28 protein-coding genes (2 of these 28 cut by a window edge) are annotated in these 57,671 nt (G+C 51.5%); 10 read left to right on the top strand and 18 right to left on the bottom strand.

Annotation, left to right across the window (positions count from 1 at the left end; all coding sequences use genetic code 11):
- Positions 1-134 carry the start of a phosphosulfolactate synthase gene (locus tag ACR9Y8_RS30755; protein ID WP_481217137.1) on the bottom strand. It extends 634 nt beyond the left edge of the window, so only the first 134 of its 768 coding nucleotides appear in the window; it begins with the start codon at positions 132-134; the stop codon falls past the left edge of the window.
- 887 nt (positions 135-1,021) lie between these two features.
- Here ACR9Y8_RS30755 and ACR9Y8_RS30750 point away from each other — a divergent pair.
- Together ACR9Y8_RS30750 and ACR9Y8_RS30745 are read left to right on the top strand one after the other, a co-directional pair.
- Positions 1,022-1,207, top strand: coding sequence for a hypothetical protein (locus ACR9Y8_RS30750; protein WP_481217136.1), 186 nt, complete (start codon positions 1,022-1,024; stop codon positions 1,205-1,207).
- 103 nt (positions 1,208-1,310) lie between these two features.
- A complete protein-coding gene (locus ACR9Y8_RS30745) occupies positions 1,311-2,144 on the top strand; it encodes an SDR family NAD(P)-dependent oxidoreductase (RefSeq protein WP_481217135.1) in 834 nt (277 codons plus the stop codon).
- A gap of 148 nt (positions 2,145-2,292) precedes the next feature.
- Here ACR9Y8_RS30745 and ACR9Y8_RS30740 read toward each other — a convergent pair whose 3' ends face one another.
- Positions 2,293-3,441 carry a putative sensor domain DACNV-containing protein gene (locus ACR9Y8_RS30740; protein ID WP_481217134.1) on the bottom strand — a complete coding sequence of 383 codons (1,149 nt, stop codon included), beginning with the start codon at positions 3,439-3,441 and terminating at the stop codon, positions 2,293-2,295.
- 268 nt (positions 3,442-3,709) lie between these two features.
- On the opposite strand from ACR9Y8_RS30740, the gene ACR9Y8_RS30735 reads away from it, so the two are divergent.
- Both ACR9Y8_RS30735 and ACR9Y8_RS30730 read left to right on the top strand, forming a co-directional pair.
- Positions 3,710-6,088, top strand: coding sequence for an ABC transporter permease (locus ACR9Y8_RS30735; RefSeq protein ID WP_481217133.1), 2,379 nt, complete (start codon positions 3,710-3,712; stop codon positions 6,086-6,088).
- A gap of 104 nt (positions 6,089-6,192) precedes the next feature.
- The gene (locus ACR9Y8_RS30730) at positions 6,193-7,329 is read left to right on the top strand and encodes a CapA family protein (RefSeq protein WP_481217132.1); all 1,137 of its coding nucleotides are present in this window, start codon (positions 6,193-6,195) and stop codon (positions 7,327-7,329) included.
- 138 nt (positions 7,330-7,467) lie between these two features.
- On the opposite strand, the gene ACR9Y8_RS30725 is transcribed toward ACR9Y8_RS30730, so the two are convergent.
- Both ACR9Y8_RS30725 and ACR9Y8_RS30720 read right to left on the bottom strand, forming a co-directional pair.
- Entirely contained in the window at positions 7,468-8,958 is a 1,491-nt protein-coding gene (locus ACR9Y8_RS30725) for a RagB/SusD family nutrient uptake outer membrane protein (RefSeq protein WP_481217131.1), read from the bottom strand.
- 19 nt (positions 8,959-8,977) lie between these two features.
- Positions 8,978-12,031, bottom strand: coding sequence for a SusC/RagA family TonB-linked outer membrane protein (locus ACR9Y8_RS30720; RefSeq protein ID WP_481217130.1), 3,054 nt, complete (start codon positions 12,029-12,031; stop codon positions 8,978-8,980).
- Positions 12,032-12,518: 487 nt separating this feature from the next.
- On the opposite strand from ACR9Y8_RS30720, the gene ACR9Y8_RS30715 reads away from it, so the two are divergent.
- Together ACR9Y8_RS30715 and ACR9Y8_RS30710 are read left to right on the top strand one after the other, a co-directional pair.
- Positions 12,519-13,157 (top strand): DUF7151 family protein, encoded by a 639-nt coding sequence (locus ACR9Y8_RS30715; protein ID WP_481217129.1) that lies wholly within the window; start codon positions 12,519-12,521, stop codon positions 13,155-13,157.
- A gap of 85 nt (positions 13,158-13,242) precedes the next feature.
- Positions 13,243-13,635, top strand: coding sequence for a hypothetical protein (locus tag ACR9Y8_RS30710; RefSeq protein ID WP_481217128.1), 393 nt, complete (start codon positions 13,243-13,245; stop codon positions 13,633-13,635).
- Positions 13,636-13,871: 236 nt separating this feature from the next.
- On the opposite strand, the gene ACR9Y8_RS30705 is transcribed toward ACR9Y8_RS30710, so the two are convergent.
- The 3 genes from ACR9Y8_RS30705 to ACR9Y8_RS30695 all read right to left on the bottom strand — a co-directional run bounded on the left by ACR9Y8_RS30705 (position 13,872) and on the right by ACR9Y8_RS30695 (position 39,260).
- Positions 13,872-15,707, bottom strand: a complete 1,836-nt coding sequence (locus ACR9Y8_RS30705; RefSeq protein WP_481217127.1) for an OmpA family protein — start codon at positions 15,705-15,707, stop codon at positions 13,872-13,874.
- Between the two features lie 19 nt (positions 15,708-15,726).
- Positions 15,727-16,728, bottom strand: a complete 1,002-nt coding sequence (locus ACR9Y8_RS30700) for a PorP/SprF family type IX secretion system membrane protein (protein WP_481213354.1) — start codon at positions 16,726-16,728, stop codon at positions 15,727-15,729.
- 74 nt (positions 16,729-16,802) lie between these two features.
- Positions 16,803-39,260, bottom strand: coding sequence for a DUF8202 domain-containing protein (locus tag ACR9Y8_RS30695; RefSeq protein ID WP_481217126.1), 22,458 nt, complete (start codon positions 39,258-39,260; stop codon positions 16,803-16,805).
- 387 nt (positions 39,261-39,647) lie between these two features.
- Here ACR9Y8_RS30695 and ACR9Y8_RS30690 point away from each other — a divergent pair, with 387 nt between their 5' ends.
- Positions 39,648-41,342, top strand: a complete 1,695-nt coding sequence (locus tag ACR9Y8_RS30690; RefSeq protein ID WP_481217125.1) for a GMC oxidoreductase — start codon at positions 39,648-39,650, stop codon at positions 41,340-41,342.
- A 20-nt stretch (positions 41,343-41,362) separates the two neighbouring features.
- Positions 41,363-41,959, top strand: a complete 597-nt coding sequence (locus ACR9Y8_RS30685) for a TMEM175 family protein (RefSeq protein ID WP_481217124.1) — start codon at positions 41,363-41,365, stop codon at positions 41,957-41,959.
- A gap of 76 nt (positions 41,960-42,035) precedes the next feature.
- Here ACR9Y8_RS30685 and ACR9Y8_RS30680 read toward each other — a convergent pair whose 3' ends face one another.
- The 7 genes from ACR9Y8_RS30680 to ACR9Y8_RS30650 all read right to left on the bottom strand — a co-directional run bounded on the left by ACR9Y8_RS30680 (position 42,036) and on the right by ACR9Y8_RS30650 (position 51,525).
- Entirely contained in the window at positions 42,036-42,893 is an 858-nt protein-coding gene (locus ACR9Y8_RS30680; RefSeq protein ID WP_481217123.1) for a glycerophosphodiester phosphodiesterase family protein, read from the bottom strand.
- A 110-nt stretch (positions 42,894-43,003) separates the two neighbouring features.
- The gene (locus ACR9Y8_RS30675; RefSeq protein ID WP_481217122.1) at positions 43,004-44,542 is read right to left on the bottom strand and encodes a RagB/SusD family nutrient uptake outer membrane protein; all 1,539 of its coding nucleotides are present in this window, start codon (positions 44,540-44,542) and stop codon (positions 43,004-43,006) included.
- 21 nt (positions 44,543-44,563) lie between these two features.
- Positions 44,564-47,821, bottom strand: a complete 3,258-nt coding sequence (locus ACR9Y8_RS30670) for a TonB-dependent receptor (RefSeq protein WP_481217121.1) — start codon at positions 47,819-47,821, stop codon at positions 44,564-44,566.
- 172 nt (positions 47,822-47,993) lie between these two features.
- Positions 47,994-48,905: a FecR family protein gene (locus tag ACR9Y8_RS30665; RefSeq protein WP_481217120.1), complete on the bottom strand. Its 912-nt coding sequence runs from the start codon at positions 48,903-48,905 to the stop codon at positions 47,994-47,996.
- Positions 48,906-49,060: 155 nt separating this feature from the next.
- Complete coding sequence (locus tag ACR9Y8_RS30660; RefSeq protein WP_481217119.1) at positions 49,061-49,642, bottom strand: RNA polymerase sigma factor; 582 nt, start codon at positions 49,640-49,642, stop codon at positions 49,061-49,063.
- An 80-nt stretch (positions 49,643-49,722) separates the two neighbouring features.
- Positions 49,723-50,682 carry a S41 family peptidase gene (locus ACR9Y8_RS30655; RefSeq protein ID WP_481217118.1) on the bottom strand — a complete coding sequence of 320 codons (960 nt, stop codon included), beginning with the start codon at positions 50,680-50,682 and terminating at the stop codon, positions 49,723-49,725.
- 72 nt (positions 50,683-50,754) lie between these two features.
- The gene (locus ACR9Y8_RS30650; RefSeq protein ID WP_481217117.1) at positions 50,755-51,525 is read right to left on the bottom strand and encodes a helix-turn-helix domain-containing protein; all 771 of its coding nucleotides are present in this window, start codon (positions 51,523-51,525) and stop codon (positions 50,755-50,757) included.
- Positions 51,526-51,659: 134 nt separating this feature from the next.
- On the opposite strand from ACR9Y8_RS30650, the gene ACR9Y8_RS30645 reads away from it, so the two are divergent.
- The gene (locus tag ACR9Y8_RS30645) at positions 51,660-52,628 is read left to right on the top strand and encodes a YeiH family protein (RefSeq protein WP_481217116.1); all 969 of its coding nucleotides are present in this window, start codon (positions 51,660-51,662) and stop codon (positions 52,626-52,628) included.
- A gap of 34 nt (positions 52,629-52,662) precedes the next feature.
- Complete coding sequence (locus tag ACR9Y8_RS30640) at positions 52,663-53,997, top strand: hypothetical protein (protein WP_481217115.1); 1,335 nt, start codon at positions 52,663-52,665, stop codon at positions 53,995-53,997.
- Here the strand turns inward: ACR9Y8_RS30640 and ACR9Y8_RS30635 are convergent.
- The 4 genes from ACR9Y8_RS30635 to ACR9Y8_RS30620 form a co-directional block, all read right to left on the bottom strand.
- Positions 53,990-54,568 carry a hypothetical protein gene (locus tag ACR9Y8_RS30635; protein WP_481217114.1) on the bottom strand — a complete coding sequence of 193 codons (579 nt, stop codon included), beginning with the start codon at positions 54,566-54,568 and terminating at the stop codon, positions 53,990-53,992. The genes ACR9Y8_RS30640 and ACR9Y8_RS30635 overlap by 8 nt on opposite strands.
- Positions 54,569-54,862: 294 nt before the next feature.
- Positions 54,863-55,480 (bottom strand): M949_RS01915 family surface polysaccharide biosynthesis protein, encoded by a 618-nt coding sequence (locus tag ACR9Y8_RS30630; RefSeq protein ID WP_481217113.1) that lies wholly within the window; start codon positions 55,478-55,480, stop codon positions 54,863-54,865.
- Positions 55,481-55,483: 3 nt separating this feature from the next.
- Positions 55,484-56,422 carry a PorP/SprF family type IX secretion system membrane protein gene (locus ACR9Y8_RS30625; protein ID WP_481217112.1) on the bottom strand — a complete coding sequence of 313 codons (939 nt, stop codon included), beginning with the start codon at positions 56,420-56,422 and terminating at the stop codon, positions 55,484-55,486.
- Between the two features lie 20 nt (positions 56,423-56,442).
- A protein-coding gene (locus ACR9Y8_RS30620; protein WP_481217111.1) for an Ig-like domain-containing protein crosses the window boundary here: on the bottom strand, positions 56,443-57,671 show its 3' end. Its footprint extends 7,306 nt past the window's final position; only the last 1,229 of its 8,535 coding nucleotides appear in the window; the start codon falls outside the window, past its right edge — the gene reads right to left on this strand; it ends in the stop codon at positions 56,443-56,445.

The following is a 57,671-nucleotide window of genomic DNA, read 5'->3' as shown; positions in this document are numbered from 1 at the left end:
TCTACATGCGGCGCGGAAATAGAAAGGAAGTCTTTTGTCTCCTGCAGGCTAAGCCCTTTGTCTGTTACCATTGTCAGCCCAAAAGCACGTGGCTGCACTGTACGTCCCGGTATCTTATCCAGGTTAAAATTCATATTACCTTTTTTTTGATTCCAGAACAAATATAGGATCAATAATCAAAAGCGAGGCATGCCAGATGTTTTTAAGCTGAGCGTGTAAGGTAGGTGGTCGCTGATAATAGTGCACTCGTCGCGTTAATACCGATTGCAAAAAGAGATTTAAAAAAATGATTTTGAAGGTGTTATAAGGATGGATATCTTTGGTTTTGTTTTTAAAAACTGTTTGTAATATGGCGTTTAGTACAACAAGAACAGAATATTTTAAAAAGATTGAAGACGCTTTATTGGAGCAACAAAGAAGGGTGTCCACGTCTAAAGAAGAAGCGAGGAAATTAATTGATTCTCTTGGAATAAGGCATTTGCTTATCCCTATCAGGAAGACAAAGAAGACGAAAATGGCGTCTAAAAAAGCTGTGGCCGGGAAGAAAAGTTCCTAATGATGATTTATTAAAAACCTAACCAATCGATATCCATTGATGTTACCCAGTAGTTTACTCTATACCTCCGACCCCGGATTGGTATTAGGATTTCATGGCTGCGAAAAATTGATAAGAGACCGTATTGTAAATGGAGAAATCATGTTAAAGCCCAGCGAAAATAAGTATGATTGGCTGGGGCACGGGTTCTATTTCTGGCAGAATAGTTATGAGCGCGCATTAGCGTTCGCAAAAAAACCTCCGGGAGGTAGAAAAATATCCAAGCCGGCAGTACTGGGTGCTATATTAAGTCTAGGAAACTGTCTTGACTTAATGGACATAAAACATATCAGATCTTTACAATGCTCATATAAAAGTTTAGTCCTGGCAGCGATGCAGGAAGGAAAAACCTTACCTCAAAATAAGAACGCTAAAGGGTCCAATGATTTTATACTTAGAGAACTGGATTGTTCCGTTATTGAAAATATGCATTCAATAGTGCATGCACTGGAAGACAGTCCTTACGACTCGGCCCGCGGCGTCTTCATCGAAGCCGCCCAAATCTACACCAACGCCGGTTTCTCAGAAAAAACCCATATCCAGATCTGCATCCGCAATCCCAATTGTATCAAGGGCTTTTTCATTCCACGGGAAGAACAGCAATGGCCCTGAAACGACCATTCCCATTGTTTGAATTATGTAACTATTCGTTTGATCCCGGCAATCGTCCTCCCTCCTGCCCGGTTTAACTTTGTGCCATTCAAAATCAATGATGATGAGCAACAAAAAAGTATGGTTCATTACCGGCGCTTCCAAAGGTCTTGGATTGAGCCTGGTAAAACAGCTGCTGGCTGCCGGACAGCAGGTAGCAGCCACTTCCCGTAACATCGATGAGCTGATAAGCGCGGCCGGCGGTCATCCGTCCAATTTTCTCCCGCTGCGGGTAAACCTTTCAGACGAACAAAGCGTAGCCGCCGCACTGGAAGATACGCACAGCAGCTTTGGCAGGATCGATGTAGTTGTGAACAACGCCGGCTACGGCATTGGCGGCAGCCTGGAAGAACTGACCGATGAAGAAACGCGGCAGGCTTTTGATGTGAATGTATTCGGCGTGATCAACGTGATCCGTAAGGTGATGCCTTATCTGCGGGCGCAGGGTGCGGGCCACATCATCAACATCGCTTCCATTGCAGGCATTACCGCTGTGAGCGGGTGGGCTGCCTACGCCGCCACCAAAGCAGCGGTGATCGCGTTATCTGAAGTGCTGGCAGAGGATGTTCGCGCCTTTGGCATTCACGTAACAGCAGTAGCGCCGGGCGCATTCAGGACCAGCTTCCTTTCACCAGGATCATTGAGCCTCACCCAACACCCTATTGCCGCCTACCAGGAAGTAAGGGCTTCTCACGCAAAGTTCCTGCAGATGGATGGCCAACAAGCCGGCGACCCTGAAAAAGCCGCTGCCGCGATGATCCGCATTACGGAAGCTGCGCAACCACCCGTGCTTCTGCTGCTGGGCAGCGATGCTTATCAGCGCGCCTTAACAAAACTGGAAAAGCTGGAAAAGGATTACCGGGAATGGGAAAAGGTTACAACAGCAACAGGATTCTAGAGTTTAGTTTGAGGTTTGAGGTTTGAGGTTTGAGGTTTGAGGTTTGAAGTTGGTTGCATGTTGAAAGTTAGGGACAGGTATTCTTCCCTGACCTCTAACTTCCAACGAACTTCAAACGTCAAACTTCAAACCTTAAACTTTACTTGTTTTACAACAACAACACATCTATCCTGTGTGCCTGCACCGCCTGCGATTGTTCTGACCAGGAGAAAACAGTGAAGTACCCATCCTGTGAGGCCACCAGGGCCAGGGAATCACGCTGATCATGCACAAACTGGGCGGCCGATAAATGCCGGGTGCCTCCCACACTGGAAGGATGTACCGATACAGGATGCCCGCCGATGACCGGCTCTATGAAATGCATCTCCTCTACCGGGGTAGAATTATTAGCACGTGCTATTTTAGCGCCAAAGGTGAGCAGCTCATGGCGGTCGTTGATCACCGTAGCGCCATCAACTGCTGTGAGGCCGGTAATATTTTCCACCTCCCTTCTCAGGGCATTCTGCCAGTAAATATCACTGGCAGTGCCTCCATCCTGCCGCACCAGGTCAGACACGCCTGAAAACGCCGGAGATACGGGGTATTGCAGCGGATGTATGATAGACTCCTTCCAGCGATCATGGGTGGAAGGCGTTACCAGTAAGATCCCACCTCTGCCATGCGCACGCATAGACACCGCAATCTGTATCAGCACATTTACCGGATCATTCCAGAGAGCAGAAGAGCTCAGGCCCAGGAGAGAAGTAAGGATAGCCGGACTATCAGGCGCAAGCCCGCTGTTCTCGTCTACTACTTTGATCTGATCGCCACGCAACACTGCTACGTTGGTGAACTTACCCAGGCCAATGATACGCCGCTGTTTTACTACGAGCAGCGCCGGCTCCGATACATCCAGCACAAAACAATAGTTCGGCAGCTTAATAGTGGTGCCCCAGATGTACAGCTCGGAACCTTCATACCAGACACCCACATGTACGCCTGCACGTTCAACGCCGGGCGCCAGCTTGCTCAGCACCTTTACCGTGAAGGGCAGGCGTTTCTCGAACAATAGCGGTTTCCCCGCCTGGGTAGGCCGCAGAAAGGCCAGCGATATCTTGGTGGAGTTACCTTCTTCTTTACGAAGGCTGGCCCAGAAGGCCACGTCGATCATCTTTTCAACGATCCCTGCATCCGGCGCACAGGCCAGGTCTTCTTCCCGGTTCTCTTTGGCAATCGCCAGGTGTTTGAAGAAATGCGTTTCTATAATTTCAGCTACCTTATTGGCAGCCTGATAAGTTGTTTCATGAACCAATTCCATACGAATGCTGTTAAACCCTTTTCAATTCAATCTTGCAATCGCAAAGTTAACTATTTTTATCGCGTCACGGTTTGAGCGCCAGGGCTGCGTCATGGAATTGTAAGGGCCATTGCCTGCGTCCATTTCCGGACAGCGCCTGTTCACATGCGTACAGCACAGGCACGGGTACCAGTCAGTAAATACAGCCCTGTTGCGGGACGCACAAAATGGCAACCTTCTTGCTTTGCCGGATAGGGAAATTTCCCGGGATTGACCAAAACCACACACCATGTTCAGGAACTATTGCAAAATAGCTGTTCGTAACCTGCTTAAGTACAAGACCTTTTCCTTCATCAACATCTTCGGCCTGTCGCTCGGCATGGCCGTAGCTTTGCTGATAGGGCTCTGGATATGGGATGAGCTGTCGTATGATAAGAACTTTCAGCATTACGAACATATCGCTGAAATATGGCAGCGCCGCAGCAGCAAAGGAGAAACCGTTGCTTTTGCAGGCGTGCCCATTCCCCTCGCAGCCGCCTTACGGCAGGCTTACCCGGATGATTTCAAAGAAGTGGTGAACGTGGCGATGAACGGCTGCATGCTCTCTTACGGGGAGCGGAGATTTAATGTGAACGGCGGCGCAGCGGAGGCCGGCGTACCGGAGCTGCTCTCACTAAAAATGTTGCAGGGCAGCAGAACAGCACTGAAAGACCCTAACGCTATCCTGCTGGACCGCAGCACGGCAAAAAAGCTATTCGGCGATAACAACCCGATGGGGCAGATCATCAAGATAAACAATATCATGACCCTGAAAGTGGCGGGCGTGTATGAAGACTTCCCCGTCAACTGCAGTTACAGCGATATCAGGTATATAATGCCCTGGGACTATTACGTGAACGCCTGGGATTGGATCCGCGCAATAAAAGATAGCTGGGAAAGCAGCAGCTGCGGATTATTGGTACGGTTAACAGACCATGCGGACGCCGATAAAGTGTCCCGGAAGATCACGGAGCTGCTGAATAGCAAAAGGCCTGCTACGGATGATGTAAAAACCGGGCTGTTCCTGCATCCCATGCGCAAATGGCATTTATACTCCGAATTTAAAGATGGCATCAACACCGGCGGATTAATCACCTATGTGTGGCTCTTTGGCAGCATCGGCTGCTTTGTGCTGCTGCTGGCCTGCATCAATTTTATGAACCTCAGCACCGCACGCTCAGAAAAACGAGCCAGGGAAGTAGGCATCCGCAAGGCCATCGGTTCTGAACGCATACAGCTGATTGGCCAGTTCTACAGCGAATCGGTATTACTGGCATTGCTCGCGCTGGCGCTATCCCTGGTATTTGTACAAATGGCATTACCCTGGTTCAACGAGGTATCCGGCAAAGAGGTCAAGGTACCCTGGCTTAGCCCCTTCTGCTGGCTGATCATGATCGGTTTCAGCCTGCTGACGGGACTGATCGCAGGCAGCTATCCTGCCATATACCTGTCTTCTTTCCAGCCCATAAAAGTGTTGAAAGGCACTTTCGGTGCGGGGCACCTGGCGGCTATCCCACGCAAGGTACTGGTGGTGATCCAGTTTGCCGTGTCGGTATTGCTGATCACCGGCACCGTGATCGTTTTCAAACAGATCCGGTATGCGAAAGACCGTCCGGTTGGCTATGATCGCAATGGTCTCTTATCCCTGCGGGAAACCACCCCCGAGGTATACCAGCACTACCACGCTATCCGGAATGCGCTTTTAAGCACCGGTACTATCGTTGATATGGCAGAATCACAATGCCCTGTAACAGATATATGGTCTGGCGGCGGCGGTTTTGAATGGCCGGGAAAACCGGAAGGCATGAAAGACCTCTTTGCTACCATCGAAGTAAGACATGAATACGGGAAAACACTGGGCTGGCAATTTGTGGCGGGCCGTGATTTCTCAAGCGCCTACCGCACAGACTCCAGCGCTATCGTATTGAATGAAACCGCTGTGAAATATATGGGGTTGAAAGATCCCGTGGGTCAGATCGTACGCCGTAACGGCGAAAGCTACACGGTGATCGGCGTGATCAAAGATATGATCATGGCTTCTCCCTACGAGCCAATACCGCCCACTGTTTACAGCATCCTGCATGTAGGCGGCAACTATATCAATATCAAAGTAAAGCCCACGGTGAGCATGCGCAAAGCATTGCCACAGATCGAAGCCGTGTTTAAAAAATATAATCCCGCAGCACCTTTTGAATACACCTTTACCAGCCAGGAATACGCCAGGAAGTTCGGTACAGAAGAACGCATCGGCAAACTCTCTGCTGTCTTCGCCTGCCTGGCGATCCTCATCAGCTGCCTGGGACTTTTTGGCCTGGCCTCTTTTATGGCGGAACAACGCACCAAAGAGATCGGGATCCGCAAAGTAATGGGCGCATCAATATTCAACCTGTGGCGTATGCTGTCCAAAGATTTTGTAATACTGGTAGCTTTATCCTGCTGCATTGCCCTGCCCTTTGCCTGGTATTTTCTGCAGCAATGGCTTAATCAATTTGAATACCGTACGTCCATGTCCGTTGGCATTTTCCTGGGTGTTATCGCAGGCGCCTTATTCGTTGCAATATCAACCGTTAGTTATCAGGCAGTTAAAACAGCACTGGCCAACCCGGTGAAAAGTTTGCGGGCAGAATAAGCAAAATGTTAATATCATTAGTTATTCACAACCTGAAGAATGTAAAATAATTTCTATATGTTTACACCCGAGTTAATCCCTGAAGAAGTTATTTTTTCATTCCTATGCCGACTACATCATCTGGCCTTAAAAATGCTCAGTTACTGACATTCAATGTAATTGGGCTTGTTGCCCTGCCTTGTTTCTTTTCCGGTGATACCGGCGTTATGCACAGCACGCGCCCGCTACCGGCATTCATCAGTCACGAACTGCCTGCCTGGCAGGATCCGAAGGATGATACTATCAGCATTTCCATTGTAGGCGATATGATGGTAGGCTCCAGCTATCCTTCACGCGCCATGCTGCCGCCGGAACAGGAAGGCAGTATCCTGCAGCATGCCCTGCCCTACCTGCAGCAAACCGATCTGCGTATAGGCAATCTCGAGAGCGTTGTTTCAGACAGTGTGCCGGTATATAAAAAGTGCGGCATTACACAATGCTACGCTTTCTGTACCCCGCTGAAATATGCGCAGTGGTACAAGGATGCAGGCTTTGAATACCTCAACCTTTCCAACAATCATTCTTTTGATTTTGGTCCCAAAGGTGTGCAGCATACACTGGATTTTCTTAGCAGGAACAACATCCGCACCAGTGGTGTACAACAACATCCTACAGACACACTAACAGTAAAGGGCACACGCATCGGGTTCGTTTCCTTTGCACCACACAACAACTGCCTTAACTTAAACGATGATTCGCTCGTACAGGCTCATATCACGCAGCTGCGCCCCTGCTGCGATGTACTGGTTGTTTTCTTTCACGGTGGTGCAGAAGGATATTCCCGCACGCGCACGCCTAAGGCAAGAGAGTTCTTTTACGGACAGGATCGCGGCGATGTGGTACGTTTTGCGCATCTTTGTGTAGACGCAGGCGCTGATATGGTCGTAGGTTCCGGCCCGCATGTGGTCAGGGGTATGGAGCTGTATAAAGAAAAGCTGATCGCCTACAGCCTCGGGAACTTTGCCACCTACAGCCTTTTCAACCTGAAGCATCCTTATAACCTCGCGCCGCTGCTGCAGGTAAAGATCACCAGCAGAGGCCAGCTAGTAGAACATAAAGTAGTTTCCTTTCTTCAGCAGGGAGAAGGCGTACCAAAGCCCGATTCCGCCATGAGCGCATTCAAGCTCATACGCAGCTTATCGCAGCAGGATTTCGGATATAAAATGGATACGCTGACGAATGGTTACGTGGATGCAAATTAGCGGAGCATATATTTGAAACCGGTACGGTCAACAAACAATAAAGCGGGAAATTCCAAATCCCAAGTCCCAAATTCCAAAGCGCCGAGATCTCCACGACGATCATTTGGGATTTGGAATTTGGGATTTGGAATTTATATTTTACTGCAAGGCAGGATTGTTCTGCAGCTCTACATCCGGCAGATCAAACAACAATTTTGCGGGCACCGGCTTACGGGCAGGGCTCGGGATCAGAGCGGCTGCGGCACTGATAGTGCTGGCCACCCGGTTGGTACGTACCATGTCAAACCAACGTTTATCCTCTCCTATAAACTCATAGCCTCTTTCACGGAATACCAGATCATCAAAGGCGGTTTGAGAAAGGCCGGCAGGCAGGTCTGATACCGGGCTTGGCGTACCGGTAGGCAACCCATAAGCGCGCCTTCTTACCTGGTTGATGGACTCATAAGCTGCGGCAGTAGGACCATTCAGCTTGTTCTCCGCTTCTGCATAGATCAACAGCGCATCAGCAAAACGCCAGAAATAAAAATCATTACCGTTACCGGTATCTATCGGCGCATTTGGATCCCTGTACTTGCCCAGGCGCATATCGTAAATGCCGGGTTCTACTTCCGCCTTTACTACTGCGCCATTGATCACATAAGAAGTATACAGGCTGAACTGCTTGCGCAGGTCATTATTATCCCAGTCACGTATCAGCGGCACCTGGGAAATGATGCCACCGAACTTGTTGCCGCTAACAGAATAGCCTGCGGCCTTCGCCTTAGAATCGGCCCAGTACGAAGCCATGAAAGCTCCACGGTCTACTACCTGGGAGAACTTCAGCGAGAACACATCTTCGCGGTTGGTGGCCAGGGAGGGTGAATATACAGTGGCCAGGGATGGCTCCAGCTCATAACCATAGGTAGCTTTTTTGTCCAGCACTTCCTTTGCCTTATCCCGCGCCAGCTGGTATTCTCCACGGGTAAGATATACATCTGCCAGCGCTGTCTTTGCGGCGCCTTGTGTGGCGCGTCCGGCATTATCCGAAGGCACGGTCACCGGCAGGTTGGCTTCTGCAAACTGCAGGTCTTTGATGATCTGTGCATAGACCACCGGGACATCCGATAAAGGCATTGCTACATCGGATACGTTCTGGATGGGCTTGAGCCGCATGGGCACTTTACCCCATACACGCACAGCAAAATAATAGCATACTGCTCTCACGAAATACGATTCTGCATACGCCCGGTTCTTCAGGCCGGCGCTGATATTGGTATTGGCATCCAGTTTGGCGATCAGCTGGTTGGCCCGGCCAATCGCTTCGTATAAGGTGGTCCAGGATTGCGCCAGCGAGTTAGGTGTAGTGAGCAGGTTGTTATAATTGCTCCAGTTGATCTGCGAAGGGCCGCCGTCTGCATACTCGCTCATCAGCTCAAAACCCAGTCCAACGGTAGATTCCCATAAGCGTCCGCGGCTGCGGGTCATGGGCTCGTACACGCCTATGATCAGCTGCTGAAGGGTTACCGAATCCAAGTCGCCCAGTTCCAGGGTGGCCTTGGGCTTTTCTTCGAGCAGCTTTTTACATCCTGTTTCACTGCCAATGATCAGTGTGAGGATGGTGAATATCGCTAAGATGTTGATCCGTTTCATAACAATGTGGTTAATGGCTTTAAAATGTTACACTGCATCCCAGGTTATACGTTTTGGCGGAAGGATAGGCGCCGAGGTCTACCCCTTGCCGGCGGTCGTTCCCGTTGAAGGTGTTCACCTCCGGGTCATAACCGGAGTAATCGGTGAAGGTGAGCAGGTTCTGTGCGCTCACATATACATTTAGATTTTTGATCGCACGGCTTTTGCTCATGTTAAAGCTGTAGTCCAGCCGGATATTGCGGAGGCGGAAATAAGAACCGTCTTCCATAAAGCGGGAAGAACGCAGGTGCGCATTACCGGCGGCCTGGCTGGGTGTAGGATAAAGCTCATTCACCACTTTCAGCTTGTTATACTGGTTGGCCACGGTTGGCAGGGTGAGATCAAACAAGCCCGCATTATTGATCTTGCCGCCGCTTACACCCGCCCATACAGAACTAAGGGTAAGGCGCTTATAACGGATAGTGGGATTGATACCATAGTAAAGATCCGGGTAAGGGCTGCCGATGATCTGGTTATCCAGGGCGTTGATGATGTCTCTTCCCTGGCTGTCCTTATCCCCGTTGAGGTTCTCGTGCATCGGTACGCCGTTCTTATCCAGGCCGATGAATACAGGGCCAAAGAAGGCAGACAGGGGCTGGCCGGGCCGGATAATACTATTAGCGCCGGATGCATCATTACCGCCGGCGATGGTGGGAATGTCCTTACCATCTTTTGTCCTGGTCACCTTATTCTTGTTCTGTGACAGGTTCACATCTACTGCTACGGTCCAGTCGCTGGTGCTGATAATGCTCGCGCCCAGGCCAATCTCCCATCCTTTGTTCTGCACTTCTCCCACGTTATCGATCACCTGGCTGGGACCGGAGCCTATGCCAGCGCCAACGCCTGCAGAAGGTGGTAATTGCACCAATGCCAGCAGATCACTGGTGGTTTTAACATAGTAGTCGAAGGTGATGCGCAGTCTTTCCTGGATAATGCCGGCGTCAAAACCGATATTCGTTTGCGTGGTGGTTTCCCACTTCAGGTTAGGATTAGGAAATGTGGGGCCTAAACCTACTGCAAGACCGGTACCTGCGCCCTGGCCGGTGTTCACGGTCAGTCCCAAAGGTAATGACTGGTAAGGCTTGATGGCCGGGTTACCCGCTTGTCCCCAGCTGGCGCGGAGCTTCAAATTAGACAGCCAGGCGCTGCCTTTCAGGAAGGGCTCTTCTGATATACGCCAACCCGCGGATACGGAGGGAAACACGCCGTATTTGTTGTTCTCCGCGAATACAGAGGCGCCATCGCGGCGTACGCTGGCGGCCAGCAGGTAGCGGTCCTTATAGTTGAAACGCACACGGCCAAACGCAGAAATAATAGTGTTCTCTGTCACATTGGTCAATGGCTTGCTTACGGAGGTGGCAGAGCTGAAGTTGTAGTTCTTCAGCGCGTCGTTGCCAAAGCCGGAGGCAGCCAGGTCTAAACTATTATAACGTTCCCGCTGGAAGGAAGCGCCGGCAATGGCTTCGATATAGGTGGCTTCGCTGAAATTGTAACGATATTCCAGGAAGTCTTCTGCCAGTACGGAGGTTTTATCATACTCGCCCAGTTCTGCTGAACCGATGTTATTACCCAGCCTGGGCAGGATGCGGGGAAAGTACAGGTTGCGCCGGATCTGGTAAAAATCGCCTGCCAGGCGGGTGGTGTTGGTCAGCCCTTTGAAGAGCTGCGCCCTTACATCAATAGCGCCCTGCACACGGGTGGTGGTATTGCGGTCCAGCACTTCATCGGCCATGGCCACGGGGTTCTCGGCATCGATGCCGTTGAAGCTGAAAGGCGTTACATCGGTATAGGTACCATCCGGGTTCTTAACGCCTACCGTGGTTACAGCGCGCATGATAGAACCGATCCCTGACTTTCCGAAGTTACGGGTGTTATCGCCCACGGAAGGTGAAAAACCGTTCTGTATAGCCCGGGAAGCGGTCAGGTGGGTATGCACACTCACAAAATCGTTTACTTTATTATCCAGGTTCATACGTACTGCGGCGCGTTTATAACCGGAGTTCTTTACGATCCCCTGCTGGTCCGTATAGCCGCCGGAGATAAAATAACGGCTGCGGTCAGTGCCGCCCGATACATTGAGACTGGTATTGGAAAGCACGCCGGTCTGGAACACTTCATCCTGCCAGTCGGTACTGATGCCGGGCGTAAAATTGGCCAGGTCTGCAGGCATCGGCAGGTTGGAATTAGCATAATAGCGTTTGGCAAAGTCCACATACTCGGTGCTATTCATCAGCGCCAGTTTTTTCCGGAGCCTTTGAAAGCCCAGTGAGGTCTCCAGCGTGACGCGTGGAGGCCCGGCCTTGCCTGTTTTGGTGGTGACCATCACCACGCCGTTGGCGCCCCTGGAACCATAGATGGCGGTGGCGGCGGCGTCTTTTAATATCTCGATAGACTCGATATCGGAAGGATTGATCGTTGCCAGGCCGTTGGCGCCCCGCACATCATCATTGAACTGCGGCAGACCGTCTATCACATACAGGGGCTCATTACCGCCTGCTATGGAAGACACGCCCCGCACACGGATGCTGATACCGGCGCCCGGCTGCCCGGAGGTTTGCTGTACCTGCACGCCGGCCATACGACCCTGTACGGCCTGTTCGATGCTCACTACCGGCATTTCCTGCAGCTTTTCTGCCCGCAGGGAAGATACGGAGCCGGTCAGGTCCGTTTTACGCTGGGTACCGTAACCTACTACCACTACTTCGTTCAGGCCTGCCTGGTTATCCAGCAGGCTGATATTGACAGTGGACTGTCCGTTCAGGGCTTTTTCCTGGGTGGCAAAGCCTACGGCCGAAAAGAGCAGTACGGCGTTGGAGGGAACATTGGGCAGTGAGAACCTGCCGTTGGCATCTGTGGTGGTTCCTCCTGAACCACCCTTAACCCTCACGGTTACACCCGGTACAGGTTTTTGTTCTGCAGAAGAAGTAACGGTGCCGGAGACGGCGGCTGACTGTGCAAAGGCGAATGTGCTGAGCAGTAAGAGCCCTGCCATCAGCCATAACCTGGAGGCCAGGAATGGTAAGTTGACAATCATAATGCGGAATTTTTTAAGTGAAATGAGCATCCCTTTAATGTTAATGGATAAAGTTTCTAATAACGTCAGTAATCTTTCCTATCCATTCTGCAATCGGTTGCATGTATGGACATAATAAATGATTGACTGCTGTTGTCTGCTGCTGTTAATTCATTGGTTTAAAATGTTTTGTTTGATTTTGATTAAAGTATTCCGTTCTGGAAAATGGCCATGTCCCAACTACGCAATCGTTTGCATAAAAAGGGCAAAAAAAAGCTACGATAAAGTACCTAAGTTTTTGATCTTAAATAGTTTGTTAGTTTTGCTAAAGGTGTTGATCTTGGCTGATGTGCTGAGGAATTCTGGCATTGTTCACCCCCTGCTGCGTCTTCTCTGTTTAAAGATATAAAATATTCAGCAGGAAATCCTAATCAATAATCAATACATGATTGTTGGATTTATTTAACATTGGGTAGCCGTACATTGCACCTCTTAAAAAAATATTATTATGACATTTAACCTTTTGAGAACGACTGCACTGTTGGTTATAGTAGTTTTTATAGCATGCGGCAAAGAAGGACCCGCCGGACCTCAGGGTCCTGCGGGCAACACAAGCCTGCTAGACATTGCGAATGAGCCGGCGGGTGTCAATTGCGCTACAGGTGGGATCAAGATCAAATCCGGTATTGACAGGAATAACAACAACATATTAGACTCCGCTGAAGTGGACAACACGCGCTTTGTTTGTAACGGGGCAGATGGCGGCTATGACAAGCAGCTGATGTTACCGCTTAGTGGAGGCGGTGCGCAATATATTACCCCTACTACTGTTCCTTCCATTTACAAATTCAACAAACATAACTTCATCGGCGTAGATTCCATTACTTTTTATGCACGGCTGTACGTCTACCCGCTACCCAATACCGCGATCTACGAACTGTACAACTTTACTGATAGCGTAGTGGTTGCCAATAGCCGCTTAACATCCAGTGTTTCATACGAGCAATCCTTTTACCAACAAACTGGTAACCTGTATAACTCGCTTCCTGACAAGGAAATCACACTTGGAGTGAGCATGAGTTCCGCTACCGATTACAAGTTCGCAGCTAATGCCCCTGAGATGTATATTATCCTGTACCGGAAATAGTTTCCAATTTGGTAACAGCAGCTTGTTTGGTGGTCCATGTATTATTACTAAATTCGGTACTTCACCCTAAAACGCATTTTAACCCATGAGAAAAACCCTCATTTTCAGTGTACTGTCGCTGTTATTTGTTACACAGATCTATGCTGCAGCGCCTGCCCGTTCGATTGCTGACGCAGCACAAAACAAAGTAGCCACTTCTTACAATGTACGTATTAAGCTGGTACGCACCGATGGCAGTCCCGTTACCGGAAGCATCGGCTTACGCGGATGCTGGGCACGTAACGAACAAAGCGGCGTGGTGTACGAACCTACTGACCGCGAAGGATACGAATTTGAAGGACTGCCCGGCGGCACGTATACCTTTGGCGCCTATCCCGGCAACTGGGAAGGCGCAGTGCCTAAAACCGTAACGCTGGATCCCTCCCAGGTGGGCGCCGACGGTTTCATTGAAGTAACGCTGGTGTACTGGGTAGAGTAATTTAATTATGAGGGTCACCAGGAATGGTGACCCTTTCGTTTAGAACCTTTTTCTAAAACCAATTATTGCCTGGGTTTTTCCTCAGACAATATCGTTAAGACGTTTAAGCGCGGATGTTACCATGTAATAGGTTTAGGGATAAACAGCACTGATGAAATTTTACCGCCAGGAATGGCTGGTACTCGTTCAACGCTATGCCAACATTTATTAGAAGTGATATCTTAATACCATGGCTGTTACCATTTGACATTCAATTCAGAACGTCTATTCATTTTATATTCTTCTTCTTTACAGGGCACCCCGTCCTTACAGCCATTCACAGGATCTTTCTCTCCCTTGTTGCTGTAGTAAAGCTGCTGGGGATTGATGCCCTTGCCCACCAGGTAATCTATCACGGCAAAACAGCGTAAGGCCGATAGATCCGTGTTGAACTGATCAGAGCCACGATTGTCTGCAAAGGATGCGATGACAACCTTCCAGTCCGGATGACGTTTCAACGCCGCCGCTACCATGTCCAGCGCCCTGCGGGATTCTGTCAGCAGGATAGCACTGTTGTAATCGTAGTAGAACTTCAGCTGTTCCAGCTGCCGTTTGTCGTCTTCCTCTTCTGCTGTATGGGTACGGGGGACAGAAGCCGGCCCGGTGGAAGGCGTAGTGGGTGGCCTGTTACCTGTTACACCTGGTGGTGTTACGTGGTTAACGCGGTTAAAGTAGTCCGGGTCTGCAAAATAGTAGATGTCGTCCCTGCCCATACCTCCTGGCTTATTGGAGGCCAGGTAACCTTCATAACCATTACGGTTTATGATCAGCCCAATATCATCTGCTCCTGAGTTAAAAGGTACTTTCATGTTCTCAGGCACCTGCCAGCTGGACTTCTCTCCTTTTACCCGGTAGATATCATAGCCGCCCAGACCAGCGTAGCCTTTGCTGGAGAAGTACAGGATGCCTTCTTCATTCACCGTAGGGAAGGTTTCTGAAGCCACCGTATTGATCTTGTCGCCACAGTTCACCGGTGTGCCCCAGGTACCATCTGCCTGCTTTTCACAGTACCAGAGGTCTGTCTGACCAAAACCGCCCGGGCGGTCAGATACAAAGTAAAGGAGGTCACCAGTAGTGTTCAGCACCGCATGGCTGGAAGAGTAGTTCGGTACATTAATGCCGGGCAGCAGTACCAGCTGGCTCCATTTGCCATTGGTTTTTATAGACTGGTAAACTTGTAATTGTCTTACGCCGTTTACCGGTCCTTTGCTCGTGGTGGCAATACCTTTACCCTGGATATTAATAGTGGCGTATAAGGTATCTTCTGTTTTATTAAAGCTCACCGGCCCAATGTGATAGTCATAATCACCTAATAAAGCAGGCGCCAGTTCTTCCAGGTACATGTTCGCATTGCCGGTGCTGTATTGTTTATAAACGTAAGCTTTGTAGTAAGGATCGTCGGTTCGCTTATCTGTTCTGGGATGCGGCTCATAGTTGCCGTTCAGTCCCAGGCTACGGTAACCGGTTGACATCAGCAGCAGGCCCTGGTTCATGGCCCCGCTTACCAGGTCTGAGCCGGAGGTGTTCAGCTCTTTTAATGGCTTGAGCTTTACCGGCGGCGTTTGTTTGCTCCATACCACGGCACTATCGCAGCTTTGCAGGGCTATTGCTTTCAGCTTCAGGCTGTCTGCATTGCTGGTAGAGAACAGCGTGTATTGCTGCCGGGCGGCATCATACTGTTCCAGCTGGCGCAGCGCTTCCCCATAGGCAAAATAAGCTGCTGCAGGACGATCCGGGCGGGCGATGATCTGCTGATAAGCATCTGCCGCTTCCTTAAAGTTGCCGATCTCCTGGTAGCTACGGGCCAGCCGCATCCACTGCTCTACAGGCAGCTTATCCTTTTTACTGCGGGCCAGCCTGCCATACAAGGGGCCTGCCACTGCATATTCCTGCCTGGCATAAGCTTCATTGGCCAGCTGCAATACACTTTTCTGCTCCTGGCTGTAAAGGCATAAACTGATGAGCAGCAGCAGCGCCATTGTAATGACCAGGGAGCGCAGCAGCAGGAAGAGGATAATTGCACGTTGTATCATAGCAGCGTAAGTAATAGGTTTAAAAATAACGGGGGTTCTGCACGGTATACTTCTTGGATGGGAACAGGAAGCCCAGGGAGATCTCATGGGAGCCGCCCTGGTAGCCGGCCATCTTGTTCACATTCAGGTCATAGGAGTAGCCTATGCGAAGCTTTTCTGTAGCATAATATTCCAGCATCACGCTGGCGGCGTCCAGTTCGTTCAGGTCTTTCTGCAGCTGGGTCTTGTTCCACAGACCAATGTCGGTACGGTAGGAAGCGCCTACCCAGAGCCGTTCATCGATCAGCAGGAAGGCGTTTAGGTCCAGGTTGGTAGGACCTTTAAAATCTTCCTTGACCAAAAAGGAGGGTTTGAGCTGGAAGTGCTCGCCCAGCGGGATCATGGTGCCTGCCGTCACATACAGGTGCTGTGTTTTGCGGATGGTGGAATAGTTGTTGCCTTTCCAGCTGTAACGCGAAGCATCGGTATAAAGAGAGAACAGGTCCATAATGGAGGCGCCGGCGTAGAAGCGGGGCGTATAGTAATAGATGCCGAAACGGGCATCGGGCACCCATACGCTTTTTTTACCCGTGGGCAGCGCCACATCGTCGTTGTCGATATATTGCAGGGCTGTACCGTCGATGGAGTACTGGGTAACGCCACCGCCTATACCCAGGCACAGGCGACGGGTACCTTCATCATCCAGCGGAATGCGGTAGGAGTAAGATCCGTAGAGCGACAGTGCCTCCTGGGGGCCCAGCTTGTCGAACAACAGCTGCAGACCCAGGCCCACCTTGTCATCACTGGCGGCGGTAACACCGTCAATCGATACCCCGCCGGTGCGGGGCGCTCCGGGGAACCCTGCCCACTGGTGACGGTACACTGCGTTCAGGTACAGGTCTTCCTTATATCCGGCATAGGCCGGGTTGATACTTAAGCCGTTGAACACATACTGGCTGAACTGTATGTTCTGTTGCGCGATGGCGCGGCCTCCCAGGATGAGCAGCAGCATGATCACTGCCGCCCTGCGTACTGTTTGCATCTTTTTCGCTTTTTAGATCAGCAGATTGTTGTTAGTTGTTAGTTGTCAGTCGTCAGTTGTTAGTTGATGACTGCTTACCTTATAATGGTGATCCAGCCTTTGTACTTCTTAATACCATCCGGTTTCTTCACTTCCAGCACGTAGTAGTAGGTGCTTTCATTCAGGCCTGAGCCATCCCAGTCGTTACGATAATCTTTGGACTGGTACACCTGGCCACCCCAGCGGTTGAAGATGTACATGCCGGAGCCCGGGTATTTTTCCAGTCCGCCGATGATGAACTTCTCGTTCTTGCCATCACCGTTGGGGGTGATCACATTCGGGAAGCTCAGGTCGGAGCCTTCTATCATGGCCGTGGCTGCGGCAATGTTATTGGCGCTGTCTGCATCCGGCAGGTCGGCGCTGAAGGCTGAGGCCTCGTTGATCAGCTGTCCGCCTTCTATCACACGGCTGGTGAGTGTCATCTGTACGACGTCGCCTGGTTGCAGGCTGCCGATATTCCATTCTACCAGTTTGGTGGATGGGGTGACTACTACTTCTCCTCTTTCAGCCGAAGTATGGGTAGGCACATCCAGCTGTACCGGCAGACGGTCTTCTGCTCTTACACCTGTCATCAGGATGTTACCGGCGTTGCGTACACGGATGCGGTAGGTCAGGTCCTGGCCTAAGCGGTAGGGACCTACTGCCGGGGCAATGATCTCTTTGGTGACGATCAGGTCGCCGGACAGTTTATCGGTATCGGTGATGGTCACGGTAGCTTCATCTACTTCACTGGCCGTGTAGGTGTAGCTGGCTGATGTGCCGCCGGTGAGCATGAAGATTACGGTCTCCGGTGTCTCTATCTCATCATCATTGAGCACGCTAACCGGTACGGTTACACTATTAGCCCCTGCCGGGATGGTGATGGTGCCGGTGATGGCGCGGTAATCAGCATCCGGGGTGGCACTGCCACCTATCATGTAGCGGATGGTGATCGCATCTGCCGTGCGCTTGCCGCCGGCCAGGCTGATGGTGAATGCACCGTCGGTGCCTGGTTCGATCGCATCCGGTTGGGTGGCGGTGACGAGCAGTTTAAGGTTTGTATTGTCGTTGTCTGCGATGCTGACCGTGGCAGCATTGTTAGCACCTATGGTGTAGGTGAGGCTGGCTGATTTACCACCGGTCAGTGTCATGATTGCGGTTTCTGCAGGTTCTATCAGGTCATCATCACTTACTGCCAGCGGTACGGTGATGCTGCTTTGTCCGGCAGGGATGACTACGGTGCCTGTAAGTGTGCTGTAGTCTGTGCCTGCTGTTGCTGTACCGCTCATGGTGTAGGTGACGGTGATGTCTTCACCCGGTATCTTACCACTGGCCAGGCTGATGGTGTATTCACCTGCGGTGGATGGTTCAGCAGCATTGGGTTTAGTAGCGCTGATGACCAGGTCAAGGCCGGTGTTATCATCATCTGCGATGTTCACGGTGGCGCTGGCATTAGCGCCTGGTGTGAAGGTCAGGCCGGTGGCGGTGCCGCCGCTGATGGTTATTATAACTGTCTCATTGCCTTCTATTAATGGATCATCTGTTACGGTTACCGGAACACTTACGCTGTTCTGACCAGCGGGGATGACTACCGTGCCGGTGAGGGCGGTGTAGTCTGTACCGCTGGTAGCAGTGCCGGTTACGGTGTAGGTAGCGGTGATGTCTACGGAAGCGCTAACACCGGTGGGCAGGCTGACAGTGAAGCTACCGTTAGTGGCAGGTTCAGCGCCATCCGCATCTTTGGTGATATTCAGTACCAGGTTAGCCGGGATACTTTCATCATCCGTGATGTTAACCGTTGCGCTGCCGGTGCCAGTAAAGATGAAGCTGCCGCTGGTTCCTCCGGTGAGCGTCATGATCACGGTTTCTGTTGGTTCTATTACCTGGTCATCTGCTACGGTTACTGGTATGCTTACGCTGTTCTGACCTGCAGGGATCACTACTGTGCCTGTGAGGGCAGTGTAATCAGCACCTGCAGTGGCGGTACCGGCAATGGTGTAGTTCACCGTCACATCTTCGGAGGAGGTCACACCGGCAGGCAGGCTGATGGTGAAGCTGCCATTGGTGTTAGGCTCTGCACCGTCTGCACCTTTAGCAGCTGTCAGTACCAGCGTGGCTGGTGTGGTGCTCTCATCATCAGTAATATTCACCGTTGCATTACCAGTACCGGTAAAGGTAAAGTTGCTGCTGGCGCCACCGTTCAGTGTGGCTATTACGGTTTCTGTTACTTCTATGATCTGGTCGTCTGTTACGGTCACCGGTACGCTCACGCTGTTCTGACCTGCAGGGATCACGACGCTGCCTGTAAGGGTGGTGTAATCAGCACCTGCGGTAGCTGTACCGCTTACGGTATAATTCACTGTTACATCTTCAGATGATGTGATACCGGCAGGCAGGCTGATGGTAAAGCTGCCGTTGGTATTCGGTTCTGCGCCGTCTGCACCTTTAGCAATAGTGAGCACCAGGTTGGCTGGTACGCTGCTCTCATCATCGGTGATATTCACTGTTGCGTTACCAGTAGCGGTGAAGCTGAAGCTGGTGGATGTACCGCCGTTGAGTGTGAGGATCACGGTCTCGGTGTTTTCGATGAGATTGTCATCTGTTACGGTAACCGGTACGCTTACACTATTCTGGCCAGCGGGGATGACTACTGTGCCTGTGATGGCAGTATAATCTGTACCTGCGGTAGCAGTACCTGCGATGGTGTAATTAACGGTCACATCCTCTCCTACTGTTATACCTGTGGGCAGGCTGACAGTAAAGCTGCCGTTGGCAGAGGGTTCAGCTGCGTCTGCATTTTTCGTGATGTTGATTACGCGATTAGCCGGTGTATTCTCGTCATCAGTGATGTTTACTGTGGCGTTACCGGTACCTGTTAAGGTGAAGCTGGCCGATGTACCACCATTCAGGCTCAGGATCACGGTCTCTGTTTGCTCCAGCACCTGGTCATTGAGCACATCAACAGGAATGGATATACTGTTTTGACCGGCCGGCAGTACCACGCTGCCGCTGAGGGTGGTGTAGTCTGCGCCTGCGGTGGCTGTACCGGCTATGGTATAGTTCACAGTGATGGCTTCAGATGATGTGATGCCTGCCGGCAGACTGATATTGAAGCTGCCGTCTGTAGCCGGTTCTGCGCCGTCTGCGCCTTTGCTCACACTGAGCACGAGGCTGGCCGGTGTATTGGCTTCATCATCGGTAATGTTTACGGTAGCACTAGTGGTGCCGGTGAAGCTGAAGCTGGCAGATGAGCCGCCGTTCAGTGTCAGGATCACAGTTTCTGTTGGTTCTATCACCTGGTCATCCAGCACCGGTACGGCAACGGTTACACTGTTTTGTCCGACGGGGATGACTGCTGTACCGCTCAGGGCTGTGTAATCTGTGCCACCGGCAGCGGTGCCAGTGATGGTATAGTTAACGGTAACATCCTCTGTTACGGTTACACCAACCGGCAGACTGATCGTGAACAGACCGTCCGTACCGGGTTCTGCGCCGTCTGTTGTTTTCACAACGCTCAGCACCTTGTTGGCCGGGATGTTGTCATTATCCACGATATCTGCGGAGGCGTTGCCGGTACCGGTGAAGGTAAAGCTGGCAGATGCACCTCCGTTGAGGGTTACTATTACTGTTTCCGTTTGTTCTATTATCTGATCGTCTGCAACTGTTACCGGCAGGGCTACGCTATTCTGACCAGCGGGGATGACGATGATGCCAGCCAGGTTTGCATAGTCTGTTCCATTCTGGGCGGTGCCGCTGATGGTGTAGTTGACGGTGATGTCTTCCATTGCTGTAACACCAGCCGGCAGACTAATGGTATACTGTCCGTTTGTGCCTGGTTCTGCTGCATCTGTATTCTTCGTAATGCTCAGCACCCGGTTGGCTGGAACGTTGTCATTATCCGCGATGTTTACGCTAGCGTTACCAGTACCCGTGAAAGTTAAGCTGCCGGAGCTGCCACCGCTGAGCGTAAGGATCACGGTCTCGGTAGGTTCTATGACCTGGTCATCTGTGACAGTAACAGGCACTGTTACGCTATTCTGACCAGCAGGCAACACTATGGAAGCAGGGATGGTAGTATAGTCTGTTCCGTTAGTGGCTGTACCGGTAATGGTGTAGTTCACCGTGATGTCTTCCGCCGCCGTATAACCTGCAGGCAGGTTAATATTAAAGCTGCCATTGGTAGCCGGCTCTGCGCCGTTGGCACCTTGGGTTACACTCAATACCAGGTTAACAGGGGTATTGTCATTATCCGTGATGTTCACGGTAGCGTTGGCAGTACCGGTAAACGTAAAGCTGGTGCTGCTGCCGCCGCTGAGGGTAAGGATCACGGTCTCGGTACCTTCTATTACCTGGTCGTCGGCTACCGTTACGGGTATGTTAATGCTGTTTTGTCCGGCGGGGATCACTACACTGCCGCTAAGGGCGGTATAATCGCTGGCGGAAGTTGCTGTACCCGTAACAGTATATGTTACGGTAAGGTCTTCGGCTGCGGTGTAACCAGCCGGCAGGCTGATAGTGAAGGCGCCGTTGGTAGCCGGTTCTGCACCATCCGCCGCTTTCGTTATGTTCAGTACCCGGTTGGCCGGTACGTTGTCATTGTCTGTAATATTCACTGTAGCATTACCGGAACCTGTAAGGGTAAAGTTAGTGCTGTTGCCACCGGTGACGGTTGCTATCACTGTCTCGGTGTTCTCTATGATCTGGTCGTCACTGACTGTAACAGGCAGGCTCACGCTGTTCTGACCAGCAGGGATCACAACGGATCCGCTGAGGGTGGTGTAATCTGCCCCTGCGGCGGCTGTACCTGTAACCGTGTAGGTAGCGGTGATATCTTCAGCGGCGGTAATACCCGTTGGCAGGCTAATGGTGAATGCCCCATTAGTAGCCGGTTCTGCACCATCTGTATTATTGCTGATCGTCAGCACCAGGTTAGCAGGTGTAGTAACTTCATCATCTGTGATGTTAACGGTGGCGCTGCCATTGGCGCTGGACGGCGTAAGCGTCAGACCGGTGGCGGTACCGCCATTGATGCTAACAATCACCGTTTCTGTGGTCTCTATTACCTGGTCGTTGATAACGGTCACCGGTAAGGTCACGCTGTTCTGACCGGCGGGGATGATCACGGAACCGCTAAGGGTAGCGTAATCTGTACCGGCGGTGGCAGTGCCGCTGACGGTATAATTAGCCGTGATATCCCCGGAGGCGGTGATACCAGTGGGCAGACTGATCGTGAACTGGCCATTAGTGCCCGGTTCTGCTGCATCCGCATTCTTCGTAATGCTCAGCACCTGGTTGGCGGGCGTATTATCATCATCTGCCAGGTCCATATCGGCTTCGCCAGCAGATGCATCCGGCGTGAAGGTAAAGCTGGTGCTGCTGCCACTGTTCAGCGTGAGGATCACGGTCTCGGTACCTTCTATAACCTGGTCATCTGTAACGCTTATGGGTACAGCCACGCTGTTCTGGTTAGCCGGGATCACGATGGAACCGACAAGGTTCGTATAATCTGTACCGTTGGTAGCGGTACCGGTGATGGTATAGTTCACCGTTACCGGTTCTGCAACGGTAACACCTGCAGGCAGGCTAATGACAAACTCACCATTGGCAGTAGGTTCTGCCGCGTCGGTGGTCCTGATCACGCTCAGTACCAGGTTGGCAGGTGTGGTGCTTTCCTCATCCGTGATATTTACTGTAGCCGTGCCGGTGCCGCTGTAGGTAAAGCCGGTGCTGGCGCCGCCTGTTAATGTCAGGATCACGGTCTCTGTATTTTCTATGATGTCATCATCTATGACGGTGACAGGCACATTCACCCCGTTTTGTCCGGCAGGGATGATCGCAGCGCCGCTGAGTGTAGCGTAATCAGCCCCACCGGTGGCCGTGCCTCCTATGGTGTAATTTACTGTAATGGCTTCTGCCGCTGTTATGCCGGCAGGCAGGGTGATACGGAAGGCGCCATTGCTGCCGGGCTCTGCTCCGTTGGCATTATTTGCAATGCTCAGCACCAGGTTGGCAGGTACGTCATCATCATCTGCAATATTTGCAGTAGCATTAGCAGTACCTGTGAAGGAGAAGCTGGGAGATGCTCCGCCGTTCAGCGTAGCGATGACTGTCTCCGTACCTTCTATGACCTGGTCATTGGTCACCGTAAATGGCAGCGGCACGCTATTCTGACCGGCAGGCAATACGATCGTGCCGGGGAGCGTAGCGTAATCTGTTCCATTCAGCGCAGTGCCGCTGATAGTATAATTAACCGTGATGGGCTCAGTGGCTGTAACACCAGCCGGCAGACTAATGCTAAAGGCGCCGTTTGTAGCGGGTTCTGCGCCATCTGTTGTCTTCGTGATGTTCAATACCTGGTTAGCAGGGGTATTATCGTTATCGTCAATATTCACTACCGCGTTATCATTACCGGTAGACGCTGCAAAGGTGAAATTGGTGCTGGCACCATTGCTCAGTGTCATCTCTACGGTTTCCAGGCCTTCTATGACCTGGTCATCCGCCACAGCCACCGGTACGGTTACACTATTTTGTCCGGCCGGCAGTACAACCGTCGCGCCGATCGCGGTGTAATCCGTTCCGCTGGTGGCGGTACCATCTACGGTGTAGTTCACGGTTACTGCTTCAGAAGAAGTATAGCCTGCAGGCAGACTGATAGTGAACTGTCCGTTAGTGGCGGGTTCTGCCCCGTCAGCCGTATTGTTTACCAGCAGCACTTTATTAGCGGCTGTGTTATCGTCATCGACAATGTTCAGGGTAGCAGCAGCGGATGTCGCATCTGCAGTATATGTGAAGGAATTGCCGTCTGTACCGCCGTTGAGGTTCAATATGGCGGTCTCTGTATTTTCAATGATCTTATCGTCTGTTACGTTCAGCGGTATAGTCACGCTGTTGTTGTAAGCGGGCAGGGTGATGGTGAATACCGTGTAATCCGTATTCCGGGTGGCCGTACCGGTCATCGTGTAACTCAGCGTGAGATTGGCGCTGGAGGTATAACCGGCGGGCAGGCTTACGGTGTAATTGCCTTGTACGTTCGGCTCAGCCGCATCATGGCTCTTCACCACTTTCAGCACCTGGTTGGCGGCAGTAGCGTCGTTATCAGCGATGTTAACCGTGATATCATCGTTGGCCGGATCAGGTGGGAAGATGAAGGCATTACCACCGCCATCGGTAGCGCTGCCGGAAAGGATGGTAAAGGTCATTGTTTCTGCCGGCTCGATGATCTGATCGTCTATCACGTTCATTGTAACAGTAACGCTGTTCTGGTTAGGCGGGATCACCACGGTGCCCATGCCCTGGTAGTCGACACCCGATACGGCTGTACCGGACAGGGAATAACCTACGGTAACAGGCCATGCAGAAGTAGCCACACCTGCCAGCTTCACGGTGAAGGTAGCGTTGGTTCCGGGCTCCGCGGCGTTAGTACCGGTGATCACCTGCAGCGGTGTACTGCTGGCGGCATTTGCATCCACAATATTTACTGCGGCGCCATTGCCGGACGGATCTATGGTGAACGGATAGCTGCTGGAAGCCGCGCTGGTAAGGGTCAGCACTACATTTTCAGGACCTTCTATGATACCATCATTGCCAGCATCCACATCTATGAACACTTCGTTAGCACCGGCAGGAATCACGATGTTGCCACCGGAGAGGCCCAGCATGTTATAGTCCGTGCTATTGGTAGCCGAACCACCCAGTGTAAAGCTGATGACCACATCCTGAGAGCTGGTCACACCTGGCTGCAGAGAAACCCTATACTGGCCATTAGTGCCACCTTCTATGGCGTCTGTGACTTTGGTGATGAGCACCACATTACTGTTGGGAGCATAATCATCATCCAGGATATCCACGGTAGCAGTGCCAGCGCCTGCTACAGTATAGCTATGCTGTGTATCGTTGCCGCCGCTGACATTGAGGATCACGGTCTCAGTAGGCTCAATCACACTGTTGTTGATCACTTTTACAGGAACGGCTACGCTATTGGAACCTGCCGGGATCGTGATGGTGCCGGTAATAGCAGTGTAGTCGGTACCGGGAGTAGCCGTACCTGCTCCTATGGAATAAGTTACCTGTATATTCCTGGCGGAAGTAACCCCGGCGGGTAGGCTGATGCTGAAGGCGCCGCTGGTGCCCGGTTCTGCCGCATCGGCTGTTTTGGTAACGGCTAACACCAGGTTCGCAGGAGTATTATCATCGTCGGCGATGTTAGCGGTAGCATTACCATTGCTGCTGCTGGCAGTATATGTGAAATTAGCAGAGGAACCGCCGCCAAGGGCAACGATCACTGTTTCTGCTCCTTCTATGGTCTGGTCATTGCTAACTGTGAGCGGTAAGGTAATGCTGTTCTGACCAGCAGGGATCACTACAGCGCCGCTTAATGCGGTATAGTCAACACCTGCCGTAGCCGTACCGCTAACGGTATAATTAACAGCGATATCTTCAGATGGTGTAACACCGGCCGGCAGGCTGATGGTGAATAAACCATTCGTAGATGGTTCTGCTGCATCGCTTGTTTTAACGATGCTCAGCACACGGTTAGCCGGCGAGTTCTCATCATCTGTAATATTCACCGTAGCATTGGCATTAGTGCCACTCACTGTGAAAGTAAAGCTGGTGCTGGTACCGCTCGTTAATGTAAGGATCACGGTCTCGGTATTTTCTACCAGCTGGTCATTAATCACAGATACGGGCACGGGCACACTATTCTGGCCGGCAGGGATGGTAGCTGTACCTGTAAGCGCGGTATAATCTGTGCCACTGGTAGCAGTACCGGCTATGGTGTAGTTCACCGTAATGGCTTCAGCAGCGCTGATACCTGCAGGCAGGCTGATCGTAAATGAACCATTGGTAGACGGTTCTGCTGCATCTACAGCTTTTATAACACTGAGCACCCGGTTAGCCGGAATATTATCATCGTCTGTAACATTCGCGCTGGCGTTGCCTGTACCGGTAAAGGTAAAGCTGGTACTGGTACCACCGGCAAGGGTAAGTATCACGGTTTCAGTATTCTCTATAACCTGGTCATCTATGATGTCTGCGGGAATCAGTACGCTGTTCTGGCCTGCGGGTAATACCACACTGCCACTAAGGGCGGTATAGTCTGTTCCGGCGGCCCCTGTACCGCTAACGGCATAATTTACCGTTACGGCTTCGGAGCTGCGGATGCCGATGGGCAGGCTTACACGGAAGGCGCCATTAGTAGATGGCTCTGCCAGGTCTGTCAGCTTCTGGATAGTAAGCGCACGGTTGGCCGGGGTATTGTCGTCATCGGCAATGTTGACCGTGGCGTTGCCACTGGTGGGGCTTACCGTGTAGGTAAAATTAGTGCTGGTGCCGCCGCTAAGGGTAGCGATCACGGTTTCGGTATTCTCTATCAGCTGGTCATTGATCACATTCACCGGCAGGCTGACGCTGTTAGCACCGGCAGGAATGTTAACCGTGCCGCTAAGCGCGGCATAGTCTGTAGCGCCTGTGGCAGTACCGCTGATCGTATAACCAACGGTAATCGTTTCAGATGCCAGGATGCCTGTGGGCAGGCTGATGCTGAAAGCTCCGTTGGTGGAGGGTTCTGCAGCATCGGTTGTTTTCACGATGCTGAGCACGCGCTTATCCGGTGTGTTCTCATCATCCGTAATGTTGACGGTAGCATTGCCATTGGTAGCGCTAATGGTGAATGGGAAACCCGGACCTGTTGCACTGGTGATGGTTACCACCACAGTTTCCGTTGTTTCGAGCAGTGCGTCATCGGTAACCGTTACGGGGACGGACACACTATTCTGCCCGGTAGGCAGGTTGACAGTACCGGTTAAGGTAGCGTAGTCTGTGCCACCGACAGCTGTGCCGCCTATAGTATAGTCGATCCTGACCGGCAGACCGGAAGTATAGCCGGCAGGCAGGCTAAATGTAAAGCTGCCGTTGGTGCCCGGTTCTGCGCCGTCGCCGCTATTGCTTACGGAGATCACGGCATTAGCGGGATAATCGTCATCTGCAAGCACGACGTTAGCCTGTGTATTGGTAGTGCTGATAGTGAAAGTGAAACTGCTGCTGGTAGCACCGTTCAGGATCACTACCAGGGCTTCGTTCCGCTCAATGAGCTTTTCGTCTATGACAGCAATGGGTACGGTTACGCTGTTCTGGCCTGCGGGAATTACTACCGTGCCGGGAAGCGCTGTATAATCGATCCCTGATTGGGCAGCTCCGGACGTACTGTAAGTAACCGTAATATTCTCTGCGGCGGTGATACCAGCAGGCAGGCTGATGGTAACAAGACCATTAGTAGACGGCTCTGCGGGATTAGTAGTGGGGCTGATGCTGATCACGCGGTTAGCCGCAGTATTATCATCATCTGTGATGCCCGCTGCAGCGCTGCCATTGGTAGCGCTCACCGTATAAGTAAAGCCCGTGCTGGTACCGCCGGTAAGCGTTACAAGCACCGTTTCATTATTCTCAATTACTTTATCATCCACAACCGTCAGGGGTATGGATATACCGTTCTGACCTGCCGGGATCACCACTGTACCGCTAAGAGCGGTATAATCAGACCCACCTGTGGCTGTACCGCCAACAGTATAGCTGACGGTAATATCCTGGGCAGGCAGCACACCTGCCGGCAGGCTGATATTAAAGCCACCGCTGGCGCCCGGTTCTGCGCCGTCTGCAGCTTTGATCACACTCAATACCAGGTTAGCCGGGTTATTCTCATCATCGCTGATGTTCACCGTTGCGTTGCCGGCTGTAGTGCTGGGCGTAAAGGTGAAGCTGGTGCTTGTGCCGGCTGTTACGGTAAGCACTACGGTCTCAGTGCCTTCCAGCAACTGGTCGTCTATAGTAGTTACGGGAATGGCTATACCGTTTTGTCCGGCGGGGATGACTACTGTGCCTGTGAGGGCTGTATAGTCAACACCGGCTGTAGCGGTACCTGCAATGGTGTAGTTAACGGTAATGTCTTCTGAAGATGTTACACCGGCGGGCAGGCTTACATTGAATGCTCCGGCTGCACCTGCTTCGATTGCATTTGCGGTATTGGTTACGCCTACCACCGTCTTGGCGGGATCAGTGGCATCATCATCTGTGATGTTCAACGAAGCTGTACTCTGTGTAGTACTGATGGAATAAAATCCGCTGGCGCCGATGGCACCATCCAGTGTAACGCTTACATCTTCTGTGAGCTCGAGGATGTTATCATCTGTAACAGTAACAGGGAGGGCTATGCTATTGCTGCCTGCGGGCAGTACGATGGTACCGTTCAACGCGGCGTAATCTGTGCCACTGGTGGCTGCGCCATTTACTGTATAGTTCACGGTAATGTCTTCATCTGCATTTACGCCGGCCGGTAAGCTGATACTAAAGCTACCATTGGCAGACGGTTCTGCCGCATCTGTTGTTTTCGTGATGCTCAGCACCTGGTTGGCGATGGCTGCACCCCCAAAGGTGGAAAAGGATTGAATACCGGCAAATTCTACGTATTCCACACCATCCTGTGTGCCGGTACCGGAAGGTGTGAGCACAGTGATGTTGGCCAGTCCTGCCGGAGCAAGATCGGCCAGGGTTGCCGTAATATCGCCGCTATGCTTAAACCAGGTCCATTTTTGTGCAGTGCTTACGCCACGGGTACCGGAGAGAAAGTTCTCTGCATTGGTTTGCTCTGCAGGGTCCCAGAACAGGCGCAGTTTCACGCCGCCGTTCACGGTAAGATCCGGACCGCTATAGCTGATCTGCACCAGTCTGCGCATCAGCTGGGTACCGTAGTCGGTACCGCTGTTCTTACCCAGGGCGGCGTTCATATCGCGGTTCACATCTATCACCGCAGAGAGCTGTGCCACATCCATGGTATTGCCATTCAGCTGGATGGCAGCAATATATTTAGTGGCGTCTGCCGGGTCAATAAAATATAACCAGTCGTTATCCACGCATTCAGTGGTAACGTTCTTAACAGTGTTATCAGCTACCAGGCTGGCGGTGCGGCTGGCAGCCGGATTGCTGGTAACGAGGGTGAACACCATGCCATTGGCCAGGGTAGTGATGTTATCAAAGCCAACTACACCGCTGGCGAAATCTGTAGCAGGAATGCGTGTAACCGTACCGGTGGCAAAGTCGCCATCGCCGTCCTGGTCTATCAGCAGCAGGAAGTCGCTCAATGTGGTACCTGCTACGGTAATGCCTGTAAGATCAAACTGCAGGCGCAGTGGCTGTGCAGCGGGATCAAAATTGGAGAGCTGTGTTTTCCATTCCTGTGTAAGGCGCTGTTCCATACAGCTGCTGGCGGGCAGGTCGGTAGTGGAGGTAGTCAAAGCAGCACTGTTGCTGCTCCATATAAAATAGCTTTTATCCTGTGCGAAGGTATTAGTATTGCCTGCATTGGTCGCTGCCAGGCTGCCCAGGCCCACACTAAGGATGGAGCCGGCATGGATGCTGCGGGATTGCTTCTGGTTCAGGTCTTCTACATCATCGCGGCCTATACCGGCGATGTTGATCTTGTATGCGCCGTTGGCGGCAGCACCCCATACTTTAGTAGTGCCGTCGGTAGCGAGGTAGTCTGTAGCAGTTGTCTGATCGAGGGTATAACCATATTTGATGGCCAGGTAAGTGCTCACGCGTTGACGTTCGGTAGCGGTCAGCGCTACGGGATAGACAATCACATCTCCGATAGTGCCGCTCCACAGCTGGTCATTGGCAAGGTATGAGCCAATCTTTGCCGTTGTAGTTCCGGTATTCCATGCTTTACTGGCGGTAGCCAGCTGCTTTGTTTTACTGTACAGCGTAGCTGCTCCTCCTGCACCAGCCCAAACACCTACCAACTCGTCAGGCGTATTCAGCTTCCAGAATCCGGCAGATGTTACGTCATTTGCCGTGCCAACAAACTGACCTGCGCCTGCAACACTGGCGATGCCCATGCCCTGCGAAGCGGTATTGGTACCCCAGCTCACTATATACCTGTTACCTGAAAGATTATTGAGGTTACCTACCCCTATCAATGTTCTGGCAGCAGTGCCTGTGGGAAGCTTGCTCACATCCAGGTTCATGAAGTTAGCCGTGCCGTTGAACTTCACAACAGGGTTGAAGTTAAGATTATCTGTTGCGTTGTTAGCATAAAGCGGCTGATTGGCTGTTGTTGGTTGCTCTGCGTTGTTGCCACTGGCGCTGTTGTCATTCCATGTGTCAATGGCGGTATTATCAACGGTAGCTGATGTGCCCTTGTCCGGCCGTAGCCAGAGGGATGCTCCCGCTATGCCGCCCGGGGCTTTTATAGCAGCACCAAAAGTGAAGTACTGTGCATTTACCAGGTCCACATCGGCAGCTAAATAATTAATGCCGTTGACAGTGACAGCCGTCATCTGAAGATATTGATCAGTATTATCAAAAGTATCGTCAGCGCTCAGGATCATGTACGCATCCATGCCATTATCCGGTATCAGTACCTGTACGGTACCTACGGAACCTGTTTCCTGTACTTTCCAGGCACGGGCGAGACGATAGTTAACGGCAAACTGACCGCTGATCGCGGTACTGTAAGTAGCGGCGCCATTATTGTCGCCAAATGTGAGGAATGCCTTATCTGCATCAAAGTCTGTAGTATTTTCTGCGTTGCTGGCTGCCAGGGAGCCCAATGCCACCGTTACATAACCAGCAGTGACTGTATCGCGGTTGCTGGACTGCTTCTGATTCAAGGCAGAGCAATCGTCACGGCCGATACCAGTGATGTGGTAGTTATAGCCGGTGTTGTTCGCAGCTGTCCACATTCTTGTAGTGCCATCGCTGGCTAGATAGTCTGTCGGTGTGGCCTGGTTTAATGTAAGACCATACTTCAATGAAAGGTAGGAACTGATACGCTGGAACTCCTCATCGGTAAGATTCCTGTTATAGAGGAGGAGCTCACCAATATTACCATTCCAATAGCGGTTCTCTCCCACATACTTACCCACCTGTGAACCATCTGCGCCGATTAGTGTAGCCCAGTTACGGGTACCGCTTGTGATGGCGGTAAGGCCATTGGTATACAATGACGCCAATCCGCTGGCGCCGCCGGTGTAACGGCCGCTGATCAGGGTGATCTCATTTAATGGGAATGAATTAGCAGCGCCTATTATGTTGGATGGGTTACCCATACCTTCAAAGACCGCAGCTCCATCTGTTTGTCTCCTGAAACCGGCTCCCTGGTTACCAGCAAACGTACCATAAGTAAAAGGCGCCTGGTCTGTAGCGTTAGACACCGGCAGGGCTACGCCGATGATAGTACGGGCAGCATTGCCAGCCGGGAATTTGCCGGTGATGGACGCCTGTGGTATCTGCAGATAATCAGCGGCACCGTCAAACTTCAGCGCAGGGTTGTAGTTCAATCCATCGCTTACATATACCGGCTGATTGGCGGCGGTAGCCTGCGTTGCATTGACACCTGCAGAGCTCTGATCTGCCCACTGTGTTACAGCAGTACCGTTCAAGGTAACTCCATCTTCCGCCTTTAACCACATCTGGATGCCGCTGGTAATGCCTGCGGGGGCAGTGGTCTTCTCTCCTATTACCGTAAAGTACTGCCCATTGCTGAAGTCCACATTGTCAAAGGTGGCAATGTTATTGACATACGAGGTGGCCGCTATCAGCCGTGTAACCGTTCCTGAAAAATTATCCGTTGTATTAATGGCCAGATACAGGTCTTTTGCATTTTTGGCAAGCGCCAGGTTAGTCAGATCTACCTGCACCTGTGTATTGGTCACCGTACCGGTTTCCTGTACTTTCCATATACGGGCCAGGCGGCGCAGGGCAAGACAGGCATTATCACCGATGGTGGTGCTGCCATCGCCACTTACGGTAGTGGTGGTAAGTCCGGTAGCCCCATTATCGCCCCATACCATAAAGCTCAGGTCATCATCAAATGCCGCCTGGTTGTCCTTATTGGTGGCTTCTATGCTGCCCAGGCCAATGGCCAGCATGTTGCCTGCGTTGGCGGTATTAATGCTGCGGCTTTGCTTCTGCAGCAGTCCGCCGTTGTCATCACGGCCTATGCCCGCAATATTGTTCTTGTAAGTGGTGTTATCGGCTGTGAGCGCATCCCACATTTTGGTAGTGCCATTGCTGGCGATATAATCGGAAGCGCCGTTATTCAGCGTAATACCGTATTTCAACGCGAGATAGGAATTAACGCGGGCCTGCTCAGCGTCGCTCAGTATCCTCTCGTAGGCAATGATCTCATTCATATCACCGGGAAAGTACCCTGCCGCACCAAATGCACTATGGCGTCTTCCCACCTCAATAGTAGCGGCAGCGTTGGGCATGCCAAGGTTAATGGTGCCTGTGGTAATATTAGTGCCATTCTTGTATAGCTTCACATTATTCGTACCGGTTGTCTGCGTAACAGCAGCCAGGTACGGCATATTCAGTGTTACGGTGCCTGCCGGCGACGTAACTAAAACGGCGGCGTTGCCTTCTACGTATTCAAATTTGCCTATCTGGTGCCTGAATTCCATCACAGATGAAGCAGAAGATGCTGCGGAGAAATAATCACCCCCACCTGCTACATTCGATAGTTTGTTAACAGTGAAATAGCTGTTGGAAACAAAAGCGCTCAGCGGCAACTGCGGGGTCGCCATCCAGGTGGCAGTACCATTGAATGTAAAGGCCGGGTTATAGTTCACGCTGTTGTCATTGAACACGGGCTGGTTGGCGGCTGTAAACTGCTCTGCACTCCTGCCGTTACCGCTGTAGTCGTTCCAGCTGTCTATACCTGCCAGTTCATCATCTGCGCGCAGCCACATGGTAATGCCGTTGGCTACGGCGCCGGGGCCGTACACTTCTTTCGCAAAAGTGAAATAAGCGCCATCAGGCAATGCATCGCTGCTGAAGTTGATCAGGCTATCTTCCGGCAGGATGGAAATCTCCTGCACGTTGGTAGCAAACGTTGGATCCGTGCTCACGAGCAGGTATGTGCGGAGCACATTACGGTGATATTTGAAGGTGATGTCCCCATCGGCCCAGTTGGTTTTATCCACCTTCCATATGCGTGGTATGCGCATGGTGGAAACAAGATCCGGAGCGGTAAGGGGAACGGAATAAGCGGTATCGAGATTATTATCGGCAAATACAAAATAAGAATTGTCATTGATTACAGAATCCAGGTTTTCTGCATTGGAAGCTGCTACTGTACTGCCAAGGGCGATGGTAACAAGCCCACCGGTTTCCTGGCTGCGGCTCTGTTTCTGATGCAGGCCCTGGCATTCATCACGGCCTACGCCGGTAATGCGGGAGTTGTAGCCGGCATTATCAGCGGCGGTCCACATACGGGTAGTACCGTTACTGGCGATGTAATCTGTGGGGGTGGCCTGATTCAGTGTAAGGCCGTATTTGAATGCAAGGTAAGAGCTGACGCGCTGGAACTCTTCGTCGGTAATATTCCTGTTATAGACGATCAATTCGCCGATGTTACCGTTCCAGTAGCGGATATCTCCTACATAGTTACCCACCTGTGCGCCCTGCGCGCCGATCAGTGTGGCCCAGTTAAGGGGACCGCTTCCAATGGGCGTAAGGCTATTGGTGTACAGTGATGCTATGGCGCCGGCGCCGCCGGTATAGCGCCCACTTATCAGGGTGATCTTATTGAGCGGAAAGGAACCAGCAGGGCCTGTTATGTTACTTGGGAAACTATTACCTTCGAAGACTGCTTCTGCTACTGTAGATCTTCTGAAACCTGATGATTGGTTAGCTGCATAGGTGCCATAGGTGAAGGGCGTCTGATCTGTCGCATTAGACAGTGGAAGCGCTACACCGATAATAGTACGTGCAGCGTTGCCTACGGGAAACTTACCGGTAATAGCCGCCTGGGAGATCTGCAGGTAATCTGCAGCACCATCAAATTTAAGCGAGGGATTGTAGTTCAGTGAACCGGCTGTAAATACAGGCTGGTTGGCGGCTGTAGCCTGAGCCGCGTTTACCTGGTTGCCGCTGAAATCGTACCAGGCAGTATTGTCAGCACCATAGTCTGCACGCAGCCACATGGCGATACCGGGGTTTACACAGCCGGGGCCTACGATCCTGGTAGCGATGGTAAAATACGCGCCATCAGGCAGATCGGCGGAATTAAGCGTAAGGGTGCCGGTGGCGGTATTCACCGGGTACTCTACTGTACCTGTGCCAAAGGCAGGATCAGTGGCATTTACCAGCAGGTAACGGTTGCCTACCTGGTCTATTTTAATAGTGATATCCTGGTCGGTCCAGTTGGTCTTGTCTACTTTCCAGATGCGGGGCATGCGGGAGGTAGCGTTGGCCACACCTGTCACTGGCACGCTGAAAGTGGTAGCGCCATTATTATCACTCCAGGTAAAGAAGGATAGATCATCTATAGATGCGGTGTTGGAAGCGTTGTCTGGTGCTACGGAAGTACCAGCTGCAATGCTGATCAGCGCATCTGCTTCCACGCTGCGGCTCTGCTTTTGGTTCAGTGCAGTAAGGTCATCCCTGCCGATACCGGCAATGCGGAAACCATAGCCGGTATTATCGGCGGCGGTCCACATACGGGTGGTGCTGTCTGTAGCGATATAGTCAGTGGGAGTGGCCTGGTTAAGCGTGATACCGTATTTGAGTGCGAGGTAGGAGCTGATACGCTGGAATTCTGAGTTGGAGACGTTCCTGTTGTAGACGATCAGCTCACCAATGTGGCCGTTCCAGTAACGGGCCTCTCCTACGTACTTGGCTACCTGGGCGCCATTGATGCTTAACACGGTATTCCAGCTGCGACTACCGCTGGAAAGGGCTGTAACACCGTTGGCGTATACAGACACGCTGCCATTGGCGCCACCTACATAACGGCCACTGATGAGAGTTACTTTATTAGCCGGGAACGAACCTGCAGGTCCGCCTACGTTGCTGGCTGCGCCGCTTCCCTCAAATACTGCGTTCTCCACCGTTGCTTTTCTCAAACCCGCAGCCTGGTTGGCCACATAAGATCCGTAAGAGAACAGCATCTCATCTTTGGTGGTGAGTGGAAGGCCAACACCAATGATCGTTCTTGCTGCATTACCCGCAGGTAATTTACCTGTGATGGTGGCCGGCTGGATCTTCGTATAGTCGTCCGTACCATCGTATTTGAAGGACGGATTGAAGTTCAGCGCCCCTGAGAGCATCACCGGTTGTTTAGCTACGGTATCCTGGGTAGCATTCACATCGTTACCGGAGAAATCGTACCAGTCGGTTACGGATGAAATACCGTCATCTGCCCGCAGCCACATCTGTACACCATTATTCACATAAGCCGGGCCTTTCAGCTCTTTGGCGAAGGTGAAGAATGCGCCATCCGGCAACAGGCTGGTATTAATCGTAACCGTGCTGTCATCATTATTCAGCGCGAGCTCCTGGTCTATCGTAGCAAAGGTAGCGTCTGTGCCGCTGATCAGCAGGTAAGTGTTACGCGCGCTGCCGTTCAGCTTTATCGTCACTTCCTGGTCTGCCCAGTTGGTCTTGTCTACTTTCCATATACGGGGCATGCGTAAAGTTGCATTAGCGGCATTCACAGCGACATTGTAGCTAGTAGCACCGCCGTTGTCGCCCCAGGTTAAGAAAGAAAGGTTATTGGTAACCGTAAAGGTATTCGACTTGTTATCTGCTGCAATCGCATCGCCGAGGGCCATGGTGACAAGGCCACTGGCATTTACGGAGCGGGATTGTTTCTGATGCAGGTTATCGCAGGTGTCTTTACCAATGCCTGCTATGTCCTTATTATAGCCTGCATTAGCGGTTGCATCCCACATTTTGGTAGTGCCGTTGCTGGCAATATAATTGGTGGTACCGTTGTTAAGGGTAATACCATATTTCAGCGCCAGGTAGGAATTCACTGCCTGCAGCTCCGTAGCGTTCAATGCACGGTTGTACACTACGATCTCGCTGATGTTACCGTCAAAGAAATCTGTAGTGGTACCGCCGCGCCAGCCAATGCGCTGGTTCACGTTCAGGAAGTTGTAAGCCTGTGTACCACTGCCATCGGCTGCGCCGTTAGTGTAGATATTAAACACATTGCCCGCGCGTGTAAAGGTATTCAGGTACGGAACATTGGCTGTATTGTAGGTACCAGTTGACGCCACATTGCCTACATTAATAGGACCGAGGGCGAACTTGTTAGCTGCGCTGTAGAAATAAGAGAATGTATTGGTCGCATCGGATGCACCTCCCAATAGCATATCTGCGGTACCCAGTGATTCCCGCTTGCTGACACTGATCACTGTGAAAGGATTCGTACCGGCAATCGTGAGGTTGCCGGGGATATTCATATAATCATTGCTGCCGTCAAAATTGAATGCCGGCTGGAAATTGATGGAGCTGGTGCGGAATATCGGCTGATTAGCCGCTGCCGCCTGTATGGCGGTGCGGTCATAACCGCTGTAATCTGACCAGGCATTTACATCTGCATTAGGATCATCTGCCCGGTACCATACCTGTATACCGCTGGTGATACAACCCGGTCCTGCGAGCTTGTTGGAGAAAGTAAAGTAGGCGCCATTAGCCAGCAGGTTGCTGTTAAGGATCACTGCGCCTGTATCATTCAGCTGATAGCTGATGGTGGTAGCAGGCAGGAATGCCGGATCGCTGCTCACCAGCAAGGTCCTGTTGGCGTTACCGCCGTTGAGGCGGATAATGATGGTAGTATCTGACCAGCCGGTCTTCTGTACCTTCCAGCGCCGCGTCATACGGGCGTCTGAGTAGGCGGTTACAAAAGGCGTGCTGTAGGTGACTGCTGCGCTGTCTGTGCCCCACATAAATGCAGAGCGGTCGTTTCGGATAGTGCCGGGATTATCTTCGTTAGTGGCATATAAAACGCTGCCTACGCCGATCGTGACTACATCGGCGGCAGAGATGGAGCGCGACTGTTTCTGGTAGAGTATGCCCACCACATCTTTTGCGATGCCGGCAATACCTTTATTAAAGCCACTATTGGCGCTCAGGCTCCACCACACGGTGCTGCCGTTGCTGGCCATGTAGTCCTGGTATAGGGTAAGGCCAAACTTCAGGGCCATATAGGTGTTCACCCGTTGCCGTTCTGTGGCTGTCAATGCGCGGTTGTACAGTACTTCTTCGGCAATATCGCCGATGAAAACAATAGGGCCACCAGGATTACCCACCGCGCCTATATGCTCATTACCCGCTAAGAGCCCAAAGCCGACGGTATTATTAGTGGTAGCTGCAAACTGCTGGCCACCGTTGAAATCCATTCCCCAGTTGCCTGGAGCGGAGCGGGCGCCGAAGATGTTCCATCTTTTAACGTCTATAGGTGTACCACTGATACTGGCAATACCTGGTTTAGCGTCAACAATAGCTTTTGTTGCAGGATTCCATGCCAAACGGTCGGTGGTACCGAAGCCGGAATATACTGCTGCATTGCCCCATGTATAATGGTGGTTACGGCTGGTGCCGCCGAAGTCATAAGGATTACCCCTGTTTACATTTGTGATCGGCGTCTTGGCCACCACGATGGCTTCACCGGCGGTAAACTTGTTCACAAAGGGGCTGGCAGTGGAACGCAGGTAATCGTCCCCGTCAAAATTAATATAGTGGTTAAAGTTCAATCCACCCGTTACACGGGAAGGATCACTTACAACGGTATTGAAGTTCCTGTTATTACCGGAGAAATCCTCCCAGCCGATGCCTGCCGCCATGTTACCTGCATCGGTTGCATCCGGATTGAGCCAGAGAGAAACACCGTTATCCACGCCACCAGGGCCATTCACCTTGATAGCGATCTTATTACTTACTTCTGAGGTACCACAGGTAGCGGTACGCAAAGTAGCCGTCCAGGTACCATAGGGAGCGCCTGTGATCTCGGGGAAAACACCGGTTACATTGCTGAGCACCTGGTTGCCCGATGCCAGGTTCGTATACGTGTTTACGTAATGCTGGGTGTTAATGCCTTTCAGTCCGGCTTCATTGGAGAACAGCTCTACCGTACATTTACCTGCACCGGCTGTTCCGCAAAGAGCGGGCAATTTTACGGTTACAGTATAAACGCCGCTGCCATCGCTGGTCTCTACAGATGAAAGCAGCTGAGGGACATTCGCGCCTTCATAGGCACAGTTTGCATCTGATCCGTTGCTCAGGTCTATTGGCAGCAGGTTGTTATTATTATAGATACTATTCTGCGACATTACCACCTTATCAATATAATTGATGCGGATACCTGCTCCCCAGGCATCCGTGGCTTTTGTGCCGGTGATGACGTTCCTGCTGACATTCAGGTTAGGGACGACGTAATTACCGCCATTGCCTGGCCGCAGATAGATGGCCTGACCATTATTATTAAGGAAAGTGTTATCGCTGATCTCAAACTTGCCTCCGTCTGATGCGGTGTTCCTTAGTCCAGCAAACTGTACGCCTCCGGTTGTATTCACGCCGGAGCCGTTGCGCTCAAAACTATTCTTTGAAATGAGCACATTATCGTGGTTAAGAACGGTTGCCCCCGGCCCGTAGGTCAGGAAAATAGCATTCGTGTCCGCTTCAATAAATGTTGAATTCCGGATGGTCACAGTCTGCATATTTCCGAAGAAATAGATGCCCACGTCGCCATCGTTGGCACTGTTGCCGAGGTCGAGATTGAACTGCGAAGAGTCAACCAGCACATTATTGACATTGGTCCTGAAGTAGACCATTCTTGTGCCTGTCCAGCCGTTGAGGTTATCGAAGGTGGAGTTCTTAATGGTCACGTTGGAAGCTACGCCACCTACATAAATACCATAGATCTCTGCATCGTGCATCACGGTGCTGTCTACGGTGAGGCCATTTACATTGCTATTGAAATAAATGCCGTAATCCCCGTCATTGGTGGTGGCGGGGTCGTTCATATCTATCGTGGAGTTCTTTACCGTTACATTGGTTGCGGTGCCCTGGAATTGTATGCCCCTGGCTTGTCCGCCGGCGCCGGTGGATATCTTGTATTTATCTATTGTTATCCCGTTCACTGCACCTACAAACCGGATGCCCCAGAAGTTGTCTTCTATGTCCGTCATGGTCACATTGCGGATGGTCATGTTGGTAGCTGCGGCAGCCACATAGATACCATGGTTGATCCAGTCGTTCGCGGTATTGCGGATGATGATGTCCTCGATGGTAACACCGCTTAAAGCACCATTTACCGTGATCGTATTAGACCCGGTGTTCTGCAGTGTCATTCCCTTTAATACCGTATTATTAGCACCTGCGCTCAATGTAAAGATGTCGCGCACCACGTTGTTCACATTCGCGGAGATGATCACGGTGCCGCCGCCGTCGATCGTAATGCCTGGCTTGGTGATGGCTGGCAGCGGACTCGCCAGGTTAATGATCCCCGAGATGGTGAAGGTAATGGTATGCGGTCCTGCTGTAGCTGCATTGGCGTCCAATATAGCCTGCCGCAATGATCCGGGACCAGCATTGTTAGCATTGGTGACCTGGAAATTGGCCGCCCTGGATATGAACGCTATGAACAGGCAGGATACCAGCAGCAGAAAACGTTTGCAGTTGATGCCTGCAATACGGGTACCAGGATTTCTCTCAATTAAAGGGGACATGGTGCAATAGCTTTGGGTAAAGCGGGGCTCCCCGGCCGGTTTAATCGGCAGCCGGCCAGGAAGCTCCAGTAGGTGATCTTGGAATACTCGATTATATAGGATATGGAACTACGTCGTTATGCGGATATAGACCAATAGATATGATGGTAATTGCTTACAGTGGGTAAAATTTCCCATAGGAATACGTTGTGGTTACAAAAAAAAGGTTACTGTTCCTTGTTATAATGACTCTCTCTGCAATGATTCTCGGTGACTATGACAATCACATGTCACGAAAGTAGATAAATGTATCATGCACACTGCTAGTAGTTCTTCGATATTAATTGTAGTACTTATACTACAACAGTCAAAAAAATAGGTCTTATATTAGTACAAATATTCCATGTTATGCCAGCTAACACCCATACATTTGACGCCATTGTGATTGGCTCAGGCATCAGCGGCGGATGGGCTGCCAAGGAACTCTGCGATCAGGGGCTGAGCACGCTCGTGCTGGAAAGAGGCCGCAATGTGGTACATAATAAGGACTACCCTACCGCTACCAAAGCACCCTGGGAGTTTAAGCACCGCGGACAAATGACCAAAAGCTTCCTGCAGGAGAACCCGCTGATCAGCAAGGCGGCAGGCTTTGCCGAAGATACTGCTCACTTCTTCATCAAAGACAAAGATCATCCTTACATACAGGAAAAGCCATTCGACTGGATCCGCGGCTACCAGGTAGGCGGTAAATCCCTCACCTGGGGGCGTGCCTGTCAGCGCTGGAGCCCTTTTGAGTTTACCGCACCCGAACGGTACGGCTACGGCATGGCATGGCCCATTGGCTATGACGATATAGCGCCCTGGTACTCCCATGTAGAGCGTTTCATCGGCGTATGCGGCACCCGCGACGGTATTGCCGCCATGCCTGACGGTGAATTCCTCCCACCCTTTGACCTGAACTGCGCCGAAGCGATGATACAGGAAAAGATCCGCGCAAACTATAAAGACCGGCACCTGGTGCACGCCCGCTGGGCACACCTTACCGCTCCGAAAGATATTCACCTGCAGCAGGGCCGGGCGCAATGCCAGGCCAGGAACCTTTGCATGCGTGGCTGTCCGTATGGCGCCTATTTCAGCTCTGTCTCCTCTACCCTGCCCTGGGCGCAAAAGACCGGCAAACTAACCATACGTCCTTTCTCTGTTGTTCACTCTATCATCTATGATGAACAAAAGAAAAAGGCCACCGGCGTACGGGTAATAGATGCTAATACACACGCAGCTACTGATTACTTTGCACGCATCATCTTCGTCAATGCTTCTGCGCTGAATAGTAACCTGGTGCTGCTTAATTCTACTTCCAAGCGCTTTCCCAATGGATTAGGCAATGACAACGGACTGCTGGGAAAATATGTGGGCTTTCATAATTACCGTGCGTCTGTTAATGGAGAGATAGATGGTATGGAGGATAAATATTACTACGGCCGCAATCCTACAGAGCCTATCATCGCTAACTACCGTAACCTGGAAAAACAGGATACTGATTACGTGGGCGGCTTCACCACTTTTATGGGCGCTTACCGCAGACGATTGCCGGAGCCGGAGAATGGCGGCATTGGCGCTGATTATAAAGCTGCATTGACGGAGCCAGGCGGCTGGGGGGCTTATATGTACATGCAGGGAGAGATGGTGCCGAAGGAAACCAATCATGTGCGACTGAGCACAGATCAGAAAGATCAATGGGGGATCCCGCTGCTGATCACGTCTGTTGATTATGATGACAATGCGGAAAAGATGATCAAAGATTTTCTGACGCAGAGCGCCGAGATGCTGGAAAAAGCGGGATGTAAGAATGTACAGCAGTATGATAATCACCAGGCTCCGGGTTTGGATATTCATGAGATGGGAGGCTGCAGGATGGGTAAAGATCCGAAGACTTCTTTGTTAAATGAGTGGAACCAAATGCATTATTGCAAGAATGTGTTTGTGACGGATGGGGCGTGTATGACGAGTACGGGAAACCAGAGCCCGAGTTTGTTATATATGGCATTGACGGCAAGGGCAGTGGGGCATGCGGTGAGGGAAATGAAAAAGGGGGAACTGTAAACTCACACAATACCACGGTTATGAAAAGCGTCGTCACTGAAACGGGACGTTCAAAGGAACAAAGCCTGGAACGGATCAACGCCTTCTCAGATGGCATTTTCGCCATTATCATCACTATTATGGTGCTTGACCTGAAAAAGCCCGAACCGGCGACATTTAAAGCCCTGGCCCATCTGTGGCCGTCCTGGATCAGCTATATCGCCAGCTACCTGTTTGTGGCCATTGTGTGGGTGAACCATCACTACCTGTTAAACAATGCAAAGCGCGCATCAGCGCGGCTAATATGGGCGAACTTTGGGCACCTGTTTGTGGTTTCACTGATCCCTTTTCTTACTTCGTGGATGGCCGATACGCGGTTGGAGGCAGTACCGGTGGCGCTGTATGCTTTTGATTTCTTTTTTGTTAATCTTACTTATTTAGGGCTGATCTATCAAACTATTCCTCATTTCCGGCATGAGAGTGAAAAGGCCCGGCGTTTGTTTAGGGTGCGATCTGTTGGAACATTGTTGCTTGCCCTGATAGCTGCCGGGCTGGCATTTTTGCATCCGGGGCTGGGGTTCTCTATTATATGTGCTTGTTTTTTGTTGTATCTGAGACCGGAGGCGCCGAAAATATGACTATACCACGGGCTCCGTGGCGTATTCAGAAAGGCTGCCGGAAGTGGCAGCCTTTCTTACTAGTGAGATTTCCGTTTTATCGATGTAATCCTTTCTTTTTAAGATAGGCCAGCAACTCCTCCGGCAGATCCGTCTGTATCACATTTGCATACTTAAACTCCGCTCTCATCTTATCAAACCCGGTGCTCTTCTCTTTCCGCTCCATCTCATCATACTTACCCAGGGCATTGGTCCAGATCCTTTCGCCGTGCTCCCGCACCTTACTCATCACACTATCGGAATAAAACGAATCATCGATATGGATCGCGGCATATTTGCCCTGCTGCATAATCGTTTCGGTTTCTGCCGCGCTATGCGCCCGGGGCATGATGGGCATGTCCTTGTCCAGCTCATGCAACATCGGGGCGTATTTAGCCGCGTACAGGAAGAAGAGCACCTGTTGATGCGTACCGGTGGCAGCTACCAGCGCGCAGGTCTTACGGGCAGCTTCAGGCGATCCTTCTTTAAAATCAATATCCAGCATGACCTTACCTTTCACCGTTTGCAATACCTCTTCAAAGGTCGGTATCTTCTCTGTAGTCGGCTGGCCGTTGAACAGCAGCGGAAACTGCTTCAGCTCCTGGTAAGTATAATCCTTTACATTTCCGGGCTTACCGGTCATACGGGTGATGGTCTTGTCGTGCATGATCACCAGCACGCTGTCTTTGGTTTCCCTTACATCTACTTCTACCACATCCACGCCGATGCGGATCGCTTCGCGGATAGCTGCCATTGAATTCTCAGGATACCTGCTATGCGCAGCGCGGTGGGAAGCCACCAATACCCTGTCAGGATGATGATAAAAATCTTCGAGAATGTGATCCAGGTTGGATTGTGCGTTTACCAGTATGTGGCTGGCCATAAGCAATAGTACCGTTACGAAAAAGCGTTTCATCTTATAATAGTTATTAGTCGTTAGTTATTAGTCGTTAGTCGTTAGTGATTAGCGCGGATTAAATCTGTTTTGATCCTAACGACTAATGACTAACCACTAACGACTATAGTTTAAAAATATCCTTCATTCTGCGGGAAAGGTACTGTAGACAGATCCCGCTGTGCCTGCGGGACCGGCCGCAGCACATGGAAGTCCTTAATATTTGCGCCGTTGGGGTTGTACTTTCTCACCCGTTCTACCAGTTTCCCGGTACGGGCCAGGTCCATCCAGCGGTCTTCTTCGCCGCCGAGCTCACGGGCGCGTTCGTCGAGGATCTCGTCCATATTCAGCTGATCGGCTGTGAGCAAGGGCAAAGTGGCGCCTGGTTTGGCGGCGCGGGCCCGCACTTTGTTAAAGTATACCACTGCCTCGGCAGGCTTGCCTGCCAGCATTAATGCTTCTGCTGCGATCAGGTGTGTTTCGGAAAGACGGTATACAAAGAAATCGCGGAAGCCTGCCAGGTCCTGCGGACTAGCCCTTGTAAAGTCATCGTGCTTTTTAATGCCCCAATGCATGTTGTCTGTATTGGGCGCTTCCAGGCTGGTAACCCCCGGACTGATCGTCCACACGACGGTATCGCCCAGCTTCTTGCCTGCAGGCAGGTTCGCGGGGTTATTGTAAAACCAGAAGCGGCGGAAGGTGACATCAAAGCGGCTGTCATTGGCATTAAAGAGGTTACGGAAAAACGGCGTAGGCCTGAAACGGGTATAGGGCCTTCCGCCTTGTGTAACATCGCGTAGCAGGCCGAATTGATCATAGGCTGGTGTAAAGAAGGCATGGCCCTGGTTACCGTCGCCATTGAACAGGGTATTATTGATGTACTGCACGGCAAACACGATCTCTTCATTCTGCTGGTTATTATAGTCAAACACAGCGGCATAAGATGTAAGCAGCTTATAAGGCCCTTCATTGATCACCTTTTCTGCAGCGGCGGCAGCGCCTGTGTAATCTTTCAGCAGCAGGTCTATTTCCGCCAGCTGGTGAAGCGCAGCGCCTTTGGTAGCACGGCCGTATTCCGGTAATGTCCAGTCCAGGTTATCTACCGCAAATTGGGTGTCTTCCAGCATCTTCTTCCAGATATCGGCTTTCGGTGTTCTGCCCAGGTTAGTTACCACGCCTTTGGTTTCATGATCAGTGTACACCACATCGCCAAACTGCATAGTGAGCCAGTAGTAGAAGTGCGCACGCAGAAAACGTGTTTCCGCTGTGTAGCGGTTGCGCAGCGCATCATCCATAGGGATGGCGTCTATACGGTCCAGGATGGTGTTGGCCGCGTTGATCCCGGCATAACAATCATTCCACAGATCACTGAGATAACCGTTGGAAGCATTGAGGGCAGTGGAATAATCATCCATGAACTTGTAGCCGCCATCTTTGCCATGCTGGAAAATATCCGTCCCCATGGTGGTCAGGGTAAAGCCTTTCTGCGAGCCATACAGGCCTCTCAACCTGCTGTACACGCCGGTGATACCGTTGGAAATACCGGCGGCATCGCTGTAGATGGCCTCGGGCACAGGTTTATAGAGATCCTTTTCTTCCAGGCTGCAGGAAGCGGCGTTCATGCAGGCAACCAGGAGCAGGGTATAAGTCAGCCATTTATTACGTTGCATAATCATTGTTTTTTTAGATCATTAGAAAGCGGCATTCAATCCTACAGCATACATCTTCACCGTGGGGTACATAGCCCGGGTACCGTCAGACTCAAACTCGGGGTCCTGTCCTTTATAAGAAGTGAAGGTGAAAGGATTTTCTGCGCTCAGGTTCAGCTTCAGGCTTTTCAGTCCGCTGCGCTGCAGCCAGGATTGCGGCAACATATAGGCAAGGCCGATGTTCTTTACCCTTACGAAGCTGGCGTCTTTAAAGGCCAGTGTAGAGCCCAGGTATACGCCTTCCTGGTTCTTGTCGGGACGCGGATTGTCGTTGGTTGGGTTCTCCGGTGTCCAGTAGTTGACGTCCAGGTTGTTATAGCGGCCGGCCAGGCGGTTATTGTTATCATACCACTGCGAGTAGATCAGGTAGTTTTGACGGGTGTTCACCACTACTGTCAGCTCCAGTCCTTTGTAAGAGAAGCGGTTAGTCATACCGCCTGTCCACGCGGGCATTTGAGAGCCTACCACTACGCGGTCCTGGTCGTTGTACTTGCCATCATGATTTGCGTCGGCGATCTTGATCATACCGGGCTTAAAGCCGCCTGCCACAGCAGCGTCCTTTTCTGCATTCTGCCAAATGCCGATCTTATCATAGTAGTAGAAGATATTGATCGGCTGACCAATGATCCAGCTGTTGCCCAGGTCATCTTTACCATCTCCATACAATCTGGTGATAGCGTTCTTGTTGATGCCTACATTGAAATCGGTCTGCCAGCGGAAACCGCTTTTAGTGGATACGTTCACGGTAGAAACGCTTAGTTCCCATCCCCTGTTGCGGGTAGCGCCGATGTTCTCCAATATGCTGGTATAGCCGGTGCTGCCGGGAATACTACGTGTCAGCAGCAGGTTACGGGTATTGGATACATAGTGCTCTACAGCGCCGGATATACGGTTATTAAAGAAGGCGAAATCCAGGCCTGCATTCAGCTCTGTAGTCGATTCCCATTCCAGGTTGGGATTGGCGATAGTGGCAGGCAGAAAGCCATTCACGCCAGTGGCCCCGAAGGCGTAAGCGCCTTTCTGCAGGGTGCTGAAAGTCTGGTAGGGAGAGATCCCATTATTGCCGGTGCTGCCATAGCTCACACGCAGCTTCAGCGCATCTACGGCACGGATGTTCTGCATGAAAGGCTCGGCGTCTATTCTCCATGCTGCAGCGGCTGAGGGGAAATAGCCCCATTTATGGCCGCTGGCGAATACGGAAGAGCCATCTGCACGGGCAGTCACCGTTAAGAGGTAGCGGTTCTTGTAATCATAGTTCACGCGGGCCATGTAAGAGAGCAATAGCCATTTGCGATAATCGCTGCTGATGCCGGTTACCTCTCCCGCTGTTTGCAGGTAGTGATAACTCTGGGCTTCGTAAGGCAGCTTATTGGCATTGATGCCGGAACTGTTGGTCACCTGCTGCTGGGAGCTTTGCAGCAAGGTTATGCCCAGCCCGTGATGTTGGGCGATACGGTGATTGTATCTCAGTATATTCTCTACCGTTATAGAGAATACATCCTGGTTGGCGACACTGGCGGTGGCATTACCGCCCTGGTTGGCATCTGTAAGGCTGCCTTTGAAAATGCCTTCGCTGGAAACCTCCATTTCAGGACCTACGTTGAGGCGATAGGTCAGGTCTTTGGTAATATCCCACTCTCCGAAGAAACTGGCAAATACGCGGGTTTTATAGCGCTGATCCACGGTGTTTTTGATGATCATCAATGGGTTCACACGCTGGCCTTCGTCGTTATTGGGACGAAAGAGCATGTTGCCGGCGCTGTCGTAAGGCACGCCCAGCGGGTTCAGTCGAAGGATATTATCGAACACCGTATTATCCGTTACGTTCTGTATAGACCTGCTGGCAAAGGTGGACACGCCCAGGCGCAAACGGTTGTTCACCTGGTGATCCAGGTTGATGCGCAGTGCGCCGCGGGTATAATCTGTTTTGTCGATGATACCCTGCTCGCGGAAATAGTTCAGGGAGATGGCGAACTGTGTTTTCTCCCTGCCGCCGGTGAGCGACAGCTGGTGGTTCTGTTTATTGCCGTTGTGATACACCAGGTCTTGCCAGTTGGTAGAACGGCCGGTAGCCAGTGATTTCAGCGCAATATCATCAAAGAGGGAGGCATCCGGCGGATAGTTGCCATTGGGATCGGCTGTTCTGGCGGCTTCCCTGCGCAGCTGTGCAAACTGCGGACCATCCATCAGGTCCAGCTTGCGGGTGATGGAAGTAATGCCGTAGTAGGCGTCGTAATTGATATTGGTACGGCCGGCTGCACCGCGTTTGGTGGAGATCAGCAAGACGCCGTTGGCGCCGCGCGAACCGTAGATAGCAGAAGAAGAAGCATCTTTCAGCACTTCTACGGAGGCGATATCGTTAGGATTGATCTCGTTGAAGCTGGCATCCATTACAGGAATACCATCCAGTACGATCAATGGGCCATTATTAGCGGTGATGGAACGCTGGCCGCGAATGAGCATCTTCACGGAGGCGCCCGGCTCGTTACCACTGTTAAATACATCCAGGCCTGCAACCCTGCCTTTCAGCGCCTGGATGGCATTGGTAACCGGTTGTGCGGAGATCTCTTTACCCTGCACAGATACCAGGGAGCCGGTCACGTCGCGTTTCTTCAGAGTGCCGTAGCCTACTACCACCACTTCTTCCAGGCCTTTTACATCTTCCTGCAAGGTAATGCTCATCTCCGCGCCCGCCGCGGCTACTTCACGGCTTACATAGCCGGACATAGACAGGAGCAGCGTCTCCCCCGCCACGGCCTCTACGAAAAAAACGCCGTCACCATCGGTTATGCTGCCACGATTAGTACCTTTCACGACCACGGTTACACCGGGAAGCGGCGTACCTTTGGCATCGGTAACCCTGCCTTTCAGCTTATCCGCCGGGGTTGTGACAGTGGCCGCTTTAGCGGGAACGGGCATTTCCCTTTCAAGGATGATCACTTTGCCGTTCTGCACCTTGTAGGTGAGGCGGGTATTGCGCAGCAGTGAATTCATCAGCCAGTCTATGGTCTGTTGTTTTGCGCGCAGTGTAATGGCTTTATAGGGTGCGATGGTCTGTTCGTTGTAAATAAAAAGATATCCGCTGCGTTGCTGCAGCATAGAAAAGGCCTCCTTCAATGAGGCATGTTGCAGGTCTATGTCTATCTTATCAGCTGGTATTTGTCCGCGGGAGCTGGCGCCCTGCAATAACTGTGCGCACAGCAACATCCCTATCAACAATAAGTTGGTACAAATTTTCATACCTTTGCACGGGTTTTTAATAATTGATCAAATCGTTATAGAAATCCAGGCCGGGGATCAATTAGTGATTGGCGTTACGGATTGATCCATTTTCCGGTGAAGCGCCGGTGAGGTATTCCTTACCGGTTTTTTTATTATTAGTAGTTATGTCATCTGCATAGGCGATATCTTTTTAAGGTGATTGTCTGCTGAAAGTGATCCTTCCATTCTTTATTTCATATTTCAGTTTGTTGGCCATGCTGAGTACCTGCAGCACTTCTTCCAGCGGGTCTGCCGGGCTGAAGCCTGCGGTGATGCGATAGGCGGGCAGTATATTATCCCCAAAGAGAATTTTTACGTGATAGCGGTGCTCCAGCTGCAGCGCAATAACATCCAGCCGTTCGTTGTTGAAGAGCAGCTTTCCGCTTGTCCAGCTGCTGACAGCCGCGGCATCGGTATGTTCTTTCTTCCATTCCTGCAGGTTGCTGTTCAATGTCAGCTGCTCATCCGGCAGCAGGATCACTTCATGACCGGAAAGCTGCTTTAATGGATCATCTGCAGTAATGGCTACTTTACCTTCGCGCACGGTTACCTGTAATAGATCCAGCTGCTGCAAGGCGCGTACATTCAATACAGTGCCCAGTACCCGGGTCTGTATGCTACCGGAGCGGACCAGGAAAGGGTGCGCAGGGTCCTGTTTAACATCGAGGCAAGCTTCTCCTGTTAATAATTCTATACGGCGTTCTGCTCCATCAAATGTTGCAGGATAGCGCAAACGGCTGCCGCTGTTCAGCCAAAGCTGCGTACCATCCGGCAGCTGCATCTTTACAGGGTGCGTGGTAGCAGCGATCTCCTGCCATGCGGGCTTCGATGGCCAAAAGCGCTGTATGAGATAGCCGGCGCCCAGCACCAGCATAATGCTGGCGGCTATCTTCAGCACCGTGTTAGCAGACAAGCGGCGCAACGGCGTTTCCGCCTGCGAAGTCCGTGTTCTGCGGCGTTCCATTTCCTGGTGATACCATTGTTCTATGAGCTGCCGTTCCTGTTCCGTGCATTTGCCGGACAGGTATTTTTTAAGCAGCTCTCTTGTCTGGCGATTAGACATTTGAATTAGCAGTTAGCAGTTGGCAGTTAGCAGTTGGCAATTAGCAATTAGCAATTAGCAGTTAGCAGTTAGCGCCGAAAGCCATTAATTAAATGACAGGTGAAAAAAGAAAGTGGGGTATTGTGGTATGTTACCTTAATGTTAAGTGATGTGATTCAGAACCAAAAAGTGAAGTGAGACATCTTATGTCGAAGAATGCGTAAAGCGTGACTGATCTGCTTCTTGACCGTTTCCTGTGAACGTTCCAATTGTCCGGCTATCTCTTTATGGGTTAAGGCTGTTTTGCGGCTCAGCTCAAATACTTCACGGACACGGGCGGGCAATTGTGCGATCTCCTGCTCCATGTAGGCGGTCATTTCTTTTTCTGTCATCCTGCTTAATAAAGAATGATCGGCGGCGGAAACGAATTGTTGAAGGGAAGATAAATGGCGGCGATAGGTGCGCTTGTGTGTGATCAGATTCAGCACGCGGTTACGGACGGCTACATATAAATAAGCGCCCAGCGATGAAGACAGTTCTATATCACCGGCTTTGGTCCAGACATAGGTGAAGATCTCCTGCACGAGGTCCTGTGCATCCTGTTCGTGCTCCAGCATGCGGTAGGCCTGGGTGTACAGCAGGCTCCAGTATCTTGTATAAAGCGTTTCAAATGCGGAGGTATCCCCCTGCCGGAAACGTTCCAGCAGCGCCTCATCATTCAGCTCAGTTAATTGACAGGGATATAAAGACTGATGCATATTTCCGCCCCTTACCCAGGCAGACGTGGCGCCTGGTAGCGGTCAAAAATAGGCGAGGCAGGGGGATATTTTATATTAAATTATTGTTTCCGTAACAACCCTTTCACCACTTCCAGCTCCTTCCCCTCCTCCACCACATGATCCGGTTTTACGCCCTTCCCTTCCCAGGTGCTCTCCGTTCCGGGCAATACCGGCGCTGCTGTAGATACGGATACATAGATCTCATCATTCACCGGAAACCAGCTGTTCATGTGCGCGCCGCCCGCAGAAGGCTGCCCGATTACCACTGCCCGGCCTTGTGCCTGCAGGGTAAATGCAAAGGCTTCGGCAGCCGAAGCTGTCTTTTTATTCACCAGTATGTACAAAGGCCGGTTATACTTCTCCTGTGTAAGCCATCCCACCGTCTTCACACTTTCCAATACACCTGTTCTGCCTTTGACTTCGAGCAATACTTTATTAGGCGGCAGGAAGAAACTTTCAAATACGGGCCCCACATCACTGCCTCCTCCCCCATTGTTCCTGAGGTCAATCACCAGCGCGCGGGTATTGGCCACCAGCTGCATGGCCGCATATAAAACCGGCAGGCTCTTAGCGGAAATATTGATCTCAGATACTTTGATGTAACCGATATTATTATCCAATATTTTTACCTCTTCGAAACCAAAGTTTTTATCCAGGGCCTGTTGATTATGGAAAAACATACTTTCCTGCTCTTCTGAACTATCTTCAGGCGCCTGTAAGGTTTTTACCATTTCAGGATCGTATCGCACATACAGATGGCCATCCTGTCCGGATTTTTTTATAATACCTGTTACAAGGGAATCAAAGATCTGCCAGTTATTTGCTTTATCCAGGGTACCCCAGCGGTAATGGTCCAGCAAATTATCCGCGATCTTTTTCCCTTTTTCTGCAAATACATAATGCTCCCTGATAAGTACAGCAATCCTGTTAACTGCAGCAGCGATGTCTTTTTGTGGAACGGGTTGTAACTGCGCCCCGGCAGGTAGTGATAACAATAAAAATACAATCAGTTGTTTCATGATAATATAAGTAATGATCTGCTACAAAGGTCCCATCTTCAGCATTCTTAAAATAGCATGAAATTAACCTGATCAGCATTTGCGATAGCTGCCGGGCAGCATACCTGTAAACGCTTTAAACGTGCGGGTAAAATGGCTCTGATCTGAGAAGCCACATTCATAGGCGATATCTGTAAGTGGTTGGTGCTTGTCGCGCAGCAGCGTCATTGCACGCGCTACTTTCACCTTACGCATATATTCGCCGAGTGTGCAGGAGAAATAACGGGGGAAATACCGGGAGATCGTTACCGGATGAATATGTAATACTTCAGACAGCTCTTCCAGGGAAAAGGTCTCATTCCAGCAATCGTGCAGCAGCTCGCGCAGCTGATCTGTCCAGGGCGGCCTGTTACCGCTGGCAGGCGGATGCAGCAGCTGCAATACCAATGCCTGCACAGCAGCCAGCGAACAGCTATCTTTTATCTTGCTCTCCTGCCAGATCCGGATCAAGGCAGGCCTGAGCCCTGCATCCTCTATCCTTACATCGAAGCTCAATTGATATTTAGCGAGAAAAGCATCCTCTATTTCAACGTTAATATTCCTGGAAGGATGTTGGGTGCGGCTGTTGCGATGCAGCTCTCCTGAATGATATAATAACACGCTGCCCGGAAGAACGGGCTGCTCGTTGCGCCGGCGCTGTTCCAGGTTGCCGCCTGCTAAAACAAAAGTGATATGATGATGCTCGTGGCAATGCCAGCCTTCAAATACTTTCTCCCGGTACAGGGTTTCGGTAACCGCTATGCCTTCTGTATTGAAGCTATGCGCGCTGGCGCCAAGAAAACTCGTCTTTTCCAGTCTAAGCATATTTCTATGATGCAGGCCTAAAGATATTCCATAAATATGCATAACGGGAAGTAATCGGCTATTACCAATAGCTATTTTTCTTTCATGACAGTGGATGAGACCTTTGCGTCATCAATAAACCAAGCCATCTTATCATGAAAGAAAATGCCACCATTATCAAGCATCCTTTCCTTGACAGGCACATTAGCACCCGCGAACTGATCTTCCTGCTGACCGCTATCTTTTGTACCACACCTTATGTGGCTCCGCCATTCGCGCTCCTTGCCGGGTTGGCCATCGCACAATTCACCGGGCATCCGTACCTGCACCTGCATCATAAAGCCAGCCGTTTGCTGCTGCAAGTGGCTATTGTAGGGATCGGGTTTGGGATGAACGCCGGCAGTGCCTTAAAAGCCGGGCAGGAAGGCGTTCTGCTGACGGCTCTTTCCACTGGCGGCATCGCTGTAGCAGGCTGGTTCCTGGGCAAACTGCTGGGCATCGAAAAGAAAGTTTCCTACCTGATCGCTATGGGTACTGCCATCTGCGGCGGCAGCGCCATCGCCGCCGTGGCACCGGTGATAAAAGCAGAAGAGGACGACATTTCCGTGAGCCTCGGCGTTGTATTCATCCTGAATGCCATCGCCCTTTTCATATTTCCTGTCATTGGTCATGCATTCCATTTGTCTGAACAGCAGTTTGGCTGGTGGTGCGCCATCGCCATCCATGATACCAGCTCTGTTGTGGGTGCTGCAGGTAAATATGGACAACAGGCGCTGGAAGTGGCTACTACTGTAAAACTGGTCAGGGCTTTATGGATCATGCCCGCTGCATTTGTATCTATGCTCCTGTTCCGGAACAGGGATGGTGAAGTTCGTATACCCTGGTTTATAGGACTGTTTATCCTCGGAATGCTGGCCAACAGTTATATCCCTGTGATACACAACATCAGTCATTATATCACGGGAATTGCCCGGGCCTGTTTAACGCTTACACTCTTCCTTATCGGCAGCGGGCTTTCCGGGAAAGTATTGCGGTCTATCGGCGTAAAACCTTTGCTGCAAGGGGCCTTGCTATGGATAGCGGCCGCAACTATTACCTTGTGGGCGATAATTGCATTAACTTAGCAATAATCGCTAACTTTATATCGTCAGTGAACATATGCCAACAGCGATGGTTTACCCCAAATATGCGTGTAAGCGGCTTGCCAGCTTACTCCTGTTATGCTTGTCCGCCGTTTCTTCAGTGGCGCAGGACCGCAAAGCAGCCGATGCATTATATACCGCGCTCCCCATTGCAGATCTGTCTGCCTTTACATTAATGCAGGTCAATCCTTACAAAATAGCCAGACCGGCCGGCGCCAGGGAACTAACGGCCTCCCTGATGTGCATTGCCAAAAGCGATGTATCCAACGCCATTCCCGGCTTCGCCATAGACTGGGCGCCCTACCAGACCTTTGCGCCCAACCGCATCAACAAGGAGCGGGATACCGCCTTTGCTGCCTACCGGAATAGCCTGATCCTCCGGAACCTGCAGCTGTCTTTCGGCGGCGCCCAGGATTCCTTTGCTTCCCGGCTGGCGGTGGGTATCAGCTTCGTGGTCTTTGACCGCAGTGATCCTTCCAATGATCCCGGGTTTGCCAAAAGCGTACTGGCGTTGATGCAGGGCAGCGCCAGGGGTCATACACCACAGGAAGCGCAGCTGATGCTGCAGGATGATTTCCGGCGGGACCGCCTGGATCCCTTCTTTGAGCAGCAGGGATTAAGTAAGGTGAGCGACAGCCTGCTGTACCGGGTTTTCAATTTTGAAACGGGAAGCCTGAGCCAGGACTCTATCCGTGCAGCCATCGGGAGAAAATTCGGGGCCCGCCTGGGTTTTGACCGTGGTTTTGATACGCCTAAAGAAAAGCTGGTCAATCAGCTGATAGATAATTACCTGCAGGCACTGGAGGGGATCACCAGCCTGCGGCAGCAGGACCGCCAGACCCTGGCTATCCTGATCGCGGAAAAGCGTAAACAGTTCCTCCGGGAACATTGGAATGCGGGGATACTTAAAATCGGATTCGGGAATAGCTGGTATGCGGCGGATTATAACTGGTCGCATTTACAGTCTAACAAATTCAGCGTATATGCCTCCTGGGGGATCAAGGTAAGGACATGGGGACAGGGGATCTTATTCGGGCAGTATGCAAGGACTTTCAGTGATGATATAGCTGAGAAGAACAGGACGGCGTGGGTATATGGTGGAAGGGTTATCCTGGGTAATTATTGGATACAGGGTACTGTTGAAGCAGCGTTTCATACGCATACGTACGGGCGGCTGTTTGGTAAGATCAGGAATGATGTAAATACTATCCGGAGTGCTGTGGGCGTGGAAGCCCGGCTTACCAACGGCTTGTGGGCACAGGTGAGTGTTGGGGTAAATGGTCCCTATTCCGACTTTGCAAAGAATGACGGAGTAGTGTTGGCAGGAGCATTGAAGTATGCATTTAGGTGAGGGTGGCGTGACTGAAGCCCCTTGACCTTCGCCCTGACATCCCTCCTGCTGATGCCGCCAGCAAGCGGGGTGAGGACACGAAATCGCGTACATTGAGCTTTAGTGAACCATCTACGGCTACATGATAATTGCCTGTCTGCACGCGTGTACGCTGCCGACGAACCAGCCTTAATACCTTGTGAGGGGCAGTGTGCTGCTTTTCCGCTTTCTGCGGCTGCACCTTCTGTACGTTCGCTATTGTTACCGGCCTATATTCCGCCTTCAGCTGTTCCAGTACCAGATCCGCCTGGATGCCCTTTTTAAGCAGGTCCATTGCTTTCCCGGTGAGCCCGTGAAAGATCTCGCGTTTGCGGCTTTTGCGGGGCGTAATACGGTATACTTCAGACGCTATGCGCGATGCCTGCGCCAGCATACCGGCGTAACGCATGGTACGCTTAAAAGCAGGCGACCGCTTAACCCGCCTGCGGCTGAGGGAGCTTTTACGGCGCACATAATAGTTGCCGTCCATCTGGTAATAACACAGGCCATTAAAGGTGCCCGTGATGAACGTAGGCCCTTTTTGCTTACCCATTTTTAATTAATTTTAGTAGTGAAATAATGTACTGAAGTTACAATAGGTAGCTTAGAAAAAAGTTGATCCAGATCATCAAATTGAATAGGTGCACATTTTCTTCGAACGCTGATAATATTACCCCCGAACGCTTTTAATGAAGCCTGCGAACGCTTTTAATGCCGCTCTCCTGAAGGTATCACTAAGCTATAGCGGCAGCAGGAAGCAGCACTCCTGCCTATAACACTAAGCTCAGGCGGCTGGAAGACAAGGATCAGACGAGGATACGACAAGGATATTACAAGGCCTTCATCGCTAGTTTGCGAGGATGAAATCCTGGTCTTTGCTGATCTGCTGTAATAATTGCTTCATATACGACTGGATGGATGCCGGCAGCTTATAAAAGGCCGCATCATACTGCACGCTACGCTCAAAGTCCAGCGTGCCGGTTACGGCCCTGATAGCCACCTTACTATAGCGGTAGTAGAGCAGCATTTTCAGGCGGCGCTGGTCACTGTCTTTGTCTTTGGGAGAGGTACCGTAGATGATCAGAGGGTCAATATAACCATCGCCGTCTATATCCCTGGGGGATATGTATCTTGTAAAGAACCAGATGGACTTTTCATCCGCTTCCAGGGCGTCTCTCATTCTCCAGCGGAGCGAGGGAATCTGCTGCTCCTTAGTATGCCTGCTCATGCACACGGCGGAGATGTTAGTGGTAATGGTATCCTTCGGCTTTGTCTGGGCGTATTTCTCCATTAAGAGGAGATAATGCAGGCCGGCCGGGTCTTTATACTCCCAGCCGCGGAATACCGGGTATTCCAGGCCGGTAAAAATGCTGTCTATCTCATGTTTTGAAAGCATCCTGGAAGTTGTCTGGGCGTATACCCACTGAGACGCCAGGATGCAAATAATGAAAGCGGAAAATCGCATGTACTATCTGAAAAGGTTTACAGTTGCGCCTATCTCATAGGTACCATCAACATAAGTTTTGATGCCGCCTGTTTGCGTGGTATAAAGCGCCTGTAATATTACCATTTTTTTAATATTAACCCCCAGCCCTGCTGTAAAACTTTTTGAAGTGTGATACATGCCCATCACACTGGCTACGTTATCCAGCACGTATAGGTTCAAGCCTGCGTCCACGATGTTATCATATCCCTGGATACCCCGGTAGCATACTTTAGGCTCAATACCGCTGATCACGCCCTGTTCCGGTGTGAAACGGTAGGATGCTGCGGTAAAGTAAAGTCCGCCGCCGTTCACGCCATAATCCTTGCCGGTGAAAAGGCTTCTTACGTTGGGCAGGGCAGCCTGCAGGAACAGGTGGCCGTCCGTATACGCCATCCCGTATTCTGCTTCAAAGTAGTTATCGCGGCGGTTAAAGGCGGATAAAGAAGGATCTGCTGCATCGCCGTCTACCTTCGTATAGTCCAGGCGCTGTACGTTAAACGCCAGCGAAAGGCCGAAATGCAGCTGCTGGTTATTTGCTCCCAACGGCAGGTGATAAGAATAGGTGGCTGCCAGGCGGGTACGGGTGATCAGTCCGGCTTCGTCGTTAAAGATCTTAAAGCCCGCCCCTACCCTGCGGCCTAAGGCGCCGTCGGCGCTGAAATGAGCGGTTTCGGGCGCGCCGTCGATACCATTGTACTGGCGGCGGTAAGCGGCGTTCAGGTGCAGGCCGCTATCAATACCGGCCATAGCCGGGTTGGCGAGATACTGGTTCTGGAACCACTGGGTGCCTGAGGGCTCCAGTAAACCCAGGGAATTACCCAGGCTCTGCGCCTGGGTATTCCGGGTGAATAAAGTAGCCAGTACAACGCAGCAAAGCATTACCAGGCGCATATGTGATATTTTATTAGATCGGATGTTCATAATCTTACACATTTAAAGGATCAATAACGGTCACGTACAATCGTAATATAACCTGTTGCCGTCTTGGCGCCATTCTGTATGGTCAGGATATAGTAGTAGGTACCTTCCGCCAGCGGGCTGCCGTTCACGGTACCATCCCAATCGTTGCTGTAGTTTCTTCGGCTGTAGATCAGGCGGCCGGCACGGTCGTAGATCTTCACCTCGTTATCCGGGTAGCTGTCCAGGTTGCGGATCACCCAGCGGTCGTTCCTGCCGTCGCCGTTAGGCGTGAGGATATTCACAGCATCCACTTTGAAGTCTACCACCACGCTGAGGGCAAAGGAAGCGGTAGCGGTACATCCTGCGGCAGTGGCAGCTGTTACCTCGTAGCTGATATTGGCCAGCGGCTTCACTTCCAGGACAGGTGTGCGTTGTCCGCTGATGATGCCGTCTGCGGCGGTCCACACATAGGTGCTGCCACCGGTAGCGGTCAGCTTCACGATATCGCCTTTGGAAACGCTGGCGCCTTTGTCGCTGGTGATGGTGATCACCGGCAGCGCATTCACTGTGATGGTGAAAGTGCGGCGCAGGGAATCTACTGCTCCGCCGGTGGTGCCGCCATTATCGCGGATGGTAACGGCCACGGTGGCGGTACCTGCGGGCGCATCTGCTTTGAGGCGGTAGCTCAGCACATTACCGGCGCCAACGCTCAGCATATCAAAAATGTTGCTGGTGGAAGTGGCGGTGATGGTGTATGTCTGGGCAGGCTCGGTAGCAGAAGCACCGGTGAGCTGTATGGTATGGGTTTGTACGTCCTTACAAATGGCCACGTTGCTGATCAGGTCCAGGGTGGGCGGCTGGTTCACGAACACCACGCGTACAATCACCGGTACTGCGGCGCTGGTATTGAGGCCGTCGCTAACGGTCAGGCCTAAACTCACATCTGTGCCTACCAGGGCATTGAGGAGCGTAGTATTCTTCACGGAGATCACACCCGCGGTGCTGATCTGCAGGGCTCCGCCGGAACCGTCTGTTGCGAGTATCCAGTTCTGCACGGTACCTGATGCATCAGTAGCGGTAGCCGTACCCACGACGGTGCCCGCAGCGCTGTACTGGCTTACGGTAAAGGTCTGACCAGCGGCGATGGCCGGCGGTGTAGCGTCGTATGTGCGGGTAATGGTGTTGGAAGCGGTGTTACCGTTACCTACCACGTTCACTGCTGCATCTGCCGGGAGGCTGATGCTCACAGCGCCATCTGCTATTGGTGTTA

This window comes from Chitinophaga sp. SVR4-12A (assembly GCF_056754765.1).
This window is presented reverse-complemented; position numbering and strand designations above follow the sequence as displayed.

What these genes read in the sequence shown, in the direction of transcription:
- ACR9Y8_RS30750 (WP_481217136.1), top strand. Translation starts at nt 1,022, where the DNA reads ATGCATTCAATAGTGCATGCACTGGAAGACAGTCCTTACGACTCGGCC.
- ACR9Y8_RS30745 (WP_481217135.1), top strand. Translation starts at nt 1,311, where the DNA reads ATGAGCAACAAAAAAGTATGGTTCATTACCGGCGCTTCCAAAGGTCTT.
- ACR9Y8_RS30740 (WP_481217134.1), bottom strand. Translation starts at nt 3,441, where the DNA reads ATGGAATTGGTTCATGAAACAACTTATCAGGCTGCCAATAAGGTAGCT.
- ACR9Y8_RS30735 (WP_481217133.1), top strand. Translation starts at nt 3,710, where the DNA reads ATGTTCAGGAACTATTGCAAAATAGCTGTTCGTAACCTGCTTAAGTAC.
- ACR9Y8_RS30730 (WP_481217132.1), top strand. Translation starts at nt 6,193, where the DNA reads ATGCCGACTACATCATCTGGCCTTAAAAATGCTCAGTTACTGACATTC.
- ACR9Y8_RS30725 (WP_481217131.1), bottom strand. Translation starts at nt 8,958, where the DNA reads ATGAAACGGATCAACATCTTAGCGATATTCACCATCCTCACACTGATC.
- ACR9Y8_RS30720 (WP_481217130.1), bottom strand. Translation starts at nt 12,031, where the DNA reads ATGATTGTCAACTTACCATTCCTGGCCTCCAGGTTATGGCTGATGGCA.
- ACR9Y8_RS30715 (WP_481217129.1), top strand. Translation starts at nt 12,519, where the DNA reads ATGACATTTAACCTTTTGAGAACGACTGCACTGTTGGTTATAGTAGTT.
- ACR9Y8_RS30710 (WP_481217128.1), top strand. Translation starts at nt 13,243, where the DNA reads ATGAGAAAAACCCTCATTTTCAGTGTACTGTCGCTGTTATTTGTTACA.
- ACR9Y8_RS30705 (WP_481217127.1), bottom strand. Translation starts at nt 15,707, where the DNA reads ATGATACAACGTGCAATTATCCTCTTCCTGCTGCTGCGCTCCCTGGTC.
- ACR9Y8_RS30700 (WP_481213354.1), bottom strand. Translation starts at nt 16,728, where the DNA reads ATGCAAACAGTACGCAGGGCGGCAGTGATCATGCTGCTGCTCATCCTG.
- ACR9Y8_RS30695 (WP_481217126.1), bottom strand. Translation starts at nt 39,260, where the DNA reads ATGTCCCCTTTAATTGAGAGAAATCCTGGTACCCGTATTGCAGGCATC.
- ACR9Y8_RS30690 (WP_481217125.1), top strand. Translation starts at nt 39,648, where the DNA reads ATGCCAGCTAACACCCATACATTTGACGCCATTGTGATTGGCTCAGGC.
- ACR9Y8_RS30685 (WP_481217124.1), top strand. Translation starts at nt 41,363, where the DNA reads ATGAAAAGCGTCGTCACTGAAACGGGACGTTCAAAGGAACAAAGCCTG.
- ACR9Y8_RS30680 (WP_481217123.1), bottom strand. Translation starts at nt 42,893, where the DNA reads ATGAAACGCTTTTTCGTAACGGTACTATTGCTTATGGCCAGCCACATA.
- ACR9Y8_RS30675 (WP_481217122.1), bottom strand. Translation starts at nt 44,542, where the DNA reads ATGCAACGTAATAAATGGCTGACTTATACCCTGCTCCTGGTTGCCTGC.
- ACR9Y8_RS30670 (WP_481217121.1), bottom strand. Translation starts at nt 47,821, where the DNA reads ATGAAAATTTGTACCAACTTATTGTTGATAGGGATGTTGCTGTGCGCA.
- ACR9Y8_RS30665 (WP_481217120.1), bottom strand. Translation starts at nt 48,905, where the DNA reads ATGTCTAATCGCCAGACAAGAGAGCTGCTTAAAAAATACCTGTCCGGC.
- ACR9Y8_RS30660 (WP_481217119.1), bottom strand. Translation starts at nt 49,642, where the DNA reads ATGCATCAGTCTTTATATCCCTGTCAATTAACTGAGCTGAATGATGAG.
- ACR9Y8_RS30655 (WP_481217118.1), bottom strand. Translation starts at nt 50,682, where the DNA reads ATGAAACAACTGATTGTATTTTTATTGTTATCACTACCTGCCGGGGCG.
- ACR9Y8_RS30650 (WP_481217117.1), bottom strand. Translation starts at nt 51,525, where the DNA reads ATGCTTAGACTGGAAAAGACGAGTTTTCTTGGCGCCAGCGCGCATAGC.
- ACR9Y8_RS30645 (WP_481217116.1), top strand. Translation starts at nt 51,660, where the DNA reads ATGAAAGAAAATGCCACCATTATCAAGCATCCTTTCCTTGACAGGCAC.
- ACR9Y8_RS30640 (WP_481217115.1), top strand. Translation starts at nt 52,663, where the DNA reads ATGCCAACAGCGATGGTTTACCCCAAATATGCGTGTAAGCGGCTTGCC.
- ACR9Y8_RS30635 (WP_481217114.1), bottom strand. Translation starts at nt 54,568, where the DNA reads ATGGGTAAGCAAAAAGGGCCTACGTTCATCACGGGCACCTTTAATGGC.
- ACR9Y8_RS30630 (WP_481217113.1), bottom strand. Translation starts at nt 55,480, where the DNA reads ATGCGATTTTCCGCTTTCATTATTTGCATCCTGGCGTCTCAGTGGGTA.
- ACR9Y8_RS30625 (WP_481217112.1), bottom strand. Translation starts at nt 56,422, where the DNA reads ATGAACATCCGATCTAATAAAATATCACATATGCGCCTGGTAATGCTT.